This is a genomic window from Flavobacterium chilense (genome assembly GCF_001602525.1).
GTDB classification, from domain to species: Bacteria; Bacteroidota; Bacteroidia; order Flavobacteriales; family Flavobacteriaceae; genus Flavobacterium; species Flavobacterium chilense.
In genome coordinates this window covers 115,343-173,013 of the sequence record NZ_LSYT01000002.1, presented here as the reverse complement: position 1 = coordinate 173,013, position 57,671 = coordinate 115,343, and the positions used below count along the sequence as shown (strand labels likewise).

The following is a 57,671-nucleotide window of genomic DNA, read 5'->3' as shown; positions in this document are numbered from 1 at the left end:
TCACTAATTGCGGAAAAGCTTTTGGCTCCCCATGCCATTAAAGCACTTCTGTCCGCATAATTAATTTGTTCTAGTATTGTATGTGCAATTTGCATCGTTCTTGATGTTGTTTCCATGTTTTTATTAATGACGTTAGTCTAATGCTCCAAAGCTTTTTATATATTCTTCAGGTGTTTTAGGATTCCAGAAGCTTTCAAATTGAATTGCAGTAACAGAATTTGTTCTGATTAGTTCTCCAAGATTTTTAATTGATTTTACGGATAGTGTTCCGCAATCTGTCCAAACTTGATTTATTCTAAAATCATTTCCTTTTGACTCTTCGTTTAAAACTGCATTACCAAAATCTTTTAGGCTAAAATATGGTCTATAGCCATTTTGAGTTACCAATTGAAGAGTTAGTCCTTTTAGGCTTTCTTTGATTTCTCTTAATTCTAATTTAAATTCTGTTGCTGTCATAAATCAAGTGATGCTTTATTATTATATGACAAAGTAAAGTAATATTTTACTTAAAAGCAAATATTGTTTTATTTTTATTAATATAAAGTAAGTCTTGCTTTATTTTTTGATTATCTTTGGATTGTAAAAAAAGTGAAATGGAAATATTACGATTAAAACAATTGATGAATTTGAAAGGAATTTCTAGAGAAGAACTTGCTAGTAGGGTTGGTGTAAGCATGACAACAATCTCCAATATTTCATCAGAGAAAAATTTGCCAACAATAAATTTATTGCTTCAGTTGGCAGAAGCACTGGATGTTGATATAAGAGAGATGTTTGTTCCGACTAAAGGTAGTTCTATTACTCAAAATGAGATTGAGGAAGCAAAAGTGTTTTTTGAAAAGGGACTGAAAATTCTTGAAGGAACAAAGCAAAAGTTTAATAATTAAATCATACCAAATAGAATTATGGAAGTTTTATCATCATTTATTTCTAATATAAAAGAAAAAACAAGTAATCCGTTTTTTGGAACATTAATTTTAGTATGGTTGATTAGAAATTGGGAACTGGTTTATACACTATTCAATTTCGATGATGATTGTACATTAGATGATAAAAAAGCTTTTATTGTCAATTATTACAGTAATAAAATCTGGTGGCAGGACTTATTGCTTAATATAGGACTTGCATTAGCTCTAATGATTTTAGGCTACTTTTTAATTGTGGGTACAAGAGTTATCGTAAATATTGTTAATCACAATGTTACTCCAAGGTTAAATGAATTAACGGTTAGTAAGTTAGTCGTAAATAAAAATAGATTTGAAACTGTAAGAAAACAGAGGGATGAATATTTTAATAAATTAGATGAAGCAGGAGAAAAAATTATTGGATTAGAACAAAAAAACTCTTTATCACAAAAGCAAAGTGTAGAATTAGAAAATGCAAATAAAGAATTAAATGTTGAGCTTAATGTTTTAAATAAGAAGCATAGTAATTTGAGCAACGAAAATGCTGGAAATATAAAGGCACTAGAAGAGAGTAGTATTGATTTAAAAGATAAAATTAAAGAAAATCAGAATCTATTTGTAGGGATAAGGAATTTGCAAAAAGACAATAATATTCTTCAAGAAAAAGAAACTGAAACGTATAATTTATTATTTGAAAGATTTGAAGATTTTGGTTTAAAAAATGATAAAGAGCAAATAAAACTTATAACTGCAATTCCTTATACGGTAATAGAAAAGTTTAATTTTTTGAGCAAAAACAATATGGACGAGCAGTTTTTTCAAATTGCGCAGATGATATTTGAGAAGGGAGAAACGTTATATCAATTTGATAAAAGTTTAATCAATAGTTACATGGATTTAAATTTGGTAAATAACAAGGATATCATTTTAGATAATCTTTTGGATAATCCACCCAACAGTAACAACATTTTTTTAACAGCAATTGGACATTCATTATTAATTTATAAAACAGTATTAGATATTTTGAAACATAAGAATTTCATTTAATTTGAATGTATGTGCTTAATAAATGTAAAAAAACTACAAATTTTGTTTTTTGATTAAAGTGAAATCGCATAAATGCTCAAATACTAGCAAATAAGGCTCTTTTAACGCAAAAAAGTTCGTTTAATACGTGCTCTTTATATTTCAAAATCGCTTCAAAATAGTTCAAAAAAGTGCTGTTTAAGTGCATAAAATAGCCGTTTTTGGCTAAAAATATTTTTTTGACATCATAGGTAATAAAGGCAGTGTGTTTTTTTTTGTGTATATAAAAGAGAGGTAACGAATAGAAGCATTTTGGTGATTTGATTTCTATGGGGGGAGGGCTACCCTAGGGGGGGGCTATGTAGAAGGGGGGTGCTATCAAGATAGGAGTGATATAGAAAAAGAATTGGTAAGTTTTTATGTAGATATAATTACATGCCTATTATACTTATAAATCTTTTTGTTGGTATAGTGTTTAAATGATAATATCCAATTGTTGCCGTAGGCTACCTTTTATTTTTTTGATGATGTTTCTTTGCAGAGAATAAGATTACTTCAATGTAATATGAATTATTTTATTCTTATACTTTTTCTTATTTTAATATTATTTGTATTCTTATTTTATTACTTTCCAGAAGGTATACTGTATCAGTTTTAGGTAGTATACCTATGTGTTTCTTATGGCAGTACTATGCTAATTGAGAGGTAGGGTTATGCTATTTTGAATCAATTCGGCCAATATATGAGAAAATAAAATAACACCAAAATTTATTTTTATTGGCTATCTCTAAATTCCGAAGTATATTTGTTATAAGTCAGTAAAGTGCGTTATTTGAGTGATTTAACGTTTGACAACTAAAGGAGTTTAGCGCCTAAAAAAGACAACTGTCTGGTAGATTAAATTCGGGTTTTGAAAAAACTATAATTAATAAACCTTCAATCAGAAATGGTTCTTCACCTTTCAAGAGGATTTATTTAAAAATCATAAAATATTTTAGTTTACAGTGTTAATCGGTCTGATTAATACTAAATAGTAATCCAATAAATCTTCAATTTGAATTGAGGGTAATAATATTATAATGCAATGTTTAAAAATAAAAAAATCGAATCTGACGGGTTAGATAATTTCCTTCGTTTATTTCCCAAAGTAATGAAAAATAAAGAGTTAACTCTTCTTCAGAAAATAATCATAAGTGATGTGATATCAAGACAAATTCAGGGACAACCATACTTTAAAACAAGTGGTGTTCTAGCAGAAGAGTTGGGAACTTATAAAAAGAAGACTATTCAAATGAATTTCCAATATTTGGAGAGTTTTGGCTATCTTAATACTAGACCATATAACGATGGAAAACATGCTAATGATTTACGTGAGGCTGAGGTTCTGCAAATTGAAAAATGGATATTTTCAGATGACTTTCTTGAAAAATCAGAGATTAGTATTCTACCAACAGTTAAGAAAAATAAGGATGGAGATTATGCATGGAATAGAAAAAGAAGAAAACGAAAATTAGTTTTTGTTGATGTTCAACAGTCGGAATTTTTCGAAGATGTTTTGCGTGAAAGTGTTGAGATAGATGAAGAGTTTTCTGAAGAACCAGATGAGGTGAGTGTTACTCATAGTAGTGATGGGAAGACTCTTCATAAAGGTTATCCTTTAATAAGTTTAGAGGATGATGTGGATAATGGATGTTCAATAGGAGAATCTTTTATTGAACAATATAAGTCTACTGGGAGTCTTCCATTTGAATTCGTGTATGTCGATTATGGAGGAGGAACAATTTTCGATGATGAGGTGCTTAGAATTCCTAATTCATCAAAGTATTTCCTGAAGTCTACATTGATGATGATAGATAACACATTATTTCCAGAATAATTTATGGAAATAAACAAAGAGTGTCTACTGGTCGTAAACATTCTGAACGGGATTTAGTCCCAATAACTAATCTTCCTCCCTAATAAAAATTGAGATGGGTGACTGAGAATAGAATTGTTAAGTATAACAGAGTGTAAAAAAAAATTAAATAGAAAAGGTGTTACATACACCAATGAAGAAGTAAAATTAATTAGAGATGTGCTATATAAATTCGCTGAAGTACATTTTAAAAATAAAGTAAATAAAATAAAGTAAAAACAAAAAGCAAATAGAATGAATAATAATATAAATGTAATAATATATTGCCGTGTGAGTACGGATGAGCAAGCTCAAAGAGGTTTTAGTCTTGATTACCAAGAAGAGTCATTAAGAAGATACTGTGAAGCAAGAAACTATAATATTGTTAAGGTATATAGAGAAGACCACTCTGCAAAAAACTTTAACAGACCAGAATGGTCAAAATTAAAGACTTATGCAAAAGCCAATAAAAAAGAAATTCATAAAGTCTTTTTTGCCAAGTGGGATAGGTTTTCTCGTAATGTGGAGCAGGCATTGACTGTTTTAAGAGAGTTTGATTCAATGGGGATTGAACTAAATGCATCTGAACAATACTTAGATACAAGTAATTCAGATAATAAGATGGTGCTGTCAATATATTTGACAGCAGGCGAGGTTGAACGGGATAAGATATCAAGTCGAACCATAGCAGGAACTTATCAATGTAAAAAAGATGGATATTTTACGGGAAAAGCTCCGTACGGTTATAATAATTTCCGCAATGAGCTTAAAAAGTCTACGTTAAAAGCTAATGACTATTCAATTTTCGTCAAAAGAGCATTTCATGAAGTGGCTATAAATATTGAACCTGTCGAAGTTATCCGAAAAAGATTGAGAGCAGATGGAATGAAGTTGGAAAAAAGCTCCTTTAGTGAAATGCTCAAAAATATCATTTATATAGGTAAGATATCAGTTCCTGAATACAAGAAAGAACCTGCGATGGTTGTTAATGGGAGACATGAAGCCTTAATTGACATTGAGACATTTAATAAAGTACAGGATGTCTTTAAAAGAAAAAGATGGCATGGAATAAAGCCTTCTCATAAAAATTTAGAATTTCCAATGCGTGATTTCTTAATTTGTGAAGTTTGTGGAGGTCAAATTACAGGTAGTTTATCTAGAGGTAGAAATAAAAAATACGCTTATTATCATTGTAGAAATAAATGTGAAACTAGGGTTCGTGCTGAGTATGCACATTCTAAAATTGGAAACATACTAGCTGAATTAGGAATTAATGAAAGTGCAAAAGGGCTTTATGTCGATATTTTAAAAGATTCTGAGTCTCAAATTAATGGAGATAAAGAAAATCAGTTAAAGCTAAAAAAAGAGCTTCAAAGGACTTTAAAAGGTAAAATAGAAGATGCGGAAGATATGTTATTGGCAAAAGATATTGATAAAGATAGATTTAATAATATCGTCTCTCGAATTAATAAAGAACTAAATGAGGTTAATAATGAAATTGAAATTCTGGGACTAAAAACAGACTCAATTAAATCAGATATTGAATCGGGGCTTAAGTTGCTTATGAATTTACAAGAATTCTTTGTGAATAGCGATTACGAAGGAAAAAGGATATTGGCAGGAGCTATATTTTCTGAAAAACTAATTTTTGGAAATGAAAATTGTCGAACCACTAAATTGAATGAGGTAATTGAGGTTTTGACTAGTAATAGCGGGACTTTAGAAGGTATTAAAAAACGAAAAGCCGTCAAAAATGACAGCTTTTCCGTTAATGTACCCGGAGCCGGAGTCGAACCGGCACGGTTTCCCACAGGTGTTTGAGACCAGCGCGTCTACCAATTCCGCCATCCGGGCTTAGCAGACGAAAAAATAATGAAATAAATCAATTATTTTAACGCAATAGAATAAGTAATTATGAGGTCATAATTGTGCTTATTCCTTTAACACGGTGCAAATGTAAAAAATTAAATTAAATGTTCTAATAAAAATACTTAAATTTTTCCTTTCAGTGTCCAATAAATTTTCTAAATTTGCACCTCGTTAAAACGAAGCACACACAACTAACTACACCCGAGGCATTTATATGTATTTGATTTTACTGTTTTTCAGTAAAATTAAATTGTACAAACGTAGCGGAATAAAACAACAAATTATAATGTCGCACCTAGAACCAGAAGCTAAAATTTTTGCTTGTTCACAAAGTGTTTATCTTGCAGAAAAAATTGCAGAACAATACGGAATTCCGTTAGGAAAAGTAACGATGTCAACGTATAGTGACGGAGAATTTCAGCCGTCTTACGAAGAATCAATTAGAGGATTACGCGTTTTTATCGTGTGCTCAACATTTCCAACGGCCGATAATTTGATGGAATTGTTATTAATGATTGATGCGGCAAAACGTGCATCAGCAAGACATATTACAGCTGTTATGCCTTATTTTGGTTGGGCAAGACAGGATAGAAAAGACAAACCAAGAGTACCAATTGGAGCGAAATTAGTAGCTAATTTATTAGATGCTGCCGGAGCAACAAGAGTAATGACAATGGATTTGCACGCAGATCAAATCCAGGGATTTTTCGAAAAACCAGTAGATCATTTATTTGCATCTACAATCTTTTTACCATACGTAGAAAGTTTAAAATTAGAAAATCTAACTATTGCATCTCCGGATATGGGAGGTTCAAAAAGAGCATATGCTTACTCTAAGTTTTTAGAATCAGATGTAGTAATCTGTTACAAACAAAGAAAAGCAGCCAACGTTATCGATACTATGGAATTGATTGGTGAAGTAAAAGGTCGTAACGTAATATTAGTAGACGATATGATCGATACAGGCGGGACTTTAGCAAAAGCAGCCGACTTAATGATCGAAAAAGGAGCAATAAGTGTTAGAGCAATTTGTACACACGCTATTTTATCCGGTAACGCCTACGAAAAAATCGAGAATTCGAAATTAAGCGAATTAATCGTAACCGATTCTATCCCATTAAAGAGAGAATCAAAGAAAATAAAAGTAGTGAGTTGTGCACCGCTTTTTGCCGAAGTTATGCACATGGTGCACCACAACAATTCCATTAGTGGAAAATTCATTATGTAAAAGCTATAAGCTTTAGGCAATAAGCCATAAGCTATTAGAAATTACAGAAAAAAGCCTAAAGCCTATGGCTTAAAGCTTACAGCAAATTAAGAATATTTATTAATAACTATATTTTTTTACAATGAAATCGATTACAATTAAAGGATCAGAAAGAGAAAGCGTGGGCAAAGTGTCAACTAAAGCCTTACGTAATGCTGGAGCGGTTCCTTGCGTGTTATACGGAGGAAATCAGGCAGTACATTTCTCAGCGGACGCTGCGGCATTCAAAAACTTGGTTTACACTCCAAACGCTCACACAGTTGTGATCGAACTTGGAAAAGGAAAATCATTCAATGCAATTTTGCAAGACATTCAGGTTCACCCAGTATCTGACAAAATTTTACACATTGACTTCTTTCAATTATTTGATGATAAAGAAATCACTATGGAAGTTCCTGTAAAAGTTGTTGGTACATCAAAAGGTGTTCTTGCTGGAGGTGTTTTACGTTTAAACACTCGTAAATTAAAAGTTAAAGCTTTACCTAAAAATCTTCCTGATTTTGTTGAAGCTGACATCACTCCACTTGAAATGGGTAACAAATTATACGTTACTAAAGTTGGAAAACCAGAGTACAAAATTATGCACCCGGACAACACAGTTGTTGCTCAGGTAAGAATTTCTCGTGCTGCTATGAAAGCTGCTCAAGAAGCTGCAAAAGCTGCAAAAGCTCCTGCAAAAGGAAAGAAAAAATAATTTTTTTCAAATCAATATAAAAAGCATCAATCGAAAGATTGGTGCTTTTTTTTTGAGGTTTTAAGATGCTAAGGTTCTAAGTTTTTTTACTGCGGGAGGGCTTCGACTCCGCTCAATCTGACACGTGTAATATTTGTCAGGCTGAGCGGAGTCGAAGCCCTTTTTTTGGGATTATTGTTTTTTTTAGAAGCAGAAAATCCCGTTTTTCATAAGACGTAACATTCCTGCCATTCGCTATATCTTTTCCCTGCTAAAGGAGCAGGAAAAAGGATGCCGTTCCTGTCAGGGCTAGTAAGAAAATATCTTTTTCATAAGATTCTAAGTCGCTAAGATGCTGAGGTGCTAAGTTTTTCGTCTTGTAATCAGGTCAGATAAAATAAAATCGGTGTACATTGGTTTAATCAGTGTCATCCGTGTGCCTTCCATCATGACCTTTGTGCAAAACCCTTGCGAACTTTGCGGTTAAATCACGGCCAACAGGCAATTATCTAATTCTCACATTTTCAAATTATCTAATTAACAAATTGCCACATTCTCTAATTAATCATACTTTTGCCAAATGATAAAATGGATAACAAAACTGTTTTCATCAACACAAAAAGAAGAGAACACAGGAGACAATGTGAAACCGGAGGTTCACGAACACCAAAAAAACAATATAAAAAGCGTGAGTAAAAAATATTTAATTGTAGGTTTAGGAAATATTGGTGCTGAATATGTAAACACCAGACATAATATCGGATTTAAAGTACTAGACTTTTTAGCAAAAAAGGAAGGTCTTTCATTTGAAACCGTAAAACTGGGATCTTTAGCTGAATATAAGTTTAAAGGAAGAACATTTCTTCTTTTAAAACCAAATACTTACATGAACCTGAGTGGTAAAGCGGTAAAATACTGGATGGACAAAGAAAATATTCCGCTGGAAAATATTTTGGTCATTACAGACGATTTAAACCTGTCATTTGGAACAATTCGAATCAAACCAAAAGGTAGTGACGGAGGTCATAACGGATTAAAAAACATCAATCTTGTCTTAAATACGCAACAATATACCCGTTTTAGATTTGGTATTAGCGATCAGTTTAAAAAAGGACAACAGATCGATTATGTTTTGGGAGAATGGAATGATGATGAAAACTCAAAATTGCCGGAACGTTTAGAAACTTCTGTTGAAATTATTAAATCTTTTGGAACTGCCGGATTAGAAAACACAATGACTACTTTTAACGGAAAGTAAAGATTTACAGGTTTTTAAATTTTAAAAAATGGATTTATAAATTAATTAAATAGAATAATAACGAAATAGTATTTTCAATTCCAAAGTTAAATGTCTAAATTTGGAATAAATTATTTATAAACCATAAAAATCCTAATATCATGGCTTTTGAATTACCACAATTACCTTATGCATATGATGCATTAGAACCACATATTGATGCACGTACAATGGAAATCCATTACACAAAACATCACAATGCATATACTACAAATCTTAATGCTGCAATTGCAGGAACAGATTTAGAGGGAAAAACAATCGAAAACATCTTAATAAACTTAGATAAATCTAACGCAGCAGTTCGTAACAATGGAGGAGGTTTTTACAACCACAATTTATTCTGGACTGTAATGTCTCCAAACGGAGGCGGATTGCCAACAGGAGATTTATTAGCTGCAATCGAAGCTTCTTTTGGAACTTTCGAAGAATTTAAAGCAAAATTTGCTAAAGCTGGTGCTACACAATTCGGTTCAGGATGGGCTTGGTTAACAGTGCAAAAAGGAGGGAAGTTAGAAGTTGTAGGTACTCCAAATCAAGACAATCCATTAATGCCGGAAGTTGCTGGTAACGGTGGAACTCCAATCTTAGGAATGGATGTTTGGGAGCACGCTTACTACTTAAACTATCAAAACAGAAGACCAGATTATATTGAAGCTTTCTTCAGTGTAATTAACTGGACAGAAGTAGCAAGAAGATTTGCTTTAGATAAATAAGAAAATAAAGTAAAGAATAAAGAGAAAAGACGAACGCAAATAGTGTTCGTCTTTTTTTTATGCTCAATTTTTGATCTTTTTTCTATTCTCTTTGTTCTCTTTTCTAAAAAAAATAAAAAAGGCAGAATCTCTTCTGCCTTTTTTGCCCCAAATCTACCATAAACTTAACCTACTAATGTTATGGTTCAGTAAATGTATGGCAGCTATTCTTATGAAAAAAACTTTTTAGATGAAAGGTAAATATATCCGACAAAGTAAGTGTAAAGGCTGAAAATGAAAGATTTGACTTTATTCTAATAAAAAAGGCGGAATCTCTTCCACCTTTTTTGCCCCAAATCTACCATAAACTTAACCTACTAATGTTATGGTTTAGTAAATGTATGGCAGGCATCTTTATCAAAAAAACTTTTTAGACGAAAGGTAAATATATCCGACAAAATGAATATAATCTCTTAAAGTTGAATTAGTTGAGTTTATTCCAATAAAAAAGGTGGAATTACTTCCACCCTTTTTGCCCCAAATCTACCATAAACTTAACCTACTAATGTTATGGTATTTCAAAAGTATTGTAGCTTTTCATTTCTACCAAACAAACAGGATGAACGGCAAAAAAAACCGATGAAATGCACAAATTAACCTTTTGTTAATACTTTTTTAATAAGCTCGCGCGTCTTTTCCTTCGTAAAAGTTCATAAAGGCACGGTTTACAACACGGTTTCCTCCCGGGGTTGGGTAGTCACCTGTAAAGTACCAATCGCCTAAATTTTTAGGGCACGCTATATGTAAATCTTCTACTTTTTGGAAGATGATTTTTACTTCGGCATTAATTTCCGGAGAGCTTAACATTTCTGCAATTTTATCTGAAATCTCTTCAGGTGTAAATTGATCGTAAATAGCTGTTACATAATTTACAACATCTTTATCTTCAAAGTTTTCCTGTGCTTTACACTTAGTATAAACTTCGTCAACGATATGATATAAGTTTCTTTCTTTTAATAAAGTTAAAGCAGCTCTAAAGGCAACAAGGCCTTCTAGTTTTGCCATATCGATTCCGTAACAATCAGGATAACGAATTTGTGGTGCTGATGAAACAATTACAATTCGTTTTGGATTTAAACGATCCATCATTTTGATGATACTCATTTTTAATGTAGTACCACGAACAATACTGTCATCGATAATAACCAGATTGTCAGTTGGTTTGATTACTCCGTATGTAACATCGTAAACGTGTGCTACCAAATCATCACGGCTACTGTCTTCAGTAATAAACGTTCTGAGTTTAGCATCTTTGATAGCAACTTTCTCAGTACGTATCTTTACTGCTAATAATTCTTGTAACGTTTCAGTAGTCAGTGTGTTTCTGTTGGCTAAAATATAATTGTTTTTTCTCTGATTTAAGAAATCCTGTGCAGCTTCGACTAAACCATAAAATGAAGTTTCGGCTGTATTTGGAATATAAGAAAAAACAGTATTGTCTGTATCGCTGTCAATAGATTGAAGAACAGCAGGTAAAATTAATTTTCCTAAATTTTTACGCTCCTGATAAATTTCAGCATCACTTCCTCTTGAGAAATAAATTCTTTCAAATGAACAGGCTTTTTTAACAGTTGGTTCCAGAATTTGGTTCATGGTAACTTTTCCGTTTTTCTTGATAATCAAAGCGTTTCCTGGATCAATTTCCTGAACACTCTCAAAAGGTACATTAAATACAGTTTGAATAACAGGTCTTTCAGAAGCTACAACAACAACTTCGTCATCCTGATAAAAATAAGCAGGACGAATTCCGGCAGGATCTCTAAAAACAAATGCATCACCATGACCTAATAAACCTGCCATAGCATAACCTCCGTCTAAGTTTTTAGCAGAACGTGCTAAGATTTTTGCAATATCTAATCTTTCTGCGATAACTGGTGAAGCTTCTCTTTTTGAGTAACCTTCGGCTTTACAGTCTTGGTACAATTGCATTACTTCTTTATCTAAGAAATGACCAATTTTTTCCATTACAGTAACAGTATCAGCCATTTCTTTTGGATGTTGTCCCAGTTCGACCAGATTTTCGAAAAGTTCTTTAACGTTAGTCATGTTAAAGTTTCCGGCCAAAATTAAATTACGGTGCATCCAGTTACTCTGACGTAAAAAAGGGTGAACACTTTCGATACTGTTTTTTCCGAAAGTTCCGTAGCGAACATGTCCTAAAAACAATTCACCAACATATGGAATTTCTGATTTTATTTTTTGAACATCATCGCCAATTTCAGGTTTCGCTTTTAATTCTTCACTGATTCGCTCATTGATTTGTTTAAAAACATCTTGAATAGGCTGTGAATGATTCGAACGAACTCTGCTAATGTAGCGTTGACCAGGCTCAACATCAAATTTAATGCTGGCAAATCCGGCACCATCCTGACCACGGTTATGCTGTTTTTCCATCATCAAATACATTTTTTGTATTCCGTAAAAAGCAGTTCCGTATTTTTCTTTGTAATATTCAAGCGGTTTAAGAAGTCTAACCAAGGCTATACCACATTCGTGTTTTAAAGCGTCGCTCATTGTTTTTGTATTTTGTGTTGTTGTAAGTTGTGTGTAATAACGTAATAAAAAAGCCCCGTTTTATCGAGGCTTTAGGGCATTATATTTCTATGTCAAACTGAGTTAACGACTTAAATTGCTGTAATCGAATCGCTACTTCGGCTTTGCTTAATGTTTCCATCCTTTGAGTTCCAAATTTTTCTACACAAAATGAAGCTAAATTAGAACCATAAATAATTGCATTTTTCATATTGCCAAACGAAATGTTTTCGCTTTGTGCAATAAATCCTGAAAATCCACCTGCAAATGTGTCTCCGGCTCCTGTTGGATCAAAAACATCTTCTAATGGTAAAGCTGGTGCAAAGAATACTTCTCTGTTGTGGAATAAAAGTGCGCCGTGTTCTCCTTTTTTGATCACCACATATTTTGGTCCCATATCCTGGATTTTGGCAGCCGCTTTTACTAATGAATATTCACCAGAAAGTTGTCTTGCTTCTTCGTCGTTGATTGTAATAACATCTACACGTTTGATAACGTCCAGTAATTCAGGAAGAGCACAATCCATCCAAAAGTTCATAGTATCTAAAACTACTAATTTTGGTTTCTTCTCCATTTGATCTAAAACACTGCTTTGTACTAATGGGTGTAGGTTTCCTAACATTACAACATCAGCATCTTTATAGTTTTGAGGAACTTTTGGCTGAAAATCTGCCAAAACGTTTAACTCAGTTACTAATGTGTCTCTCGAATTTAAATCATTGTGGTATAAACCGCTCCAGAAAAAGGTTTTTCCGCCTTTTACAATTTCGATACCTGAGATATCGATATTTTTTGAAGTTAAAAGATCTAAATGTTCTTGAGGAAAATCGTCGCCAACTACAGAAACAATGGCCGATTGCAAATTAAAAAAGGATGCTGATAAACCAATGTACGTTGCAGCACCACCTAATATTTTATCTGTTTTTCCGAAAGGAGTTTCAATCGCGTCGAAAGCAACTGTTCCAACAATCAATAATTTATTCATTTTATGAATTTCGAATTAGGGTGCAAAGATACTCTATAAGTTACAATCTTGCAACGGTTTAGGTTCTCAAAATTTTCTTAAAAAAAGAATGTTATTTTTGAAGCTAAAACTATTGTAAATGAATAGATTGCATTTAATTCTTTTGAAAGATTAAAATATGATTTCCGGATTTAAAATTCAAGTCCTTTATCTAAAAAAATGTTTCAAATTTATACAGGGTTGTTTTTTAAATAAATTACAACTGATACTTCTTATCAAAATAGTTTTTCAAAATCCCAATCTGAATTAGAATCATAAAAGGAACTATTAAAATAGCATATAATGTAGTTTTAGAGATATAAATACCGGAAACGATTGCTGAGATTTTATCGGTATACGATTTTCCTATTTCTAAATTGTTTTCTGTTCCGGTAAAATATACATTATAAATAATCAAAAGAGCCAGGGCAACTCCAATAAAAATCCACGTTGAGATGGAAATTAAGGGTTTGTAAGGTTTGATTTTTACTTCTTCGGCAATAAGAATTTTGGACATTATATTTGAAGTAAAGTCGGCAGATGGCGATTCAAGAGTATTTTCGGCCATCATCTTTTCAATAAGATTTTCTATGTTTTTATCGCTCTCTTTCATAATAGTCTACTATTTCAGGTTCTAATTGCTTTTTTAAAATTACGGCTAATTTTTGTCGGCTTCTAAATAATTTCACCTTAACATTATTAGCATTTATGCTCATGATTTTACCTATTTCTTCTAAATTCTGATTTTCAAAATAAAATAAAGTTAAGAGGAAATTCTCTTCGCTAGGTAACAAATTTAAACAATTTTGAATTGTTTGCTTTCGCTCTTTATCTTCTAAAGCGCTTAAAGCATTGTCCATTGTTTTAATTAAATGAGATGAAAACTCATCTATTGATATATTTTGTTCTTCTTTTTTGTTTTTCTTCAAACGATCTAAACAGGTATTATATGCAATTTTATAAATCCAGGTTGAAAATTTAGAGTCGCCTTTAAATTTGCTCAAAGAGTTAAAAATTTTGATAAAAGTATCTTGTGCTACTTCTTCTGCCTCTTCTCTGTTTTTGATCATTTTTAATGCCAGAGTATAGATCATATCTTTATAACGATTAACCAGCATGGCGAAAGCATTTGTTTCGCCCTGTAGAACTTTATCGATATAATGTTGATCATTTAGTGTACTCATATTATATAGGACGACATGTTCTTTGTTTAGGTTACAGAAAATTCTAAAATAAATTTCAATATGTTGAAATTTCAAATCCTGATTTTAAAATTATACATAAGTATATGTTCTTTTTTTTAATCCTGAACTTTACGGAGTAAAAATAAATATTCAAAATTAGTTGATAATCAGTGATTTTTGGAAGTTGGGATTTAAAAATTAAAATTTTTCATCAATAGTTGTAACCTCAATTTAAAAGGTGTCGTCATATGGAGTATCAATCAATTATAAAAACATAAAATTATGGGACCACAAGTTTTAATACCAATTAGTCTTTTCTTAATGATCTTCGGGATTGTTTACCTTATTTATTCAACAAGAAACAGAGAACGTTTAGCACTTATAGAAAAAGGTGTTGACGCCAGTATCTTTTTAAAAGGAAAAATAAATGGAGGTTCAGCATGGAAAATCTTTGTTGTAAATCTGGCTTTCTTGTTAATAGGTAGTGGCGTTGGAATTTTTCTTGCTTTGATTATCACAACTTACACTTCTCTTAACGACAGTGCCGTTTATCCTTCAATCATTTTTATAATGGCAGGTATCGGACTTTTGGTTGGATTTAAAACAGCAAAAGATTTAGACAAAGAAGAATAGATTTTAAGTTAGAAATGAAAAACGCATCAAATTAATTTTTGATGCGTTTTTTTTATTCTTTAGATCCAATGGTTTCATAATATTCATCAATGGAAAGTTTGGGTTGCATTGATGCCATAACAGCCAATTGATCACAGCGCTCATTTTGCGGATGATTGTTGTGGCCTTTTATCCATTTAAAATCGACCTGATGTTTTCGGTAAACAATTAAAAATCGTTTCCATAAATCAGGATTTTTTCTGCCGGCAAATTTCTTTTTTTCCCAGCCCAGAACCCATTTCTTTTCAACAGAGTCAACTACATATTTAGAATCAGAAATTACAAGTACTTTCATATTTGGATTTTTCAATTTCTCCAGACCAACAATTACAGCTAAAAGCTCCATCCTATTATTAGTTGTCAAGCGAAAGCCTTCATAGAATTCTTTTTTATGCGGAGTTCCAACCAATTCCATTACTACACCATAACCGCCATTTCCCGGATTTCCTTTTGCAGCGCCATCTGTATATATATGTACTTCGTAATTCATTTTTTTAGACTTCTTAGGTATTAGATATTTAGATTTCTTAGATTTTTGGATGTTAGGCTTTTTTGAATTCGTTAAAAGTTTGACTGATAATCTAACAATCTAAGAAGTCTAACAATCTAACTAATCTATTCTTCCAATAATCTTGATATAATTTCCGGAAAATACTTTTGTTCCAGTTCGTGAATTTTTTCGGCTACTGTTTCGGGAGTATCAATGTCTGTAAGAGCGACATTTTTCTGAAAAATAATGGCTCCGTCATCATAATTCTCATTTACATAATGAATAGAAATTCCGGTTTCTTTTTCCTTATTGTTCACTATAGCACGGTGTATGTGCATTCCGTACATTCCTTTGCCTCCATAATTAGGTAAAAGTGCCGGATGAATGTTGATTATTTTGTTTGGATATTTCTCGATTATGTTTTCGGGAAACTTCAATAAAAAACCTGCCAGAACTATCAGATCCGGGTCGATTTCTTGTATTTTTTGTAAAACATTTCGTTCTAAAAGTTCGTTTTTTGAGAAGATTTCGACTGGAATTTGATGATTTTTTGCTCTTTCGATAACTTTTGCCGAAGCATTATTTGTAAAAACAGAAACAACCCTTGCAATTTTTCCTTTTGCAAAATATTTTATAATATTTTCGGCGTTACTCCCTGATCCTGAGGCAAAAACGATTATTTTTTTCATAATGAAACTTGTTTTGAGAATGCAAAAAACGGAATAAAAATCGAAAATAAATAGTATTAAAAGGGCTTTCTTGAAATTAATTTTATAAATTAGTGTTACATTTATAAACTAAATAGTTGTTTTAAAATAAAGTTTTTTATTTTTGCCAACAAATTAAATTCTAAAATTAAAGATTATGTCAGACATTGCATCAAGAGTAAAAGCGATTATCGTAGACAAATTAGGTGTTGACGAAAACGAAGTTGTAACAGAAGCAAGCTTCACTAATGATTTGGGAGCTGACTCATTAGACACTGTTGAGCTTATTATGGAATTCGAAAAAGAATTTGATATTCAAATTCCAGACGATCAAGCAGAAAACATTGCTACTGTAGGTCAAGCTATTTCTTATATCGAGGAAGCTAAAAAATAATAATACTGCACCCGATTTTTATATTCTATAAGTCGGGTGTTATTATTTTTTTAAAAATTAAATTTCGATTGATTTTCAATCACAAAGATATATTTATATTGTAATGCCCATGGCTCTTAAGTAAACAATACAGTTAAGAAAGCGTGGGTTTTATTTGTTTAAAGTACAAAATACATATTTATGGCATTAAGGCGAGTTGTTGTAACAGGATTAGGTGCACTTACTCCTATCGGGAATAATATCCAGGAATATTGGGATGCACTTGTGAATGGGGTTAGCGGAGCGGCTCCCATCACATATTATGATACAGAGAAGCATAAAACGAAATTTGCCTGCGAAGTAAAAAACTTCAATATTGAAGATTTTATGGATCGTAAAGAATCTCGTAGATTAGATAAATTCGCTCAATATGCTGTTGCTGCCAGTGATGAAGCTATCAAAGACGCCGGACTTACTAATGATAATGTAGATAAGACAAGAGTTGGCGTTATCTGGGGAGCAGGAATTGGAGGTTTAGAAACTTTCCAGGAAGAAGTAATTTATTATGCAAAAGGAGACGGAACTCCAAAATTCAATCCGTTTTTTATTCCTAAAATGATTGCCGATATAGCACCAGCACACATTTCGATGCGTAATGGGTATATGGGACCAAATTATACTACTGTTTCTGCATGTGCATCTTCTGCAAATGCATTAATTGATGCTTTCAACTACATTCGTTTAGGAATGTGTGATGTGATTGTATCAGGTGGTTCAGAAGCTGCTATTACAATTGCAGGTATGGGAGGTTTTAACTCTATGCATGCTTTATCTACAAGAAACGAAAGCCCTGAAACAGCTTCAAGACCTTTTGATGCAACCAGAGATGGTTTTGTTTTAGGAGAAGGAGCAGGAGCTTTGGTACTTGAAGATTACGAACATGCTAAAGCCAGAGGAGCAAAAATTTATTGCGAAATTGGCGGTGGCGGTATGTCATCTGATGCTTACCACTTAACAGCACCACATCCGGAAGGAATTGGTGTAATTGCGGTAATGAAAAACACATTGAAAGATGCAGGAATGAATCCTGAGGATGTTGATCATATCAATACTCACGGAACATCAACTCCATTAGGAGATGTGGCTGAATTAAAAGCGATTAGCGCGGTATTTGGCGAACATGCAAAAACAATCAATATCAACTCTACAAAATCAATGACAGGACACTTACTGGGTGCTGCAGGAGCTATTGAAGCAATTGCTTCGATTCTTGCTATGAAACACGGAATTGTTCCTCCAACAATTAACCATACTGTGGTTGATGAAAACATTGATCCGTCATTGAATCTTACCTTAAACAAACCTCAAAAAAGAGAAGTAAATGTTGCTATGAGTAACACTTTTGGTTTTGGTGGACATAATGCTTGTGTGTTGTTTAAAAAATTAGTTGACTAATTTCTGCATATGAATATTATCAAAAAAATATTTTCTAAATCCCGTTCTCTAGAAGACGGGATTTTTTTTGACACTATTCAGAAAATAGTTGGTTTTCAGCCTGCTACGATCGATTTTTATAAGAAAGCATTTACGCACAGATCTTCAAATAAATTAGACGAATCAGGACACCCAATCAATTACGAGCGACTTGAATTTTTAGGAGATGCTATGTTAAGTGCTGTAATTGCAGCACATTTATTTAATAAAGCACCCAATGGCGACGAAGGTTATTTGACCAAAATGCGTTCAAAAATTGTGAGCCGTGAGCATTTGAACGAATTGGGTAAAGATTTAAATTTAGTGCGTTTTGTTGAGAGCAAAGTGCCTATTCAGCATTTTGGAGAAAATATTCATGGTAATATTTTTGAGTCCTTAATAGGAGCAATTTATCTGGATAAAGGATATGCATTTTGTGAACGATTTATTCAAAAAAAAGTCATTACACCATACGTAGATATTGCCAGACTTGAAGGCAAAGTAATCAGTTATAAAAGTCTGGTTATAGAGTGGTGTCAGAAAGAAAAGAGAATCTTTCATTATGATATTTTTGAAGATAATGGTATCGATGGCCAACGTTTGTTTGGAGTTAAATTAAGTATTGACGACAAAGTTATCGCAAGAGCGCGGGCAACTTCAAAAAAGAAAGCAGAAGAAAAAGCATCACAAAGAGCTTATTTTGCATTTCAGGAAAAAATAGACAAGAAATAGCTACAAAATAGCTGTAACTATCTTAAAGCTATAACGTTTTCGTTTATAAATTAACAAAAACAAGCACATCTTAACTATAGATGCTCCGTTAGAAATAGTATATTTACAACTTGATTTTTCATGATATGGCAATTCATAGATTGGATTTAGACGAATTTGACGAAATTGATTATTATTTAATGGCAATTCATACTTCATTAGAAGATTACAGATTAGCCTATTTTATCAATAAAAACCTTCCGGTAAACTTAAGTAAGAGCAAAAACGAGATCCATGCTCAGACTAAAGAAGGCGAGGCAAATTTTTCGAGATTCTATTATTATGACACCGAAAAAGCAATTTCATGGAATTTGATTCAGAATAAAAATGAGATCATTTCAGTGAGTAAAGGTGATTCTCAAGATTTGTTTTCCAATGAAACGAGTGAGGTTTCGACAACAATTCATTTACTTCCTGAATTCAAAAAAGTAGATTTTTTCCTGAAAATAGACAATAGCGAAGAGGCTGTCGATTTTTCAGAAATTCAGCAAAAATTAAATACAATCGAAAGTATTGCGGCTATTTATGCCGTAGATACAGATAAAATAAAATCAAAAAACAATCTAATTTTTTAAAAAAAATGTTAACAAACAAGAAAACCAAAATTGTTGCTACACTTGGGCCCGCATGTAGTACGAGAGAGATTATCAAGGATATGATCGAAGCAGGGGTTAATGTGTTTAGAATCAATTTTTCGCATGCAGATTACGAAGGAGTAAAAGACAAAATTAATATTATTAGAGGACTTAACGAAGAGTTTGGTTACACTACAGCAATTCTTGGAGATTTGCAGGGACCAAAACTTAGAGTTGGTGTAATGGAAGAAGGAACTGTTGTACATGATGGTGATGAAATCACTTTTACAACGGCAGAAGATATTGTAGGAAATGCGCAAAAAGCATTTATGAAATATCAAAATTTCCCAAATGATGTAAATGTTGGAGAGCGTATTTTGCTTGATGATGGTAAACTTATTTTTGAAATTGTTTCTACAGATAAAAAGACAGAAGTTGTTGCTAAAGTAATTCAGGGAGGAGAGTTAAAATCTAAAAAAGGAGTTAATCTTCCAAACACAAAAATTTCTTTACCGGCTTTAACTGAAAAAGATATTGCAGATGCCATTTTTGCTATTGAGCAAAAAGTGGACTGGATTGCACTTTCATTCGTAAAAACTCCTCGCGATTTACAAGATTTACAAGAATTAATCGCGAAGCATTCAGAATATAAAATTCCAATTATTGCTAAAATTGAAATGCCGGAAGCTCTTGAGAACATGGATAAAATTGTGGCATATTGTGATGGTTTAATGGTGGCACGTGGAGATTTAGGAGTTGAACTTCCTGCTCATGAAGTACCATTAGTACAAAAAGACTTAATTCGCAGAGCAAAAACGGCTAGAATTCCTGTTATCGTTGCTACACAAATGATGGAAACAATGATTACAAGTTTAACGCCAACAAGAGCTGAAGTAAACGACGTTGCCAACTCAGTAATGGACGGTGCAGATGCTGTAATGTTATCGGGAGAAACTGCAACAGGAAATTACCCGGTACAGGTTATTCAAAGAATGACACAAATTTGTGAAGCAGTAGAGGATTCTCCGCTAATTCAGGTTCCACAAAATACACCGCAAATTAAAACAAAACGTTTTGTAACTAAAACAGTTTGTCACCAGGCAGCTTTATTGGCTAACGAAATCAAAGCTAAAGCTATTTGTACTTTAACAAACAGCGGATATACAGCTTTCCAGATTTCGGCATGGAGACCATCATCAGCACATATTTTAGTATTTACTTCAAACAGAAGAATTTTAACTCAGTTGAATTTATTGTGGGGAGTTAAATCATTCTTCTATGATAATGAAGAAAGTACAGATGATACTGTTACAGATGTAAATCAAATTGCAGTTGAAAAAGGATATGCAGTAAAAGGAGATTATTTAATCAACCTTGCAGCAATGCCAATTAAAGATAAAGGAATGGTAAATACCATGAGAGTTTCTGAAATAGAATAGTTCTCTGTAAAAAGAACACAATTTTTAAAAAAGCATCCAATTTATTGGATGTTTTTTTTTGCTATATACTTAAAAAAAATGAAGTTTTGATGTTCGATTTATCAAAATTAGAATCTTTTAATCATAAAAAAATAGTGTTGCAAATTGTGATTTGAAACATTTTGTAGCAAAATAAAACCCTTTTTATGTTGCAAGTTATAATTTGCAACAATGTAAAGCCTTGTAAATTAGGTGTTTTGGTTTTTTATTATCTAATTTTGAGGCACTTAATAAAAAGTTAAAAAAATACGGTTGCAAATTACCCCACTACCAATTAATAAAATAGTATAAGAGATTGCTTTTGTATAGGTTGTTTTCTACCCTAATCAAGTAGAAAATTATAATTCGATTTTTAAACTATCCCACATATAAATCAATTATTAACAAATCTTATTACCATGAAACAAAGTAAACTTAGAAATGCCATAATGCTTGTTGCATTAGTATGCTTCACAGTTGTTCAGGTGAAGGCTCAAAATGATAAAAAGCCCAATATTCTTATAATTTGGGGAGATGATATTGGTATAAGCAATATCAGTGCATACAGCAGCGGACTTATGGGATACACAACTCCTAATATTGACCGAATTGCGAATGAAGGAGAGCGTTTTTTACAATATTACGGAGAGCAAAGCTGTACAGCAGGACGTGCCGCTTTTTTAACTGGTCAACACGGTCTTAGAACAGGTCTGACTAAAGTAGGATATCCTGGAGCCCCAATGGGTATGAGCCAGCTGGATCCTTCTATTGGTGGAATCATGAAAAACCTGGGCTATGCAACAGGACAGTTTGGGAAAAATCATGTTGGGGACCGTAATGAAAATCTGCCAACAGTAAATGGCTTTGATGAATTCTTTGGTAATCTCTATCATTTAAATGCCGAAGAAGAACCAGAATTGCCTGATTACCCTAAAGATCCTTCTTATTTAGCAAAGTTTGGACCAAGAGGAGTATTAAAATGTACCGCAACAAATGTTGATGATGCTACCGTTGATCCTCGTTTTGGAAAAGTTGGAAAACAAAAAATAGAAGATACCGGAGCTCTTACTAAAAAGAGAATGGAAACAGTTGATGATGAAACTTCAGCAGCGGCAATAGACTTTATAAAAAGACAAGTTGCTGCCGGAAAACCATTTTTTGTATGGTGGAATGGTACTCGTATGCACTTACGCACCCACGTAAGAGCAGAACACAGAGGTAAATATACTCATGGAGACAGTGAATATATAGACGGTATGATCGAACATGATATTACAGTTGGAACATTATTAAAAGCACTTGATGATTTAGGAATTGCAAATAATACAATTGTAATGTATTCTTCAGACAATGGTCCGCATATGAATACCTGGCCAGATGGAGCAATGACACCTTTCCGTTCAGAAAAAAACACCAACTGGGAAGGAGCATTTAGAGTTCCTTGTTTAGTAAGATGGCCTGGAGTTATAAAACCTAATACCATTTCAAATGAGATGATGAGTCATAATGACTGGATGCCAACTTTGGCTTCAATAGCAGGAGAGCCAGACTTGGTAAAAAAATTACTTACAGGCTATACAGCTAATGGAAAAAATTACAAAGTGCATTTGGATGGTTTTGATCAATCAGCATTATTACGCGGAACAGGAAAAAGTGCCAGAGATAAATTCTTTTATTCAGATGATGATGGCTTGTTGGTAGGAATGCGTCAGGGTGATTATAAATATGTATATGCAGAGCAGCGCCTGGCAGGTACGATGGGAGTTTGGGCAGAACCTTTTACCAAGTTAAGGTTGCAAAAAATATATAATTTGTATCAGGATCCTTATGAAAGAGCAGATATTACCTCTAATACGTATTGGGATTGGATTATGAACCATGTTTTCTTAGCTTACGGAAATATTGCAGAAGTAGTAACATTTGCTGAAACATTCAAACAATATCCTCCTCGTTCAATTCCGCCAAGTTTTTCACCATACACTATTATGGATGAAGTTCTTCGAGATATTAAGGCACAAAAATATGTAGAGAAAAATGTTTTGCCAAAAATGAAAGAAGAAGTCGAAGCAGATAAAAAATCAGGTAAGAAAAAGTAATTAACTGTAAAAGGAACAGGGCGTTAAAGTCCTGTTTCCTTTCACATAATATTTTTTATTATGCAAAAAAAAATAGTATTACCAGTACTTCTGATTTTATTATTCATTTCATACAAGATACAATCAGAAAACAATGCAGTTGCTGATTTAAAAAATAATTCAGCAGTTACAATCAGTAATGATCCGCTACCAAGCTGGAATGAAGGGACATTAAAAGATGATATCATTTCATATGTAAAAAAAGTTACTACAGAAGGAACTTCGGATTTTATTCCCGTTGAAGCCAGAATTGCCACTTTTGATAATGATGGAACACTCTGGGCAGAAAAACCATATGTACAGGAATTATTTGCTTTTTACAGAGTAAAAAAAATGGTAGAGGCCAATCCGGCTTTAGCTCAAAAGCAGCCTTTTAAAGCTGTAGTTGAAAAAGACAAAACATTTTTCGAAAAAGGGGGAGATAAGGCACTTATGGAATTAGTTGCCGCAACTCACACTGGTATGAGCGAAGATGAGTTTGAAGCTTCGGCTAAAGATTTTTTTACAGGAGCTAAATATCCCGGCAAAAATGTTCCGCTAAAACAAATCAGATATCAGCCACAACTCGAATTATTGAATTACTTACGTGAAAACGGATTCAAAACGTTTATTGTAACAGGAGGAACTGTAGAGTTGATTCGCGCTATTTCGGCTGATTTTTATGGTATTCCAAAAGATCAGGTGGTAGGAACTTCTTTCAAATATACTTTTGATGATGCTTCAAACAGTATCAAAAGACAGCCTGCTTTGGATCATTTTAATGATAAAGAAGGAAAACCAGTAGGCATTCAGCTGCATATAGGTCAAAGACCTGTTTTTGCCTGTGGAAACGAAGGAGGTGCAGGCGATCTCGCTATGTTAAAATATTCTCAGGGTAGTCAATATCCATCATTTCAATTGCTGGTGAACCATAACGATCCTGTCAGAGAGTACAGCTATCAGGAAAAAGATAATTTATCCCTGAATACAGCTGCTAAAAATAAGTATCATGTAATCAGCATGAAAGACGATTGGAAAAAGATCTTTCCGGATAAATAATTTGATTTTTATCAGAATTAAAATAAGCCAGCTTTTATAAACGGAAGTCTGTTTTGTTTTAATTTTTAAAACATGATTGCGAAATCTTTAAAAGTATACGATTATGAAATCAACAATACGATGTAGCATCAAATTATTTTTTAGTGTAATTTTTTTTCTTTTCAGTTTTTCAGTTTTGGCTCAGGAAGAGAAGGAAAAAGCAGGAACAAGTGCTCAGGAATTGGCAGATAAACTGGCAAATCCCGTAGCAAGTCTCATTAGCGTGCCCTTGCAAAACAATCTTAGTTATGGCATAGGACCTTACAATGGCTCAAAATATACAATCAATGTACAACCCGTAATTCCGTTTAAATTAAGCGATAATCTAAATTTAATTACACGTTATATACTTCCGGTTGTAGATCAAAGAGATATTACAGGAGAGAACACTCATCAGTTTGGTTTAAGTGATGCTACGGTAACCGCCTTTTTTGCGCCCAAAACCAAGGGACTTATTTTAGGATTCGGACCAGCATTTTTAGTGCCAACCGCTACAGATAAACTTTTAGGAACAGAAAAATTTGGAATTGGACCAAGTCTCTTGGTTATGCATCAGGGAAAAGGATTATCAGTTGGTTTTATAGCCAATCAAATCTGGTCTGTTGCGGGAAATGAAGACCGTGCCGATTTTAATCAGTTCTATACCCAAATCTTTCTTACACACAGTTACAAAAGTGGGGCAAGTTTAGGAATAAGTTCAGAGATTACCCAAAATTGGGAAGGCAATACAACACAAATTACCCTTAGTCCCAATATAGGAGCTGTTACAAAATTAGGCAGTCAGGTAGTTCAGTTTGCAGTAATGCCCTTAATACCAATTGTAGGGCCTCATGAAATCAGACCTGATTGGGGATTAAGAGCAGTAGTAGCATTTGTTTTTCCGGGGTCATAGACATGTTTTCTATAGTTAAAAACCAACAAGATTGTGCAATGAATAGAACCAATATTTCTAAAATCCTGTTTGTTTTAATTGTACTAAATCTGCTGGTAAGTGTTCAGGCAAATGCACAAAAAATGGTGCAGAATGTTGCAGCCTGGGTAGGATACGAAATGTATTTGCCTTTTAAAGAAGAGGGAAGATGGGGTTTGTTATTAGAAGGATATTCAAAAGGAAATGATTTTATATCAGAACTTCAGGGATCTTTTTACAGGGCAGGTGCCAATTATTATCTTAAAAACGGAAACCGGTTGGGAGCAGGAGTTGCTTATCAGTGGGATTTGCCATATGACGAACTCTCATTACCTTACAACAATCCGGATTACAGGATTTATGAGCAGTTTATATGGCGTATTGCTAAAAAAGAAGGTAACGAAGTCTGGTCACAACGTTTTAGAATGGAACAACGCTGGCTAGGCCGAAAAAATGAACCTTACAGCGAAGGCAATCATTTTGATTATTATAAGTTCGAAAACACATTGCGTTATCAGGTTCGCTATCAATTATGGTTTAAAGAACGATGGGCTGCAGTTGTTTATGATGAAATTCACATCAGAACTAATGCTGCCAGCGGAAACGAAAACTATCTGGATCAAAACAGATTCTATTTAGGTACAGCTTACAGTCTCGATAAACGCAGAGAAATTAGACTGGAACTGGGATATATGAATCAGATATTCTGGAAATCACCTGATACAGAAAGTGGACTTAGCCGGATGAACCATACGTTTCGAATTACACTTACAACAGATTTACCTTTTAAAAGGAAATAAAAACAGGTAGTTATGACTGAGGAATTCAAAGAAGCAAACGAAGATAGATTCGATCCCGCAGTATCAAAAGCAAAGCGTTTTGATGCAGGCGTCGCAATTCGGGAAATCACACCTCGTTCAATGCATCAGGAATGGAATCCTAAAGAAGATCGTGAAGATCCGGTCGAAATTTTAATTAAGACCAGCATTGGAAGAATTGAAAGTTTGCTTCCTATTCGGTATAGAAGAATGATGGAATCACCATTTGCTTTTTTTAGAGGATCTGCGGCAATTATGGCAGCTGATTTGGCGCAAACACCAAATACAGGAATTGATCTTCAGCTTTGCGGAGATTGTCATTTAATGAATTTTGGAGGGTTTGCAACACCGGAACGTCAATTAGTTTTTGATATTAATGATTTTGATGAAACATTTCCCGGTCCGTGGGAATGGGATTTAAAAAGACTTGTCGCAAGTTTTGTTATTGCCGGAAGATGGAGAAAATTTACAGACAAAACCTGTAAAGAATTTGCCTGGAATGCGGCTGATAGTTATAAAAGACATATGTTGGAATACAGTCAGTTATCGGCACTTCAAATTTGGTATGCTCAAATAGATCTGGCAGAACTTATTGAAAGAGGTGAGGATGAAGAAATAAAATCATTTCAGCAAAAACGAATAAAAAAAGCAGCTGAATATACGGCACATGAAAAAGAATTTGCCAAAATGACTTATCTCGAAGGTTCCCGTGCCCGCATAAAAGATGATCCGCCTTTAATTTATCATCCAACAGGAGAAGAAGGAAAACAAATTTTGAAAAAAGCAGAAATTGTACATAAACGTTATCTGGAAACATTGTCTGATGAAAAAAAAGTATTGTTAAGCAGGTATACATTACATGATCTGGCTATAAAAGTAGTGGGAGTAGGAAGTGTAGGAACACTTTGTGGGATTAGTTTATTGATGTCGGCAACAGGCGAGCCTATTTTTTTACAGTTTAAAGAAGCACGAAAAAGTGTTCTGGAAGAAAATGTAAAAGCAAAAGGGAAATACACACATCAGGGAGAAAGAATTGTTATGGGACAAAAACTAATGCAATCTGCTTCGGACATGTTTTTAGGATGGACCAACGACGACAATAACAGGTTTTTTTATATTCGACAGCTTCGTGATGCCAAAGTAAAACCTGTGCTTGAAATCATGAAAGCTAAAAATATGAATGATTATGCAAAAGCCTGCGGATGGGCACTCGCAAGAGCACACGCCCGTACAGGAGATCCTTCAGTAATATCAGGATATATCGGAAAGAGTAATGAATTTGCAAATGCCATTTCGAAATTTTCAATTGCCTACGCCAATCAAAATGAATTAGATTATAACAAAATGTTAGAAGCGATAAAAGAGGGCAGATTACCAATATCTGCAGAAGTATAAACTCTTAAGAATACATACGTAAGAATTTTACGATTTTTTATATGTTAATTAAATAAAATCGTTTATCTTTGAGAGAAGTTAAGGTGTTGTTATATAGTGCTTTGTGTTGTATTTGTAACTATTTAGCCTCATTTTACTGTTCATCCCAGATTTAAGCAAGATTTAATAATTTCAAGTTCGAGCTCATTTAATCATTAATTTAAATACCACAAGATGAATATTAAAAAAACAAATCTTCGCGTTATCCCAATGTTGTTTTTGGGTTTAATTTACAGCTGTTCCCCAACTGTAAAAGTTACTACTGATTATGACCACGCTGCTAATTTTAATGAATTTAAAACTTTTGCAGTTTATGATTTAAAAGCTCAGGAAGGTCAGATAAATCAATTGAATGTTGATCGTATTACAAAGGCAATTCGTGCCGAAATGATAAGCAAAGGATTTACCGAAACTATGGCAAATCCTGATTTAAAAGTTAATGCAGTAACCATTTTAAAAAATAAGAGACAAGTTACCGCCAATACTGATTTCTACGGTTACGGAGGAATGTACCGTCCGTACGGATATTGGGGCGGTGGTGCCATGATGGGCAATGCCAATACCACGTTTAATAGTTATGATTATGTAGATGGCTCCTTAGTAATTGATATTGTTTCTACAAAAAGTCAAAAACTAGTATGGCAGGGAATTGGTAATGCCGAAATAGATAGTAAACCGGATAATCCAGAAGAATTTATAACTAATTCGATCAAAAAAATAATGGCAGGTTTTCCTCCCGGTTTAGCCAAAAAATAATTTATACCTATTGTGATAAAACAGTTATGCTTACCTGCTAAAAGGTAAGTATAACTTGTTACATGTTATCGAAACTTTCTCCTTAAAGAAAGAGGACAGACGAAAAAATCAATTAAAGATTAAAAATTATGACTGAGATAGTACTTTCACTTTTCTTTTTTATTGCAACTTTGGTTGGCTTTGCGACGTCATTCATAGTTCTTTTTTCAAAGAGAAAATATTCTAAAAGCTTCTTTTTAGGACTATTTCTGTTTAGTCTCGCTGTAGTTAGCGTATATAATTTTTATTTATCAGCAAATGATTTTAAGGATTTTCCAGACCTGTTCATGATTACGAAATCATTTATTTTCTTGGTGGCTCCTTGTGCATTTCTATATGTTCAGAGCATCTTATTTTCTGACAGAACATTTAAAAAATACGATTGGCTGCATTTTTTACCTTTTCTCATATACTTTAGTTTAACCATTTTTGTCTGGATTGGTAATTATACGCATCTTAAGATTGTTAGTTATGTTTCGTCTAAAATAAGCAATCCTTTTTCGATGCTAAGTCTTACGGTTTGGCTGTGCTATGCTTTTTGCCAAACCATGATGATTTTAAATTATGACCTGAAAAAAATGAGAGAAGATCATTTTAGCAGAAAAAAAATATTAAGCTGGATTAAAGTTTATAATTTGATGATACTGTTTTTGTTTTCGACACTCTTTGTACATTATTTTTTAATGACCAGAGTTAGTAAAATCGATTTTTCATGTTACATCTTAATATCATCCGTTTTAATTTTTACGGTAAGCTGGCTGTATTTTAAACCTCAAATTTTTTATGATTCAAAAGAGAGTTTAGATTATTCTAACGAGGAAACAATGCTGATAGGAGTAAGAGAAAACAAAATTACATTTCCGCTGGTAAAAGAGTTAACAACCGAAAAAAAAGAACTATATCTCAAAGAATTAGAGAATATTTTTTTAGTAAAAAAACTCTTTTTAAAGAAAGATCTGGTTATTCGTGATATTGCTGATGAAACCGGAATATCAGTTAATCATATTTCAAATTTAATCAATTCAGAATTTAATCTTCATTTTCAGGATTATGTCAACCTAAAGCGGATCGAACATTTTAAAGAAAAAATAAACGATCCGGAATGGAAAGATTTATCATTAGAAGGCATGGCCTGGGGATCAGGTTTTAAATCAAGAACAACCTGTTTTAGAGCCTTCATAAAACATACCGGAAAATCACCATCTGAATATTTTAAAGTAATCAGAATAGATCCGGAGAAAACCAATACCTATTATTTAAAACAAACTTCAAACTAAAAATTTGATAAGGAATAGTTGCGAAGTTTCAGTAATTTTTAAAACATCCGCTATGAAAACCAAATATAATAGACAAACCCAAATCATAAAATTAGCTTTTTTAAATATATTTTTACTGACATGTTTCTTTGGCCATGCACAACTTAAAGGAGGACATATTCTTGGTGCAATGGGACTGCAATCCGGAACCCAGACTCCTGAAAATACCTTAAGTGTATATGTGCCCGGATATTTTTATACCGCTTCTTCTTTGCGAAATGCTGATGGTGATAAATCTATTGCAAATCCGGACATTAATATGACTATTACAGGAGCCGGAGCATCTTATGTAAGCGATTTTAAAATACTGGGAGCCAACTACGGCGCCAGTATCTTGCTGGCTTTTGCAGCCAATACCATTCAGGGAAATAGTGTAGATACACATAACTCCTTAGCTTTTACAGATATGTATGTTCAGCCGTTACAATTGGGCTGGCACAATAAAAGAGCCGATTTTGTTTTTAGTTACCAATTGTATTTGCCTACCGGAAAATTTACTGCTGGAGCTTCAGATAATAGTGGTTTAGGAATGTTTATGAACGAGTTTTCTGCCGGAACAACTTTGTTTTTTAATGATAAAAAAACAATTCATTTTTCTGCTCTGGCCTCTTATGAGATAAACGGAAAAAAGAAAGATACCGATATAAAAACCGGAGATATTTTAAGTATTGAAGGAGGTTTAGGAAAAACATTTTATATGATGAATGCTGAAAAAACAGCTCCAAAAGGAATATTGAATGCAGGATTAATCTACTACATGCAATATAAGCTTACCAACGACAAAATTCCATTACCCGTAATTGGAGTTGTCGAAGGACAGAAAGACCGCATTGGCGGAATTGGGGCTGAGGTAAATTACTTTCATATTGGCTGTACTACTTCTGCCGGACTACGCTGGGTGGCTGAGGTTGGAGCAATAAACAGATTTCAGGGAAATACTTTCTTTTTGACTCTGGCACATGTATTTAGCCTAAAGAAAAAATAATTAAAAAGACAATTTCACCGATTGTCTTTTTTTAATTTTTGCTAATACTGGAATAGAATAAAATTCTAAGGTTGCCTGAGTGCTAATAAATACCAGATGCCAATATGAAAATCATAAACCTTTTTCGAAAAATAGTTTTAGGCTCTTTTCTTCTTTTATCCTGTACAACAATGAGCCAAAAGCAGCATATTACTGTAAAAGATTCACTAGACGGAGCTTTTGATTTAAGTAACTATATTATTTATGCACATGGTTTTCTCGTAGTTCCAACTGTAATAACAGAGCCGGCTTTAGGCGGAATTGGAGGTGCAATTGTACCGGTATTTCTTAAAAAAAGACCGCCGGTTATGGATGAAGACGGTAAAAAACGATTTATAAATCCCGATATCACAGGAGGGATAGGAATGTATACCGGAAATAAAAGCTGGATGGCCGGTGCTTTTAGATCAGCAACTTTAGTCAAATCAAAAATATTATATCGTGTTATGGCAGGCTATGGCGATATGAACCTGTCGTTTTATGATAATAATTTACCTAACCATAGTGATGAAGAGTTTAAGCTCAACTTTAAATCAACAGTTTTGTACACACAATGGTTAAAACAGTTTAAAAATGCCAAATGGAGTGTCGGCCCCCAATATCTTTTTCTAAATTCTAAAATAAATTTACCAGATGTAAATCTTCCGCCGCCTTTTGTAGAACCCAAAGACATTAAAAGTACCATAAGTCAGTTAGGAGCCGCGATTCAGTTTGATGGTCGCGATAATATTTTTACACCTGATAAAGGAATAAGATTGCAATCCGATTTCTTTTGGTCAGATAAAGCTATAGGCAGTGACTACAATGCGTGGCGTGTTAATCTATCAGCCATTGGTTTTTATCCGCTTACAAAAAAATTAATTGGAGGCTTACGACTCGAAGGAGAGCAGGCATTTGGAAGTCCACCTTTTTATCTTTTACCCGGAATAAATTTACGAGGAATTCCGGCCGCAAGATATCAGGGAAAAACAAGTATTGTAACCGAAGCCGAGCTTCGATGGGATTTTTACAGAAGATGGAGTATTATGGGATATGGCGGTCTTGCCAGTGCATTTAACGACTGGGACAATGCTTTTGCAAAACCCGTGGTATACAGTTACGGAACCGGTTTTAGATATTTACTCGCACGTAAATTCAAACTTCGAATGGGTGTCGATGTGGCAAGAGGTCCCGAAGACTGGGCTTATTATATTGTGTTTGGAAGCAACTGGCTGAGATAAACACAAAGCATAATTTATTTTTTCTAACACAGAATTTTCTTGTCCGAAACTGAAAATGTTTTGAGTCTTTTCAGGATATTTCTTTTTTTCGGGTTCGTACATTTTAAAGCTTATAGTGCGAATTACAAAAACTAAAAATACTACTATTTGGAAATAATAATTAAAATAGTCCCATTTGAAGCGATTTTGCGTAATTTGTAGGGTTTTAATGCTTAATAAAAAGATTGTATAAATATTAACGGAAAAATAATAGTTTTTTTACCTAAAATTTAATTGTTTTGTAACAAAAAGTAAATTACAGCTACTAATTTATCAAAACATTAAATATAAATTATGAATACATTTTCATTCAAATCAGTACTTGCGGCTTCGGTATTTTTTGTTGGAGCGACTGGCTGTTTTGCACAAGACATTTTAGTGAACTCACTAAAAATGAATGCAAGCGAAAAAAGCAAAGAGAACTTCAAATTTACAGAAGTAATTAATTTAGGAACAACATCAGTAAAAGCTCAAGGTTCGTCTGGAACTTGCTGGAGTTACTCAACAAACTCTTTTCTAGAGTCAGAAATGATTCGTTTAGGCAAACAGCCGGTTGAATTATCTCAAATTTATTCTGCAAGAAATGTGTATGTTGAAAAAGGAATTAACTACGTTCGTATGCACGGTGCAATTACGCTTGGAGACGGAGGTGCATTGCATGATGTAATTAACATGTACAAAAAATACGGAACTGTGCCTAGAGAAGTTTACACGGGATTAAACTACGGAACAGATAAAAATAAATTTGGCGAAATGGCTGCTCTTATCGAAGGCGTTTTGACAGCTGTTGTTAAAAACCCAAACGGAGAATTAACACCAAACTGGCAAAAAGCGTATGCTGCCGTTATTGATTCTTATTTAGGAAAAGTGCCGGAAAACTTTACTTACAAAGGAAAAAACTATACACCACAAACTTTTGCTAAAGAAGTAGTAGGTATTAATCCTGATGAGTATGTAGAAATGTCATCTTTTACAACTTCTCCATATTATCAAAAAACAACCATGATGGTACCGGACAACTGGTCATTGGATCAGGTTTACAATGTAAAAGTAAATGACATGACAGATGTAATCGACAATGCGTTGAAAAAAGGATACACAGTAGCATGGGCAACAGACGTAAGTGAAAAAAGCTTTAGCTGGAAAAATGGTGTAGCATATGTACCAACAAAGAAATTTGAAGATATGACTGCCGAAGAAAAAGCAGATATGTTTAACGGACCAAAAGCTGAACCTGAAATTACACCAGAAATGCGCCAGACAGCGTTTGATAACTACACTACAACAGACGATCACGGAATGCACATTATCGGTCTTGCAAAAGATCAAACCGGAAAAGAATATTACATCGTAAAAAATTCATGGGGAGAAACAAACGATTACAAAGGTTTCTTGTTTGTAACTAAAAACTTTGTGAAATATAAAACGACTGCTTTATTGGTAAACAAAGGAGGAATCCCAAGTGATATTGCTAAGAAGCTAGGAGTTTAATTTTATTTTAAACTTTCATACAAAATAGCGCTGCAAGAAATTGCAGCGCTATTTTTTTTGTTTTTCTAATATAAGTTTAAATCAGGTATAAGTACTTGGCTTTAAATGTGTTTAGTATGTCTAAATTCGTGATTCTTAAGTAAATAACGGCGTTCTCCGAAAAGCCTGAACAGAGTAGGACCATCAAATAAACAATTAAACCATGTCAACACCCCAAGTAATCACAGTACCCATTACAGATCAACAACATCTGTTATTTTTATTTATTCCTCTAAAAAAAGGCCGCTTAGCTGAGGCAATGGAAGCAGCCCAAAAAGTTAGAGAAGCAGCAGCTCCTGCAACTGCTCCAACCGGAGATTTGCGTAAAACGACCGGAGTACATTATTTTACAATTTATGCACAAGCAGACGGAACAGCAACTCCGGGAATACCTGTTCCGGGATTTCAGTCTTTTCCGGGAAAAGATGTATTGGTTGTCATGTCTATTTATGACGGACAGTTTGATGCTTATATCAGTGCTTTTTTTGAAATTGATGCTGTTGTACAAGGCTTAAACGGTTTAATGCTTTTAATGGATGAAACCGGAATTCCAAATGTAGACCCTAACGGAAAAACATCAGCAAATTATATCGCAAAAATGGGTGGAGTTAAGAAAAATGCTTTAGCGTTTTACTGTTTGCTAATGCGTTATAATTTTGGAGATCCAATTTTATCTGCCGGAGACAAAAACGGAAAATATGTTTTTGGAACAAATTTCCCGGGACTTACAGTAGCAAAAATTATTGATAACTATCCAGGTGCAGATAAAATATGGCCAGCGACTCCGGGTGAGGTAAGTTATGATTTTCCAAAAGCTCAAAAACCGGATTGTAAATAGTTTTAAATCTATAAACTATGAGCAATTCAAATCAGGTTGAAATGAACGATGTACAGGGATTAATATTACGGGGATATAATTTCCCGAATATCCGGTACATTATTTTTAGTATAAAAGATATCGCAGGAGCAAAAAAATTCTGTGCAGATCTCGCTTCAGGAACTGGTCTTGGAGGTTTATCTATTACCAATGCAGAACCATGGGAAAACATGGAAAAACCGGAGTATTGTCTTAATATTGGTTTTACCTATTCTGGTTTAGAAACTCTTTTAGGTTCAGATAATTGTAATGTAGTAAGTTATTATTCCAGTGATGAAGTCTTTTCGTCATTTACAGCAGGAGCAGTTAGTGATGCAGTTGCCATAGGTGATACAGGCGAAAGTGCTCCGGCCAACTGGTGGAAAAACGGAGGCTGGATACCAAAAGAACCGCCAAGTGCTGATGGGAGCGAGCTTCATATTCAATTAACACTTTTTACCTTAACGCCAGAAAACAGAGAGAAATATTATTCGACTTTGTTGAATATGATCGAAGAAACATCATCAGGACCAGCTGTGGTTCCGGTGTATTATCAGGATTCAGATCCTATAACTGTAGATGGAAATTCAGATTATGTACACTTTGGGTATCGTGATAGTTTGTCTCAGCCCCGTATTGATGATATTTTATGGAACAAGCCCAAAATGCTAAAATTAATGGGGGTAAGCAGTATCGACGACAGGCCAAAAGTTCCGCTGGATCGTTTTGTGATCAGTCAGGAGGCATCAGATTATAATGCACACACTTTATTGGTAAACGGTACATTTGCAGCCTTTAGATTGTTATATCAGGACGAAGCCAAATTTGAGGCATTTATTCATTCAGATAGTTCAACATCGCCTGAATTAATGGCTGCAAAAATGTGCGGACGCTGGCGCGACGGTACGCCGCTTGTTGTATCTCCTGATAAAGAAGATAAAAGTCTGGGAGAACCCAGTACCAAAAACTTTAATTTTACCAACTTTAATTACCTGGAGCCAAGCCCAAATCAGCAAGGCGATCAGAGTAGTGATGAGCTTGCCTTAAAATGCCCGTATGCGGCTCATATCCGAAGAGCAAATCCAAGGGACGACATAAACGTTACCGGAAACAATAACAATGCTCAAACACACAGGATTTTAAGACGTGCCTCTCCTTATGGACCTGTTTACGATCCTAATGAAAAACCGGGGATACAACGAGGATTAGTAGGGTTGTTTATTGGAGCGGTTCTTGATTTTCAGTTTCGTTTTGTTACCAAACTCTGGTTAGAATTAGGTGGCTTCAGAAACCCTGATGCTTCACCTAACAGCAGTGGTGTTGATCCGCTTTTTGGGCCACAAGTTGCTGATACTAATCCGGGCGATTTTACTTTTTCCTATAATAAAAATGGTACCTATAATCAAACTCCAAATCTTAGTCGTTTTATACGTACAGATGGAGGTTTATATTTGTTTTTACCCGGAATTACAGGTTTAAAGTATATTGCCAAAGGAACAATTCCACAGCCGGTTAGTACAGATTAAAAATGTGCTTACTTTATTAGATTAATTTAAATCAAAAAAGACTATCGTGAAAATGATAGTCTTTTTATGTATTCTAGTAAAACGGTTTAAATAGTGGGAAAAAGAATTACTGAAACTTTTAAAAAGTTGATGGTTTGATTTGTTTTTTTTATATAAAAATCAATTCTCTTTTAATTAATTCTTCGAATTTGTTTTGGTTTTTTATTGGTGTATGTGATCTTGATTTAGAAACCAAAATGTTTTAATTGTTCATTTTAACAAAGAAAAGTGACACTTAATCGGATTTGTAAGTATTATAAAACAAAAATGAGATAATTGAGGTATCTTCGCATGATTTTTTTTCAATAAGAATAACTTTTACCTACTTATCATGAAAGCTTATGTAATATACTTTACCACCATTATATCTGTTTTTTCTATTAAAAGTTTTGGACAAGACACTAAAAATTCTTCGATTATTGTAACAAAAGGTAGTGTGGTTTTGAAGACGGATAACACAGCCAAAGATGATCGTGTTATAGTAGGATATTATGTCGAAGAAACCATAAATGCAGCTTTTGGAAAAAGAGTGACTAAATACGAAGTTTCTAAACTAGATATGGTTTATACCAATGATCTTGGGCCAAATAATACCAGAGTAGTAACACCAATATACAGAAAAACAAAAACAAGAACAGCTCAGGGAATTCCATTCACCAAAACACTTGATACAGTTGCTGAAACAATCAGGCCAGTTGTTGTAGATGTAATTACTCCGGCAGAAATTCGAAATAATGCTGCCGAAACTGTTAAGCCTGTTGCAGTAAATGTAATTCCTCCATCTGAAGGGCAAAAATATTTAACCATAGATGTTGTTAAAACATACGCAAAGGTTTTAAGCAAAGGTTACAAATCAATCGAAATGCTGACGAAGGTTGCAGATCGGGCTTATTTTGAAGGAGATTTGACAACAGCGGCCAAATATTACGGAGAATTGCTAAATATGAATACAAAGTTAGATGCAATGTATTATTATCGTTATGCACAATCCTTAAAAGGAATTAATCAGGTAAAAAAAGGAGAGGAGATGATGAGGTTGTTCGAAAGTAAAAATATGGCTTATAAAGTATCTGCAATTAAATAATAGATTTATTGCTTTCCGTAAATAAAAAAAGACTATCATGAAATGATAGTCTTTTTTTTAAGCTCCCCCTCTTGGGCTCGAACCAAGGACCCTCTGATTAACAGTCAGATGCTCTAACCAACTGAGCTAAGGAGGAATCACCTTAAAGGTAAATATGTTTGCTAAAAAAAGTTGCTCCCCCTCTTGGGCTCGAACCAAGGACCCTCTGATTAACAGTCAGATGCTCTAACCAACTGAGCTAAGGAGGAAGTTGTTGCTCTTTTTAGCGAGTGCAAATATAGATCATTTTTTAGATTCTCAAAAACATTTTTGCACTTTTTATTAAATATTTTTACTTGCCAACAATTGCCTTGTAAATATCGTTTCCGTTCGCAAATAAAAGCAGTCCTATAAGTAAAACGAAACCAACCATTTGGGCATTTTCAAGGAATTTATCGCTCGGTTTTTTGCCACTGATAATTTCGTATAATAAAAACATCACATGTCCGCCATCAAGAGCAGGAATTGGCAATAAATTCATAACTCCAAGCATAATTGACAATAAAGCGGTGATAGACCAGAAAGTTTCCCAGCTCCATGAACTTGGAAAAATGTTAAAAATAGCTGCAAAACCACCTACTTGTTTGTATGCTTTTGTTTCAGGATTAAAAATCATTTTAAGTTGTTTTCCGTATCCTACTAATTGATCTTTACCTTTTGTTAATCCAACCGGAATCGATTCAAAGAAACTGTAGTTTTTAGTACTTATTTTATAGTACCCCAGTTTTTCTACAGACTCACTATTTAAACCAGCAAGACCAACTCCTAATTTTCCGTTATTAGAAACCTTAACCGTAATAGGTGTTTTTTTCAGGTCGCGTAAAACAACAGCCGGAATTGTTTTTCCTTTATTAACTTCTAAAATTGCTTTAACCTGGTCAAAATATCGTGCATCTTGTCCGTTAATACTAATTACGATGTCTTTCGGTTTTAAAGCGGTATTTCCTGATTCAGGAGTAACGGTAGCTATTGCAAAAGGAATCCTCATGTCTACCAGAGGTGCTTTTTTAAGCTTAGACAACTGGTCTACAAAATCTGTAGGCATTTTTATGGTTTGCTGTTGTCCGTTTCTTTCGATCAAAACTTCTTTTGCCATGATAATTTTCATGTTGATGTCGTTATCGAAATTTTCGATTTTTTGTCCATCTACAGCCAGAAATTTATCACCAGTTTTAAAACCTGCTTTTATCATCACAGGATTTTCAACTAAAACACCATCTTTTAAATCAGCAATTGCTACATAAGTATCGCCATAAGCAAACGCCATTCCAATATAAATAATAAATGCAAGGATAAAGTTTACTGTAACACCACCCAACATTATAATTAAACGTTGCCATGCCGGTTTAGAACGAAATTCCCACGGTTGTGGAGGCAAAGCCATTTGTTCTTTGTCCATGCTTTCGTCGATCATTCCGGAGATTTTTACATAACCTCCAAGTGGTAACCAGCCAATACCATATTCAGTTTCGCCAATTTTCTTTTTTAACAGTGAATATTTAACATCAAAAAATAAGTAAAATTTTTCGACTCTTGTTTTAAACAATTTTGCAGGAATAAAATGCCCTAATTCGTGAAGAATAATAAGTAAAGATAAACTCAATAGAAATTGAGAGAGTTTGATAACTATATCCATTTTGTATTTTTAGTTCGTATTTAACGCACAAAAGTAACGTTTCTGATTTAATTTATGACCGCAAGATAATACTTAAGGTTTTAAATTCTTGTTAATAATTACGCTTACTTATATAAATTAAGAAAAGCCCATCTTACTGTTTATCTATTAGTAACTTATTCGCTCTTAATGTTACAATTGTCTTATTGTAATACTCTTAAAGCTTTTAGAGGTTCTTTTTGAGTTAAATCTATTTTATATTCCATTTTTTAAAGAAAAATGGTAAGAATTACGGACTAATTTTCTTTTGAACTTAGAATAGTGATTTAATTAATTTCTTCTGCGTATGAATTTTATCAAACAAATTGAAAGATTAAGAAAGATGCACAAATTAATTTGTGGAGAAAAGACAGGTACTCCTAATGTATTTGCTCGAAAGCTTCAATTAAAAAGAAGCCAGTTTTATAATGAATTAGAGATTATTAAAGAACTTGATGGACCCGTTAAATACTGCAAGAAAAGAGAGACTTATTATTATGACACTTCTTTTGAGTTAATTGTAAATTTTTCGCTTAAAACCATTACAGAGATAGAATCGAAAGAAATTTTTGGAGGTTCTGGGTTCCGTCCAATTTTATTGGACGGAAGTCTGGTAGGTTTGCTATAACAAAATAGTTCTCGAGAAATAATTTTTGTAAAAATTTATTAATTAACTATTTAAATTTTAATATTATGGATTTAGAAGAATTAAACTTAGTTGAGTTAAATGTTCAAGAGGTGAAAGATGTTGAAGGTGGTTTTATTGTAGAAATGAATTTAGCAATTTTTGCTTTGGGATTCTATGTAGGGTATCATGATGCGGCTAGCGTTAAGTAATCAATAACCAGAAAAATTATAAATATGGAAAATTTGGAGGAATTCAATTTAATTGAATTAAAAAATGAAGAATTATTGGAAGTGGAGGGTGGTATCTTAGATATACTCGTTTCTGCAGTTGCACTAGCAGGAGCTGTTTATGGAGCCGGTTATGTGTGTGGAAAGGCTTATTATTATGCTACTCATTAATAATATGTAATTTTAATAGATTGGAAATGAATGGAATGTTTCCAATCTATTATTAGTGTTAAGTTATAACTAAATTATTTGTAACATGAATTTTTTAAGTAAACATCTTTTTGAAAAAGATCCTCAGCTGAAATTAATTTTTACTATAGTAACAGCTTCAGCTATTCTTTTTTTTGTTGGATATGTAACAGGAAAGGTCTTTTATTATTGTACCCATTAATAAAAGTTTTCTGTTTCTGTCAAGCATTGTATAGTCTTTTTGTAAAATTATTTGATGATCAGTTATAATATTGTTTTTTGTATTCGACTGGTTAAATTTGTGCAAACTTGCATATTATATATGCTATTAACTTCTTAAAAATATTCTCTTTTTAATGCTTTTTTAAAGAGAATATTCTTTTTATAAAAAAAATGAATTTCAGTTCAGACCCTATAAACACTCTGGAAAATCTTGTTTCCAAAAACAAAACAAAAAGCTTTTCCATCTACTTAATCATCCTTTTGTTTATTATTGTTTTTCTTGGACTTTTACCTGTTATAAAAATAGATATTAGTAGTCAGAGCCGAGGTATTATTCGTAGTAAGACAGATAATGTTCCTGTTTCAACCATGGTAAGTGGCAGAATTAATTGGATTGATTTAAAAAACAATGCTTTTGTAAAAAAAGGAGACACACTTTTAAGAATTTCAAAAGAAAATCTGGAGAGTGATAAAAAAACGCAGGATACATTATCAGAATCTGTTTCGGTATTATTAGATGACATTTCAGCTCTTCTACAAAATAAAACCAATCATTTATTGACAGCCGCAGCGCGAGAAGACCTATTGAAATTTCAGTTTGGAAAAAATGAATTGCAAAGCAAAATCTCACAAGCACAAATCAGTCACGACCGCAATAAAATTCTCTATGATAAAGAGATTATTGCCAAAGCAGATTTTGAGAAACTGGAATATGAATTGCGTTTAGCCAGACAAGCATTACAAAGTTATGTAAGCCAGCAAAAATTAACATGGGAAAATCAAAAAAGAGATTTAGAAGATCGTTTGAAAAACCTGAACGGAACGGTTGCTAAAATAAATGCAGAATCGAATAATTATATTGTTTTGGCTCCTGTTTCGGGTACTATAGAAAACTATTCAGGTATTCAGAAAGGTTCTTTTATCAATGCCTCACAATCGATTGCCACAATTTCATCAACAGATCATCTGCTGGTAGAATGTAATGTTTCGCCAAATGACATTGGTCTGATTAAGAAAAATCAAAAAGTAAAATTTCAGTTAGATGCTTTCAACTACAATCAATGGGGATTGCTGGAAGGGAAAGTAATCGATATTGACCGCAATATAACACTACAGAACGATCAGGCTTTTTTTAAAGTGCGATGTGCCTTAAATTCAAAAACCTTAGAACTAAAATCAGGTTATCAGGCTAATGTTTCAAAAGGAATGACCTTAACAACTAGATATATAATAACGAGAAGAAGTTTGTTCGATTTGTTATTTGACAAAATAGATAATTGGTTAAATCCAAAACAAATATCAAATAGTAAATAATGGCTTCAATAAAAATAAAACAACATGATATTAAAGATTGTGGTGCTGCTTGTCTGGCTTCTGTCGGAAACCATTTTAAAGTTAATCTGCCTATAGCCAGAATACGCCAGTTTGCCAATACAGATAAACGCGGTACCAATGTTTTGGGTATCCTAGAAGGAGCAGAAAAAATGGGTTTTACTGCAAAAGGCGTAAAAGGTGCTTTAGATGCATTAGATAAAATCCCGCTTCCGGCAATAGCCCATATTGTGACCAAAGAACAGCTGCAGCATTACGTAGTGATTTATAAAGTAGAGAAATCTAAAATTACGGTCATGGATCCTGGTCCCGGAAAATTGGAACTTTATACTTTCGAAGAATTTCAAAAAATATGGTCAGGCGTATTGATTCTCTTTGCGCCAAATGATGATTTTAAAACAGTAAACGAAAAAATCTCACCTTTAAAAAGATTCTGGAACCTGATTCAACCACATAAAACGATTTTACTTCAGGCTTTGGTTGGTGCCATATTGTTTACCATTTTAGGATTGGCAATGTCTGTTTATATACAAAAAATTACAGACTATGTTTTGGTAGACGGTAATAGAAATTTACTTAATTTATTGAGTTTTTCCATGATCTCCATTATTTTGCTACAGGCTTATATTGGTTCTAAAAAAAGCATTTTTGTGATGAAAACCGGGCAATTAATCGATGCTAAATTAATTCTGGGTTATTACAAACATCTACTGCATTTACCACAGCGCTTTTTTGATACCATGCAAATAGGAGAAATTACTTCCCGCATAAACGATGCTGTAAAAATTCGCTCCTTTATAAACGAAGTAGCCATTGAAATGATTGTCAATATATTTATTGTTATTTTTTCATTTGTATTAATGTTCACCTATTACTGGAAACTAGCTTTGGTTATTCTTCTTGTAATTCCATTTTACACAGCGATATATTTTATTTTAAATAAATTCAATAAAAAAGTCGAAAGAAATATCATGGAGAATGCAGCCGAACTACAAACACAATTAGTCGAAAGTATTACCCATGTGCGAACAGTAAAAGAATTTGGAATAGAAGAATTTTCGAACCTTAAAACAGAAAATAAATTTGTAAAACTCTTATTTACTACTTATAAATCAGGTTTAAACGGAATCTTTGCAGGTACTTCTACACAGTTTTTGGCTTCCGGATTTACAGTAGTTTTAATGTGGATAGGATCGGGTTATGTAATCGACAGGGCAATTACCCCCGGAGAATTGTTTTCATTTTATGCCTTGATTGGTTATTTTACGTCGCCTGTTGCTTCTTTAATCAATATGAATAAAACAGCACAAAATGCATTAATTGCAGCAGACCGGCTTTTTGAAATTATGGATTTAGAAAGAGAAGAAACAGAAAACAAGATCGAATTGCAAAAAGAAAATTTAGGGGATATAAGATTCGAAAATGTCTCTTTTAGATATGGATCACGTCTGGAAGTTTTTAAAAATTTTAATGCAATATTCAAAAAGAATCAAACAACTGCAATTGTGGGAGAAAGCGGCAGTGGAAAAACAACTTTAATCTCATTACTGCAAAATTTATATCCAATAAAAGAGGGTAAAATCTATATTGGAGAATATGATACAAAATTTGTTCATTATCAGAGTTTAAGAAAAGTAGTGGGAGTTATTCCGCAACAGCTTAATTTATTTTCCGGCAATATTATTGAAAATATTGCTTTAGGTGACTCATTTCCTGATATTCAAAGAATTTTAGATTTATCAAAACAATTAGGAATAACAGATTTCGTCGAAAAATTACCTCATGGTTTTGAAACACAGATTGGCGAAAATGGAGCCATGCTATCGGGAGGTCAGAAACAAAGAATTGCAATTGCCAGAGCATTATACAAAAATCCGGAAATTTTATTGATGGACGAAGCAACATCTTCATTAGATACCAGTTCTGAAATGATTGTTAAGCAAACAATAGATAATTTTAAAAAACAAGGCAAAACGATTATTATAATTGCGCATCGTTTGAGTACAATTGCGAATGCTGACACCATATTGGTTATGAAAAGCGGAGTTATAGTAGAATCCGGAAATCATTTTGATTTATTGGATAAGGAATCAGAATATTACAATCTTTGGTATAAACAGCATTTGGTTTAAATGTTTGTTAATTAATAAAGATTTAGATTTCTAGTTTTGGCAAGAAGCTTTAACTTTACTTTTTTAAGCACTATCATATCCAATTGGTAGCGTAAAACAACTAAAAGTTACATATATGGCTTCTTTATTATTCTCACCGCTTACCATAAAAAAAATTACTTTAAAAAACAGAATCGTTATTTCGCCTATGTGTCAATATTCTGCTGTTGACGGATTTGCAAACGATTGGCATCTCGTTCATTTGGGCAGCCGTGCAAGCGGAGGTGTTGGATTAATTATTCAGGAAGCCACAGCCGTTTCTCCCGAAGCCAGAATTTCCCCTTCAGATTTAGGAATCTGGAAAGATGAACATATCGAAAAATTAAAAACAATTAACGAATTTATTGTTTCTCAAAATTCAATTCCCGGAATTCAGTTAGCACATGCCGGACGAAAAGCAAGTGTTTCGGCACCATGGCTTGGAAATAAAAAATTAGATCTCGCTCAAGGCGGATGGCAAACTGTTTCTTCAAGCGCAATTCCGTATCATGATAATGAGTCTTTTCTTCCGGAAGCTCTGGACAAAAACGGAATTCAAAAAATTATTGCTGACTTTAAGGCAGCGACCAAAAGAGCTGTAAAAGCAGGCTATCAGGTAGTAGAAATTCACGGAGCACATGGCTATTTATTACATCAGTTTTTGTCTCCGTTAACCAATATCAGAACAGATGAATATGGAGGAAGTTTCGAAAACAGAATCCGCTTTACCTTAGAAATCGTTGAAGCAGTTCAGTCAGAATGGCCTTCAGATTTACCTTTATTCGTTAGAATTTCAGCAACAGATTGGGCAGAAGGCGGATGGAATCCTGAAGAATCGGTTAAACTCTCTAAAATTTTAAAAGAAAAAGGAGTAGACCTAATCGATGTTTCATCAGGCGGATTGGTTTCGCACCAGAAAATCCCTGTTGGTCCCGGTTATCAGGTTCCTTTTGCAGAACAAATCAAAAAAGATGCAAACATCCTGACAGGTACAGTAGGTTTAATAACAGAAGCCCAACAAGCCGAAGAAATTTTGAAAAAAGCTCAGGCTGATTTGGTTTTGTTTGCCAGAGAATCGTTGAGAAATCCAAATTTACCATTAGATTTCGCCAGAGAATTAAACGACGATATTCAATGGCCAAAACAGTACGAAAGAGCTAAATTATAGTAATTAATAGAATGTAAGCTTTTATTTGAACCATTAAGAGATTAAACTTATCAAGCGGTTAGACTTAATTTTTCTTAATCTCTTAATGGTTAGAAAGAAATAAACTTTATTTTAAAATAAACCAAAATGCAAAAAATAAAAACAGCACTATTATCATACGGAATGTCGGGGAAGGTTTTTCATGCCCCGTTTTTAGACATTCATCCCGGATTTGAATTATTGGGTTCCTGGGAAAGAAGCAAAAAATTAATTCAGGAAGATTATCCAACAGTAAAAAGTTATCCTTCTATAGATGAATTACTGGCAGACGATGTTGATCTGGTAATCGTAAATACTCCGGTAGGCACACATTACGAATATGCTAAAAAAGTATTATTGGCAGGAAAACATGCTGTTGTAGAAAAAGCCTTTACCACAACAGTTGCAGAAGCAGAAGAATTGGCTGCAATTGCTAAAGAAAAAGGTTTGAAATTAGCTGTTTTTCAAAACAGAAGATGGGACAGTGATTTTAAAACCGTTCAAAAAATAATTAACGAAAAAACTTTAGGAGATTTAGTCGAAGCAGAGTTTCACTTTGACAGATACAATCCTTTATTGAGCCCAAAAGCACATAAAGAAACGGTAAATGACGGAGCCGGAATCCTGAAAGATTTAGGTCCGCATTTAATCGATCAGGCAGTTTGTTTATTTGGTTCTCCAAAATCAGTTTTTGGTGATATACGTTATACCAGAGAAAACTCTCTGGTAGACGACTGGATTGATCTCTTGTTAATTTACGAGAAGTTCAGAGTACGCTTAAAAGCTAGTTTTTTTGTCAGAGAAGCAAATCCTGCATACACCATTCACGGTAAAAAAGGATCATTTTTAAAACCTCGTGGCGATGTTCAGGAAGACGAACTAAAGCTGGGTAAAAAACCAAACTTAGAATCCTGGGGAACAGAACCTGAAACACTGCAAGGGCTTTTACATACAGAAATTGACGGAAAAGAGATCCGGGAAAAAGTAACAACATTGCAAGGTAATTATTTCTCGTTTTTTGATGGTGTTTATGATGCTATTGCAAACAATAAACCAGAGCCTGTTACAGCACAAGACGGTGTAAAAGTAATGCAGATTATAGAAGCTGCAATTGCAAGCCATGCACAGCAAAAGGTAATTAATTTGTAGTGTGAAATTGTCCAAAGATTTAATGGATTAAACAGATCAAGACAGATGTATTTTTAATATATCTTTTTAAAATTATACAAAAAAGACGCACTATTATGCGTCTTTTTTTATTCAGAGAGATTGAAAACCTTTGTCTCTATGCACCTCTGAACCTTTACATCTAAAAAAGAAATTTATAAACATACAACGTTATAAATTCACTAACCAGTAAGGTTTGGTAGTCTATAAAGTAGCTTTTTAGTACTTTTATACAATCAATTAAAAAAGCATACATTTTGATCAATTTTAATCCACTAGCACTATTTCAGACCAAAGGTAAAATCAAGAAAGTTTACAGAGAAGCAAAAGCCTCTTATTTAAACCGAATTCGTTTTGCAGTTGGAATGTTTTATTTTGGAATGGGATTAAGTTTTGCAACCTGGGCGAGTAGAATTCCTGATATTAAAACAACTTTGCATCTGACGGAAGGTGATTTGGGTTCTATTCTTTTTGCATTGCCAATGGGACAATTGCTTATTATGCCTTTTTCGGGTAAAATGGTGACAAAGTTTGGCAGTCACAGAATCCTTATCTTTTCTTTGATTATGTATGTTTTATGCCTGATCAATCTGGGGTTGGCAACAACAGCTTTGCAATTATCACTGGGATTATTTTTATTTGGCTTATTTGGGAACTTGGCGAATATTGCCGTAAATACTCAAGGAGTTTATACCGAAGAGCTTTTTAGAAAAACAATTATGTCATCGTTTCATGGTATGTGGAGTTTTGCCGGATTTACAGGAGCTTTAGTAGGTTTAGGAATGTTGGCATTGAATTTATCACCATTACATCATTTTTTAATTGTTGCCGGAGTGGTGCTGTTAATGATTACTTTTAATTTTAAATTTTTGGTCAAAGCCAAAGAAAAAATAAAGAATAAAACCTCCGAAAAGAAAAAACTATTTGTAAAACCGGACAGTGCTTTAATCTGGCTCGGAGTTATCGGATTTTGCAGTATGGCGAGCGAAGGTGTTATGTTTGACTGGAGTGGTGTATACTTTAAAGATATTGTAAAAGCACCAGGACCTTTGGTGGTTTTAGGTTACACTTCGTTTATGATTATGATGGCAAGCGGACGATTTTTAGGTGACGGACTTATTAATAAATTTGGCCGTGAACGTGTTATGCAAATTAGCGGAGTCATGATTTCTGCCGGACTTTTTACAGCTGTTTTTCTCCCATACATTATACCATGTACCATTGCTTTTATGGTGGTTGGTTTAGGTGTTGCTACAATCGTTCCTACTGTTTATAGTATGGCAGGAAAAAATTCTACCGTTCCGCCGGGAGAAGCTTTAACAATAGTTTCTAGTGTAAGTTTTCTCGGATTTTTAATGGGGCCTCCCGTAATTGGTCATATTGCAGAAACTTTTGGGCTTCAGTTTTCTTTTGCTTTTATAGGTATATTTGGCGTTTTAATTGCCTTTATGGTTTCTAAAATTAGAACAACAGCCTAAACTTCATTTTACAACGATTGTTTCTGTATTTTTATTTTTAGAAGATTTAACGGTCATTAATCTATTTTTTATGTTTTATTTAACAGGAAATTATTTTCGTAATGTTTTTTGTTTATATTTGAAGCCTGATCAATATTATACCTCTTGATCTAAGAATTTTATTTTTCCAAAAACCAATTTTATCCTTTGATGCAAGGATTGATTGTTTTGTAAGTCAAAACAAGCTCAATCCAAGAAACGAATTATCAAAGTAAATTGGAATTTTTCATGACAAAAAAGTACTTTTTGTTTTTTATTGTATTGCCTTTCAGTCTTGCCTTTTCGCAGGAGCAAACTACATTCTTTGGAATTGTGATTGATGCTAAAACACAAAATCCTCTCGAGAATGTTGTAGTGAGTATTCAGAATTCTTCAATTACACAACTTACTACAGTTAACGGAAAATTTGAATTACATTCTCCAATTAAAGAAGAACAATTAGTTTGGTTACACAGTCAGGGATATAAAGATTTGCTTTTAAAATTGCAATCGAATTTCGGGCAAAAGGTCAATCTTGGAACATTGCAATTAGAAGATACTTTTTCTGATGAAGTTCCTGCAGCCTTGATCACATTATCAGAGAGTGATTTGTCGGATGATAATAGCTCTTCTGAAATGACATCGGGATTGTTACAATCTTCAAAAGATGCTTTTATGCAGGCTTCTGCATTCAATTGGGGACAAGCCAGATTTAGGGTTCGTGGTCTTGACAGTGAAAACGGAACCACAATGCTAAATGGGATGGTCATGAATAAAATTTACGACGGAAGACCACAATGGAGTAATTGGGGAGGTTTGAATAATGTGTTGCGAAATCAGGAATTTTCAGTTGGTGTGGCGGCCTCAAATTATACTTTTGGCGGCATTTTAGGAACACAGCAAATAGTTACCCGTGCATCGATGTATCGTCAAGGAGGACAGCTTTCGTTTTCCGGAAGCAATACAACTTATAATTGGCGTACCATTGGAACGTATGCTTCCGGAATGAACGCTTCAGGTTGGGCATATGTAATTTCGGCAGGAAAACGCTGGTCAGATGAAGGCTATTTTGATGGTACAAACTTTAAGGCAGAATCTTTTTTTATAAGTGTTGAAAGAAAACTAAATGCAAAACAATCGCTAAACTTCACCGGATTTTATACACCCAGTTCACGGGGTAAAAATTCAGCCAATACAAATGAAGTAACCCAGTTAACAAACGAAAAATACAATTCATACTGGGGATTTCAAAATGGGGAAAAGCGAAATGCCAGAATTAAAAAAGTCGAAGAACCACTGTTCATGCTGAATCATTATTTTAAGATTGATGATAAAACAAATCTCAGCTCAAGTATTATGTATCAGTTTGGAAAAGTAGGAAACAGCAATATCGATTATCAAAAAGCCAATAGTCCTGATCCTGTTTATTACCGTAAAATGCCAAGTTATTTTAGCTCACTGTACGGAAAAGATCAGGGAGAATTTTCAGGAGCATTTACACCAGATTATGAAAATGCAGAGAAAAGTAAAACACTTTTTCTGGAAAACACCCAAATTGATTGGGATGCCATGTATCGTGCCAATCAGAAAACAATAACAAATCCGGCAAATATAATTACAGCTTATGAGCCGGCACAAAGTCGTTATGTTTTGTATGAAGACAGAACAGATGACAAAACGTTTGCTATAAATTCGAACTTAAATACACAGCTTACGTCAAACATCTTTTTTGATGGCGGAATTACTTTTAGAAATTTAAAATCTCATAATTTTCAATATTTACTGGATTTATTAGGAGGTAAATATTTTGAAGATATCGATCCTTTTTATAGAGGAGATTTATCACAATCTGATTTACAAAATCCAGATAGATTGGTAAAAGAAGGTGATATTTACGGTTACAATTACAATTTTTTAGCCAACACCATCGATGCTTTTACCCAGTTCAGATTCTCTTATAATAAGACTGAATTTTATTTGGCGCAATCCTATTCGATGTCAACTTATCAAAGAGAAGGATTATATCAAAACGGAATATATCCCACAAACTCTTTGGGTAAAAGTGAAAAAGTAAATTTTGAAAATTTTGGTTTCAAAGGCGGTTTCACCTATAAAATTTCAGGCAGGCAATTACTATATATTAATGGATCACATCTTACAAGAGCGCCATCACTTCGAAATACATTTTTAAATTCCCGTTTAAATAATTCAGTTGTTGATGGTATCGAAAGCGAAAATATTTCAAGTGCAGAAGCGGGCTATATTTATCGTTCTCCTCAACTTAAAATGCGATTAACAGGCTATTATACTTTGATAAAAAACAGTACAAAAACCTCCTTTTTTTATGCAGAAGGAATTTTTGACAATGGAGCCGGATATGATGCAACTGATGGTTTTGTGAGTCAGACGCTAACACATCTAAATAAAAAAAATATTGGTATTGAATCCAGTTTTGAATATCAGATTTCACCAACATTAAAAACTGTTTTTTCTGTAGCTTATGGAAATTATACGATTGACAGTAATCCCGATGTTTTAATCACTAATGATGCCAATGCAGGAAAAGAAAACAAACAAACAACTTTCGATTTTGGTCAGGCCTATATTAAAAACTACAAACAAGCCGGAATGCCACAACAAGCTATTTCTGCCGGATTAGAATATAGAGATCCTAAATTTTGGTGGATTGGTGCCAATATCAATTACCTCACCGCAAGTTATATCGATGTTGCAGCTATTGCGAGAACATCACAATTTTATATCAATCCGGCCAATCAGTTTCCTTTTCCTGAAGCTACAGAGGAGAGAGGCACAGAGTTGCTAAAGCAGGAGAAATTCAATCCGGTTTCATTGCTCAATATCAATGGAGGTAAATCCTGGCGTGTTTATGGTAAATATGTCGGGCTCTTTGCAAGTGTCAATAATGCTTTAAATACGATTTATAAAACCGGTGGTTTTGAGCAGGCTAGAAATGCAAATTACCGGGCGCTTAATCAGGATCTTTCCAGCGGAACACCATCATTTGGACCTAAATATTATTATGGATACGGAAGAACCTATTTCGTAAATCTTACAATAGGTTTATAAACTTCAAAAACAAAATTATCATGAAGAATAAATTTTTAAATTCATTTACAGTATTATTAATATTACTTTTTTGCAATTGTAATAATGAAGCCGAAGCCCCTAAATTAGAATGCACACAGCCTGATTTAGCTGTAAATAAAACAGTTGAGAAAGTTCGTGAAGTTTCCGGTACAACAGCCAGACAATATGTATATAATGATATTATTGAAGCCTATGTAGTTTCAAGTGATGAAGGAGGTAATTTCTTTAAAACCATCTCGTTCCAGACTTTGGCAAAAGACAGATTTCCTGCTACAGGATTTAGTGTACCTGTTGATGCTTCAAATACTTATATTGACTATCGTGTAGGGAATAAAGTATATGTAAAACTAAAAAATCAATTCACAGATTTGTATTATGGAGGTTTACGAATTGGAAGTTTGTATGTGAGTAATGCCGGAGATCCTACTATTGGCAGAATTTCGCAAAATGAATATAAAAATGTGCTTAATGCTTCCTGTACCATGATTGATGAAGAACGATTAGTTTTACCATTAACAATAGAAGAAGCATTGAATGATGATAAATTAAATATATTAATAGAACTTCGTGATGTTGAGTTTACAGAGGCAGCAATTGGACGTCATTATTTTGAAGAAAATAATAATATTGGAGGTTCAACCAATTGGAATTTAAGAGATAAAACAGGTAATCAAATTATTTTCAGAACAAGTAGTTATGCCAGTTTTGCTGATCATTCAGTTCCGGAAGGAAGTGGGAAAGTCCGTGGAATTTTGACCAAATTTGGATCTGATTATCAGATGATGGTACGCTCCGATAAAGATGTTAAGATGGAAGGCAAGCGAAATATTCCGTTTTTTGCAGAAGATTTTCAGGCAGTAAAAAACAATGTAAATTTTGCTCTTCCGGGTTGGAGTAATATTGTAGAAAAAGCAACAAAATTGTGGAAAAGTATGGTATATGCCGGTAATGGTTATGCCGAATTTAATACGACAAGTACAACTGCAGCAGAAAATGTGGCCTGGTTGGTTTCTCCTAAAATTAACATGACGGGTTATAAAAATGCAGTATTGTCCTTTAGAAGTGCACAACATGATTTAAAAGTAGATTCTCCGCTGAATGCTCTTGAGGTATATGTTTCGACAAATTTTGACGGATCAAATATTACTAAAGCAAAATGGACAAAACTAACAGCAAATTTCCCAACCTTATCAACACCAGCACGTCAGTTTATAAGTTCTGGCGGAATAGACTTGTCTGCTTATTCTGGAAACATTCATATTGCTTTTAAATATATTGGATCAGGAAAAGATAAAACACTAAATGGGGCTTTTATGGTAGACGATGTTAAGATTTTTGGCGAGAAGTAGGTATTTCGTTTTTTAAAAATGAAATTAAAGCATTGATTTTTAGAGGATATTTTAATAGTGTACTGTTTTTGAGATTTAAACTGTTAAAATTTAATGGAATTTTGTATTTTGGTCATCCCAAATCAATACAAATACCACATGAAAACCTACTTTATCGCCATCATGATGATGGTTTTTCCATGCTTGTTGCACAGCCAGGATCAAAATGCACCTGTTCGCTTAAAACAAATTAACATTGTAAAAACAAATTACCAAAACTCTAAAGACGGCGAAATTGTAAATAAAACAGTCGTTTTTAAAGACGGAAAAATACAAACAATTACGACTTCAGATGTTGTGCAGCATTTTTTCTACAATAAAACCGGATTGCTGGATATGACAGTAAAAGATAAAGTTGGAAGCGACTGGAAAGAAGTAGTAAACTATACGTATGACGCTGATAACAACATTACAAAATTTGTAAAAAAATATCAGGAAGGAAACGATTATATTACCAAAGTAGTGACCTTTACATATGAAGGAGCAAGAGTAAAAGTAATTACTAAAAAGAGTACAAACCATCAGAATCTGGTTGAGGATATCGAATATATTGTTGAAAACGGAACCATTGTAAGACGTACTTCACGTGACAGAAACAAAGCAATTATTGGTAAAATCGAATATGTTTATGTTAATGACAATGTTGTAAAACATAAAGGTTTAGTGGGAGATAAAATTTCTAAAACCTATACTTTTGATGATAAAAAATCTGCGGATGCCCTGATTGTACAAAGCTTATTTGGTAATAATTATAAAGTAATTGTACCTATGATTTCTTATCATGAAGATGAATTTAGCTTTGAAGCAATTTCGTATAATAATGAAATGAATTTTAGCCCTTCATCTACAGCATTAGTTGCTGTAAGCCGTAAATACAAATACAATAAATTAAATTTTCCAATCTCATGTTCTCAGATTGAGGAAAATGGAATTGTAAAAACAGAAAAAACGTTTATTTACGAATAGACGTTTGAATATTCAATTTAGTTAAAAACCATTCCGAAATTAAATTTTGTTAGGATCAAACCTTAATGAGCTTTAATTTTTGAATGGTTTCTTTTTTTTGATCAGGTTATAATTTCCTAAATAGAACTTAAAAAAGAAATTCTATAAGGTATCGTACCTTACAAATCATTAAATTTGCACCTTATTCAAAGCTATGTTAGAAAAAGAAGTTATAAATTTTGAGAGAACTGCCATTGTTGGTATTATTACTCAAAATCAAAGTGAAGAGAAACTTAACGAATATCTGGATGAATTAGAGTTCCTGACTTTTACCGCCGGCGGAGAAGTGATGAAACGTTTTACTCAAAAAATGGAACGTCCAAATCCTAAGACTTTTGTTGGAACAGGAAAAATAGATGAGATCAATCTTTTTGTAAAAGAAAACAATATATCGACTTTAATCTTTGATGATGAATTATCACCATCTCAGCAAAAAAATATTTCGAGAATTATAGATTGTAAAATCCTGGACAGAACAAACTTAATTCTGGATATTTTTGCACAAAGAGCCGAAACCTCTTATGCAAGAACTCAGGTTGAACTGGCGCAATGTCAATATTTATTACCAAGACTTTCTGGTTTATGGACGCACCTTGAGCGTCAAAAAGGGGGAATTGGTATGCGTGGTCCTGGTGAAACAGAGATCGAAACCGACAGACGTATTGTACGTGATCGAATTTCGTTGCTAAAAGAGAAAATCAAAACGATTGATAAGCAAATGAGCATTCAGCGCAGCAATCGCGGTGCTATGGTGCGTGTGGCACTTGTAGGTTATACCAACGTTGGAAAATCTACTTTGATGAATGCTATTGGTAAAAGTGATGTATTTGTTGAAAATAAATTATTCGCCACTTTAGACACAACAGTTCGAAAAGTAGTGATTAAGAACTTACCCTTTTTACTTTCAGATACAGTAGGTTTTATTAGAAAATTGCCAACACAACTGGTAGATTCATTTAAAAGTACATTGGATGAGGTTCGTGAGGCCGATTTGCTTTTGCATGTGGTAGATATTTCACATCCGGATTTTGAAGATCATATCGAGTCTGTAAATCAAACACTGTTAGAAATCAAAAGTAATGACAAACCAACAATTATGGTTTTTAATAAAATTGATTCCTATAAACATTTGACAATTGATGAAGATGATTTGATTACAGAGAGAACCAGAAGACATTATACTCTCGAAGAATGGAAACAAACCTGGATGAGTAATGTTGGTCAGGATAAAGCATTATTTATTTCGGCTACACAAAAAGAAAATTTTGAAGAATTTAGAGAAATAGTCTACGAAGCAGTTCGTCAGATTCATATCACGCGATTCCCTTATAACAAGTTTTTGTATCCGGATTATAAAGACGCGATCGAAAAGGACGAAGAAGAGCAAGAATAAATTAATTTTACTGCAAAGAGCGTAAATCCTCATAAAAACAAAGTCCGCAAAGCTAAATCTAAATATAGCTTTGCGGACTTTTTATTTTTATAAAATAATTGATGAAAATCTTAGCGCTCTTTGCGGTAAAGTTAAGCAGTTTTGGGTTTCAAATTAAAATCCAAAATTAACTCCTAAACCAAACACTTCTCTGGTTTGAAAACCTCTAAAAGCATTGTCGTCATAAATGGCCTGAAAGGATAGATTAGCCGACAGGAATTTGTTTATCTTCATGATAATATTCAGCGAGTAATTGATATCGATATTTTGAGGATCTTCTAAATAATTAGAATAAAGGTTCAAAGTGTTTTCGGCAGTTACATTGGTCATTACTGCCAGTTTGTAATAAACAGATGCGTAAAAACCCAATTCATAACGCATAGTTTTATTGGCATCTACACCAAAATAATCCCCACTAGCATAAGGTAATCCGGTTTTTGGATCGATTCCGGTTGTATAAGCGCGATCAACAAAAGTAAATTTAGATGTTAAAGGAGCAAAGTTTATTTTTAGATTATCATCCTTTGTCCAGTAAATACCGGGACCGGTAGTAAGATAGCCCGGAGACATAAATTTGGTATTTTCAGTTCTGATTTCTTTTCCGTTAGCATCCTGACCATAAATATAACCGGTTGTAAACTGCGTTCTGAAATTTAGAAAATAAGAATAATACCATTGACCAAAAGCTTTTTTTCCCAGGATAGAATTAAATTCCAGACGGTCATCTGTCTTTTTCCCAAAATCAGCATTTTTAGTTTGTAAAAGACCGTAAGAAGCTAAAATTTTGTTATCCCAGGTAAGATCGTCTTTTTTGTAATTAAAGTCGTAATTGATTCCTAAAGTTCCGGAAAAGCTATCCTCACCTCCGGCAAGCCAATTATTAAAGCTTGACTGATTTAACAAAAGAGAAACGGTTCCTTTTGCTTTCCAGCCTTCATCTTCAATTGTATCATTTATTTTCTTTACCGCTTTTTCAGTGTTTTGAATTAATTCTTTTTCTGAATTTTGAGCTTGAACAAAAGTTAAGTTGACTAAAATAAATAGTAATAACGCTAGCTTTCTCATGGTATTTAGTTTAAGTGTGTAATAACAAATATACTAAAAACCGTTAAAAGGTTTGGTTATTATTGGCGGTAAAAGAAAGTTATTTCTTAGATTCTTTGTATAAAGGAACTGCAGAACAAGCTTCGCCATACATTATACTACGGGCAAATGGCTGTAAGTAATTTGTTGCTAAAATATAAGCGCGCATTGGAACCGGTTTTCTGGAACATCCTTTTACAATGACAGGTTTACTTTTGTAAACAGAGTAGTCGATTTTGCTTAGAATCTCTTCATACAAACTTGAGTCTAAATCTTCGATTGACCCATTGACTACTTTTTTTGCATAAGGCGCCAAATGAACACTTACTAAAATTAATGCCCAAGCCGGGATAATAGCATCTGTACTACAATAAACAGCTACATATTGATCCTGATATTGCGACCAGTCATGGTTTTTTAAATGCTCTCTAAAGTCTTTTTCCTTTAATAAAAAGCCTTCTAAAAGCCATTGTGATATATCGATTTGTACACGAGTTCCTTTTGGGTAATAATCTTCAAGATCAAAAACCTCTAAGGCACTATTGGCAACTTTATTGATGATTTCTTCCATTCTTTAAGTCTTAAAGTCGAATGTCGAAAGTCATAAAGTCCTTTACTTTAGACTTTATGATTTTCAACTTTATGACTAATTGTTTTTTAAGTTTTAAAGTCGAATGTCAAAAGTCATAAAGCCCTTAACTTTTAGACTTTTGACATTTGACTTTACGACTAAATCAAAGCATTCCTAATTCTAATTTTGCTTCTTCGCTCATTAAGTCTTTGCTCCATGGCGGATCAAAAGTAATTTCGACATCTACATCTTTAATGTGTTCAATCGTTTTTACTTTTTCTTCTACTTCTCTGGGTAAACTTTCTGCCACCGGACAGTTTGGAGATGTTAGAGTCATCAGGATTTTTACTTCGTAATCTGTGTTTACCATTACGTCATAAATTAATCCTAGCTCGTAAATATCTACAGGAATCTCAGGATCGTAAATGCCTTTTAAAACCTTTACAATTGATTCTCCTAATTCGTTAGTGTCTATTTCTTGTTCCATTTTTTTAATTTTTTCACCATATAAGTAATATAAGCTCATTTAAACAGGATGTTTATATTAAATATAGATGCTTTGTTTTTATGTTTTAATCTTCTAGCCAGCGATATAATTCGTTGACATATGTTTTTTGGCCTTCATGATAGATGTTTGTAACGTTGAAGTTTATCATTAATCCTATTGGAGACTTTAAAAGTTTCATGTAAGACATTAATTTAGCTATATGAATTGGAATAATTTTCTCAACTGCTTTCAGTTCAAGAACCAAACAGTTTTCAATAAATAAATCACATCTTAGATCAGATTCTAATTCTAATCCTTTATATTCAACAGGAATCACCAACTCGGATTTAAAATTTATACCTCTTAAAGATAGTTCTTTAATCATGCATTGATGATAGATATTCTCTAAAAGTCCGGCTCCAATATTTTTATGAACTTCAATCGCTGCTCCATTAACTCGGTAAATTAAATCAGTCAAATATTTCTTTGTTATCATCTGCTTTTTTAGCAATAACAAGAAATTAAAAAGAAAGATAAAACCTACTTTGTTGTTTTCTGTTATTTAAGTTAAAGTTTATTTAAATGGATTACTCATATTTCGAGCACTTTACTGTACATATTTTTTAAGCGCCGAAACTTAAATTTTCTTATATAACTTATATGGTTTTAAAATTTTAATTTTTGTTTTTAGCGTCAAAAGCCAAAGCGTACATTTTGATGTTTTTGATCATCGAAACCAATCCGTTTGCACGAGTGGCAGATAAATGCTCTTTTAAACCAATTTCGTCTATGAATTCGGTGTCAGCATTTATAATATCTTCCGCTTTTTGGTTAGAGAAAGCACGAATTAAAATCGCGATAATTCCTTTGGTTAAAATTGCATCACTATCAGCGGTAAAAACAATCTTGTCGTCTTTTTCTTCTCCCTGCAACCAAACTTTCGACTGGCAGCCTTTGATTAAATTCTCGTCGGTTTTGTATTCTTCTTTAATTAACGGAAGACTTTTTCCTAATTCGATGATGTACTCATAACGCTGCATCCAGTCATCGAACATTGAAAATTCGTCTATTATTTCGTTTTGTATTTCTTTTATTGTCATAATTATTCTTTAGTAAAATCCAGTAATAAATTGACCAGTTTTTCTATTTCTTTTGGAGGATATCCATTATCGAAACCTGGAGTTTCATATACTTTTTTATTCTGGGTTATTTTAAGATTTCCAATCGCAGCACCATCATAAAAGCGTTTTTCAGTTGGTCCTTTTAAGGTTGGAATATTTTCTAAATTAATTTTTGAAAATTCAGCTACAATCTGTTTCCATTTTGCATCACTAATTTTACTTTCAACAGGTTCTGTTTTTCTACCATTAGTAACTGAAACCATTTTGTTATGCACCACTATTACTTTATAAATTCCTCGGGAAACAGCAGAATATTCTATTTCTGTTGAGGATAAATCTGCTTTTTTCTGACTTGAGCACGATGTTCCAATGAAGATCGTGAAGAGTAATAAGGATACTATTTTCATAAAAGTTGTTTTAGCTTAACATAGTTTTTGCCTTTTTGACTGCTTCAACCATTACA

Annotated in this window: 55 protein-coding genes and 3 tRNA genes (2 of these 58 running past the window's edge); 39 read left to right on the top strand and 19 right to left on the bottom strand. The window is 33.4% G+C overall.

Annotation, left to right across the window (positions count from 1 at the left end):
* Together A4F88_RS05805 and A4F88_RS05800 are read right to left on the bottom strand one after the other, a co-directional pair.
* Positions 1-116 carry the 5' end (the start) of a hypothetical protein gene (locus A4F88_RS05805; RefSeq protein ID WP_068841612.1) on the bottom strand. Its footprint begins 196 nt before the window's first position, so only the first 116 of its 312 coding nucleotides appear in the window; it begins with the start codon at positions 114-116; its stop codon lies beyond the left edge, outside the window.
* 16 nt (positions 117-132) lie between these two features.
* Positions 133-456, bottom strand: coding sequence for a hypothetical protein (locus A4F88_RS05800; protein WP_068841611.1), 324 nt, complete (start codon positions 454-456; stop codon positions 133-135).
* A gap of 137 nt (positions 457-593) precedes the next feature.
* Between A4F88_RS05800 and A4F88_RS05795 the strand changes: the two genes are divergently transcribed.
* From A4F88_RS05795 to A4F88_RS25905, 4 genes are all read left to right on the top strand, one after another.
* Positions 594-887, top strand: a complete 294-nt coding sequence (locus A4F88_RS05795) for a helix-turn-helix domain-containing protein (protein ID WP_068841610.1) — start codon at positions 594-596, stop codon at positions 885-887.
* Between the two features lie 18 nt (positions 888-905).
* Positions 906-1,952 (top strand): hypothetical protein, encoded by a 1,047-nt coding sequence (locus A4F88_RS05790; RefSeq protein WP_068841609.1) that lies wholly within the window; start codon positions 906-908, stop codon positions 1,950-1,952.
* 1,129 nt (positions 1,953-3,081) lie between these two features.
* Positions 3,082-3,807, top strand: a complete 726-nt coding sequence (locus A4F88_RS05785) for a hypothetical protein (protein ID WP_162268786.1) — start codon at positions 3,082-3,084, stop codon at positions 3,805-3,807.
* A 273-nt stretch (positions 3,808-4,080) separates the two neighbouring features.
* Positions 4,081-5,646 carry a recombinase family protein gene (locus tag A4F88_RS25905; protein WP_394332901.1) on the top strand — a complete coding sequence of 522 codons (1,566 nt, stop codon included), beginning with the start codon at positions 4,081-4,083 and terminating at the stop codon, positions 5,644-5,646.
* Here A4F88_RS25905 and A4F88_RS05780 read toward each other — a convergent pair.
* Positions 5,600-5,679, bottom strand: a tRNA-Leu gene (locus A4F88_RS05780). The genes A4F88_RS25905 and A4F88_RS05780 overlap by 47 nt on opposite strands.
* Before the next feature lie 301 nt (positions 5,680-5,980).
* Between A4F88_RS05780 and A4F88_RS05775 the strand changes: the two genes are divergently transcribed.
* The 4 genes from A4F88_RS05775 (at position 5,981) to A4F88_RS05760 (ending at position 9,644) form a co-directional block, all read left to right on the top strand.
* On the top strand, positions 5,981-6,922 hold the full coding sequence (locus A4F88_RS05775; protein ID WP_068841607.1) for a ribose-phosphate pyrophosphokinase: 942 nt from the start codon (positions 5,981-5,983) through the stop codon (positions 6,920-6,922).
* Between the two features lie 121 nt (positions 6,923-7,043).
* Positions 7,044-7,655: a 50S ribosomal protein L25/general stress protein Ctc gene (locus A4F88_RS05770; protein ID WP_068841606.1), complete on the top strand. Its 612-nt coding sequence runs from the start codon at positions 7,044-7,046 to the stop codon at positions 7,653-7,655.
* A gap of 559 nt (positions 7,656-8,214) precedes the next feature.
* Complete coding sequence (gene pth, locus A4F88_RS05765; protein ID WP_068841605.1) at positions 8,215-8,892, top strand: aminoacyl-tRNA hydrolase; 678 nt, start codon at positions 8,215-8,217, stop codon at positions 8,890-8,892.
* Positions 8,893-9,032: 140 nt separating this feature from the next.
* Positions 9,033-9,644, top strand: a complete 612-nt coding sequence (locus A4F88_RS05760; protein ID WP_068841604.1) for a superoxide dismutase — start codon at positions 9,033-9,035, stop codon at positions 9,642-9,644.
* A 654-nt stretch (positions 9,645-10,298) separates the two neighbouring features.
* Here the strand turns inward: A4F88_RS05760 and A4F88_RS05755 are convergent.
* The 4 genes from A4F88_RS05755 to A4F88_RS05740 form a co-directional block, all read right to left on the bottom strand.
* Positions 10,299-12,197 (bottom strand): amidophosphoribosyltransferase, encoded by a 1,899-nt coding sequence (locus A4F88_RS05755; protein WP_068841603.1) that lies wholly within the window; start codon positions 12,195-12,197, stop codon positions 10,299-10,301.
* Positions 12,198-12,276: 79 nt separating this feature from the next.
* Positions 12,277-13,200, bottom strand: coding sequence for a PfkB family carbohydrate kinase (locus tag A4F88_RS05750; protein ID WP_068841602.1), 924 nt, complete (start codon positions 13,198-13,200; stop codon positions 12,277-12,279).
* Positions 13,201-13,435: 235 nt separating this feature from the next.
* Positions 13,436-13,831 carry a hypothetical protein gene (locus tag A4F88_RS05745; protein ID WP_068841601.1) on the bottom strand — a complete coding sequence of 132 codons (396 nt, stop codon included), beginning with the start codon at positions 13,829-13,831 and terminating at the stop codon, positions 13,436-13,438.
* A complete protein-coding gene (locus A4F88_RS05740) occupies positions 13,815-14,402 on the bottom strand; it encodes an RNA polymerase sigma factor (protein ID WP_068841600.1) in 588 nt (195 codons plus the stop codon). The genes A4F88_RS05745 and A4F88_RS05740 overlap by 17 nt, the downstream gene beginning before the upstream one ends.
* A gap of 282 nt (positions 14,403-14,684) precedes the next feature.
* Here A4F88_RS05740 and A4F88_RS05735 point away from each other — a divergent pair, with 282 nt between their 5' ends.
* A complete protein-coding gene (locus tag A4F88_RS05735; protein WP_068841599.1) occupies positions 14,685-15,035 on the top strand; it encodes a DUF6249 domain-containing protein in 351 nt (116 codons plus the stop codon).
* A 52-nt stretch (positions 15,036-15,087) separates the two neighbouring features.
* Here the strand turns inward: A4F88_RS05735 and rnhA are convergent, their stop codons facing one another.
* Positions 15,088-15,564 (bottom strand): ribonuclease HI, encoded by a 477-nt coding sequence (gene rnhA / locus A4F88_RS05730; protein ID WP_068841598.1) that lies wholly within the window; start codon positions 15,562-15,564, stop codon positions 15,088-15,090.
* Between the two features lie 125 nt (positions 15,565-15,689).
* Entirely contained in the window at positions 15,690-16,253 is a 564-nt protein-coding gene (purN, locus tag A4F88_RS05725; RefSeq protein ID WP_068841597.1) for a phosphoribosylglycinamide formyltransferase, read from the bottom strand.
* 175 nt (positions 16,254-16,428) lie between these two features.
* Between purN and A4F88_RS05720 the strand changes: the two genes are divergently transcribed.
* From A4F88_RS05720 to A4F88_RS05635, 18 genes are all read left to right on the top strand, one after another.
* Positions 16,429-16,665, top strand: a complete 237-nt coding sequence (locus A4F88_RS05720; RefSeq protein ID WP_007137004.1) for an acyl carrier protein — start codon at positions 16,429-16,431, stop codon at positions 16,663-16,665.
* Between the two features lie 180 nt (positions 16,666-16,845).
* Positions 16,846-18,099: a beta-ketoacyl-ACP synthase II gene (fabF, locus tag A4F88_RS05715; RefSeq protein ID WP_068841596.1), complete on the top strand. Its 1,254-nt coding sequence runs from the start codon at positions 16,846-16,848 to the stop codon at positions 18,097-18,099.
* A gap of 9 nt (positions 18,100-18,108) precedes the next feature.
* The gene (gene rnc, locus A4F88_RS05710) at positions 18,109-18,849 is read left to right on the top strand and encodes a ribonuclease III (protein WP_068841595.1); all 741 of its coding nucleotides are present in this window, start codon (positions 18,109-18,111) and stop codon (positions 18,847-18,849) included.
* Between the two features lie 125 nt (positions 18,850-18,974).
* On the top strand, positions 18,975-19,463 hold the full coding sequence (locus tag A4F88_RS05705; protein ID WP_068841594.1) for an IPExxxVDY family protein: 489 nt from the start codon (positions 18,975-18,977) through the stop codon (positions 19,461-19,463).
* A gap of 5 nt (positions 19,464-19,468) precedes the next feature.
* Positions 19,469-20,902, top strand: coding sequence for a pyruvate kinase (gene pyk / locus A4F88_RS05700; protein ID WP_068841593.1), 1,434 nt, complete (start codon positions 19,469-19,471; stop codon positions 20,900-20,902).
* A 437-nt stretch (positions 20,903-21,339) separates the two neighbouring features.
* Positions 21,340-23,016 (top strand): arylsulfatase, encoded by a 1,677-nt coding sequence (locus A4F88_RS05695; protein WP_068841592.1) that lies wholly within the window; start codon positions 21,340-21,342, stop codon positions 23,014-23,016.
* Between the two features lie 60 nt (positions 23,017-23,076).
* Positions 23,077-24,093 (top strand): HAD family hydrolase, encoded by a 1,017-nt coding sequence (locus tag A4F88_RS05690; protein WP_068841591.1) that lies wholly within the window; start codon positions 23,077-23,079, stop codon positions 24,091-24,093.
* A gap of 103 nt (positions 24,094-24,196) precedes the next feature.
* On the top strand, positions 24,197-25,024 hold the full coding sequence (locus A4F88_RS05685; RefSeq protein WP_068841590.1) for a hypothetical protein: 828 nt from the start codon (positions 24,197-24,199) through the stop codon (positions 25,022-25,024).
* 38 nt (positions 25,025-25,062) lie between these two features.
* Complete coding sequence (locus tag A4F88_RS05680; protein ID WP_162268785.1) at positions 25,063-25,842, top strand: DUF2490 domain-containing protein; 780 nt, start codon at positions 25,063-25,065, stop codon at positions 25,840-25,842.
* Between the two features lie 12 nt (positions 25,843-25,854).
* Positions 25,855-27,255, top strand: coding sequence for a DUF2252 domain-containing protein (locus A4F88_RS05675; RefSeq protein ID WP_068841588.1), 1,401 nt, complete (start codon positions 25,855-25,857; stop codon positions 27,253-27,255).
* 213 nt (positions 27,256-27,468) lie between these two features.
* Positions 27,469-28,050 carry a DUF4136 domain-containing protein gene (locus A4F88_RS05670; RefSeq protein WP_068841587.1) on the top strand — a complete coding sequence of 194 codons (582 nt, stop codon included), beginning with the start codon at positions 27,469-27,471 and terminating at the stop codon, positions 28,048-28,050.
* A 326-nt stretch (positions 28,051-28,376) separates the two neighbouring features.
* Positions 28,377-29,366, top strand: coding sequence for a helix-turn-helix domain-containing protein (locus tag A4F88_RS05665; RefSeq protein ID WP_245179048.1), 990 nt, complete (start codon positions 28,377-28,379; stop codon positions 29,364-29,366).
* Between the two features lie 52 nt (positions 29,367-29,418).
* On the top strand, positions 29,419-30,390 hold the full coding sequence (locus A4F88_RS05660) for a SphA family protein (protein WP_068841585.1): 972 nt from the start codon (positions 29,419-29,421) through the stop codon (positions 30,388-30,390).
* Positions 30,391-30,494: 104 nt separating this feature from the next.
* On the top strand, positions 30,495-31,649 hold the full coding sequence (locus A4F88_RS05655) for a BamA/TamA family outer membrane protein (RefSeq protein WP_068841584.1): 1,155 nt from the start codon (positions 30,495-30,497) through the stop codon (positions 31,647-31,649).
* Positions 31,650-31,982: 333 nt separating this feature from the next.
* A complete protein-coding gene (locus A4F88_RS05650; RefSeq protein ID WP_068841583.1) occupies positions 31,983-33,179 on the top strand; it encodes a C1 family peptidase in 1,197 nt (398 codons plus the stop codon).
* 202 nt (positions 33,180-33,381) lie between these two features.
* On the top strand, positions 33,382-34,056 hold the full coding sequence (locus A4F88_RS05645; protein ID WP_068841582.1) for a hypothetical protein: 675 nt from the start codon (positions 33,382-33,384) through the stop codon (positions 34,054-34,056).
* Between the two features lie 17 nt (positions 34,057-34,073).
* The gene (locus tag A4F88_RS05640) at positions 34,074-35,600 is read left to right on the top strand and encodes a Dyp-type peroxidase (RefSeq protein ID WP_068841581.1); all 1,527 of its coding nucleotides are present in this window, start codon (positions 34,074-34,076) and stop codon (positions 35,598-35,600) included.
* A 370-nt stretch (positions 35,601-35,970) separates the two neighbouring features.
* On the top strand, positions 35,971-36,723 hold the full coding sequence (locus A4F88_RS05635) for a hypothetical protein (RefSeq protein ID WP_068841580.1): 753 nt from the start codon (positions 35,971-35,973) through the stop codon (positions 36,721-36,723).
* A 62-nt stretch (positions 36,724-36,785) separates the two neighbouring features.
* Here A4F88_RS05635 and A4F88_RS05630 read toward each other — a convergent pair.
* From A4F88_RS05630 to rseP, 3 genes are all read right to left on the bottom strand, one after another.
* Positions 36,786-36,859 (bottom strand) — tRNA-Asn (locus tag A4F88_RS05630).
* A 38-nt stretch (positions 36,860-36,897) separates the two neighbouring features.
* Positions 36,898-36,971 (bottom strand) — tRNA-Asn (locus tag A4F88_RS05625).
* An 83-nt stretch (positions 36,972-37,054) separates the two neighbouring features.
* Positions 37,055-38,398 carry an RIP metalloprotease RseP gene (gene rseP / locus A4F88_RS05620; RefSeq protein ID WP_068841579.1) on the bottom strand — a complete coding sequence of 448 codons (1,344 nt, stop codon included), beginning with the start codon at positions 38,396-38,398 and terminating at the stop codon, positions 37,055-37,057.
* Positions 38,399-38,759: 361 nt separating this feature from the next.
* Between rseP and A4F88_RS05615 the strand changes: the two genes are divergently transcribed.
* From A4F88_RS05615 to hflX, 12 genes are all read left to right on the top strand, one after another.
* Positions 38,760-39,044, top strand: a complete 285-nt coding sequence (locus A4F88_RS05615) for a hypothetical protein (protein ID WP_082815731.1) — start codon at positions 38,760-38,762, stop codon at positions 39,042-39,044.
* Positions 39,045-39,109: 65 nt separating this feature from the next.
* Positions 39,110-39,253 carry a class IIb bacteriocin, lactobin A/cerein 7B family gene (locus A4F88_RS25370; RefSeq protein ID WP_143155004.1) on the top strand — a complete coding sequence of 48 codons (144 nt, stop codon included), beginning with the start codon at positions 39,110-39,112 and terminating at the stop codon, positions 39,251-39,253.
* A 24-nt stretch (positions 39,254-39,277) separates the two neighbouring features.
* Positions 39,278-39,442: a class IIb bacteriocin, lactobin A/cerein 7B family gene (locus A4F88_RS25120; RefSeq protein WP_073075419.1), complete on the top strand. Its 165-nt coding sequence runs from the start codon at positions 39,278-39,280 to the stop codon at positions 39,440-39,442.
* Positions 39,443-39,853: 411 nt separating this feature from the next.
* A complete protein-coding gene (locus A4F88_RS05610; protein WP_082815710.1) occupies positions 39,854-40,996 on the top strand; it encodes an HlyD family secretion protein in 1,143 nt (380 codons plus the stop codon).
* Positions 40,996-43,146 carry a peptidase domain-containing ABC transporter gene (locus A4F88_RS05605; RefSeq protein WP_068841577.1) on the top strand — a complete coding sequence of 717 codons (2,151 nt, stop codon included), beginning with the start codon at positions 40,996-40,998 and terminating at the stop codon, positions 43,144-43,146. The genes A4F88_RS05610 and A4F88_RS05605 overlap by 1 nt, the downstream gene beginning before the upstream one ends.
* A 115-nt stretch (positions 43,147-43,261) precedes the next feature.
* Complete coding sequence (locus A4F88_RS05600) at positions 43,262-44,332, top strand: NADH:flavin oxidoreductase/NADH oxidase (protein ID WP_068841576.1); 1,071 nt, start codon at positions 43,262-43,264, stop codon at positions 44,330-44,332.
* Between the two features lie 126 nt (positions 44,333-44,458).
* The gene (locus A4F88_RS05595) at positions 44,459-45,499 is read left to right on the top strand and encodes a Gfo/Idh/MocA family oxidoreductase (RefSeq protein ID WP_068841575.1); all 1,041 of its coding nucleotides are present in this window, start codon (positions 44,459-44,461) and stop codon (positions 45,497-45,499) included.
* A 275-nt stretch (positions 45,500-45,774) separates the two neighbouring features.
* Positions 45,775-46,995, top strand: a complete 1,221-nt coding sequence (locus A4F88_RS05590) for an MFS transporter (RefSeq protein ID WP_082815709.1) — start codon at positions 45,775-45,777, stop codon at positions 46,993-46,995.
* A 267-nt stretch (positions 46,996-47,262) separates the two neighbouring features.
* Positions 47,263-50,100: a peptidase associated domain and porin domain-containing protein gene (locus A4F88_RS05585; RefSeq protein ID WP_068841574.1), complete on the top strand. Its 2,838-nt coding sequence runs from the start codon at positions 47,263-47,265 to the stop codon at positions 50,098-50,100.
* 20 nt (positions 50,101-50,120) lie between these two features.
* Complete coding sequence (locus A4F88_RS05580) at positions 50,121-51,470, top strand: DUF5689 domain-containing protein (protein WP_068841573.1); 1,350 nt, start codon at positions 50,121-50,123, stop codon at positions 51,468-51,470.
* A gap of 93 nt (positions 51,471-51,563) precedes the next feature.
* A complete protein-coding gene (locus tag A4F88_RS05575) occupies positions 51,564-52,475 on the top strand; it encodes a hypothetical protein (RefSeq protein WP_245179046.1) in 912 nt (303 codons plus the stop codon).
* Positions 52,476-52,668: 193 nt separating this feature from the next.
* Positions 52,669-53,907, top strand: coding sequence for a GTPase HflX (gene hflX / locus A4F88_RS05570; RefSeq protein ID WP_068841571.1), 1,239 nt, complete (start codon positions 52,669-52,671; stop codon positions 53,905-53,907).
* 153 nt (positions 53,908-54,060) lie between these two features.
* On the opposite strand, the gene A4F88_RS05565 is transcribed toward hflX, so the two are convergent.
* The 7 genes from A4F88_RS05565 to A4F88_RS05535 form a co-directional block, all read right to left on the bottom strand.
* Positions 54,061-55,011 (bottom strand): DUF3078 domain-containing protein, encoded by a 951-nt coding sequence (locus A4F88_RS05565; protein WP_068841570.1) that lies wholly within the window; start codon positions 55,009-55,011, stop codon positions 54,061-54,063.
* Between the two features lie 79 nt (positions 55,012-55,090).
* Positions 55,091-55,600, bottom strand: a complete 510-nt coding sequence (locus A4F88_RS05560; RefSeq protein ID WP_068841569.1) for a DUF2480 family protein — start codon at positions 55,598-55,600, stop codon at positions 55,091-55,093.
* 163 nt (positions 55,601-55,763) lie between these two features.
* Complete coding sequence (locus A4F88_RS05555) at positions 55,764-56,087, bottom strand: SUF system Fe-S cluster assembly protein (protein WP_053472865.1); 324 nt, start codon at positions 56,085-56,087, stop codon at positions 55,764-55,766.
* 85 nt (positions 56,088-56,172) lie between these two features.
* Positions 56,173-56,583 carry a GxxExxY protein gene (locus tag A4F88_RS05550; protein ID WP_068841568.1) on the bottom strand — a complete coding sequence of 137 codons (411 nt, stop codon included), beginning with the start codon at positions 56,581-56,583 and terminating at the stop codon, positions 56,173-56,175.
* A gap of 178 nt (positions 56,584-56,761) precedes the next feature.
* On the bottom strand, positions 56,762-57,187 hold the full coding sequence (locus A4F88_RS05545) for a SufE family protein (RefSeq protein WP_068841567.1): 426 nt from the start codon (positions 57,185-57,187) through the stop codon (positions 56,762-56,764).
* Positions 57,188-57,189: 2 nt separating this feature from the next.
* Entirely contained in the window at positions 57,190-57,615 is a 426-nt protein-coding gene (locus A4F88_RS05540) for a hypothetical protein (RefSeq protein ID WP_068841566.1), read from the bottom strand.
* A 10-nt stretch (positions 57,616-57,625) separates the two neighbouring features.
* Positions 57,626-57,671, bottom strand: the end of a protein-coding gene (locus tag A4F88_RS05535; protein ID WP_068841565.1) for an aminotransferase class V-fold PLP-dependent enzyme. Its footprint extends 1,169 nt past the window's final position; 46 of the gene's 1,215 nt are visible here — the last part of the coding sequence; its start codon lies beyond the right edge, outside the window — the gene reads right to left on this strand; the stop codon is at positions 57,626-57,628.

Coding starts and splice junctions, on each gene's coding strand:
- A4F88_RS05755 (WP_068841603.1), bottom strand. CDS start 12,197: ATGAGCGACGCTTTAAAACACGAATGTGGTATAGCCTTGGTTAGACTT.
- rnhA (WP_068841598.1), bottom strand. CDS start 15,564: ATGAATTACGAAGTACATATATATACAGATGGCGCTGCAAAAGGAAAT.
- A4F88_RS05645 (WP_068841582.1), top strand. CDS start 33,382: ATGTCAACACCCCAAGTAATCACAGTACCCATTACAGATCAACAACAT.
- fabF (WP_068841596.1), top strand. CDS start 16,846: ATGGCATTAAGGCGAGTTGTTGTAACAGGATTAGGTGCACTTACTCCT.
- rseP (WP_068841579.1), bottom strand. CDS start 38,398: ATGGATATAGTTATCAAACTCTCTCAATTTCTATTGAGTTTATCTTTA.
- A4F88_RS05580 (WP_068841573.1), top strand. CDS start 50,121: ATGAAGAATAAATTTTTAAATTCATTTACAGTATTATTAATATTACTT.
- A4F88_RS05750 (WP_068841602.1), bottom strand. CDS start 13,200: ATGAATAAATTATTGATTGTTGGAACAGTTGCTTTCGACGCGATTGAA.
- A4F88_RS05690 (WP_068841591.1), top strand. CDS start 23,077: ATGCAAAAAAAAATAGTATTACCAGTACTTCTGATTTTATTATTCATT.
- hflX (WP_068841571.1), top strand. CDS start 52,669: ATGTTAGAAAAAGAAGTTATAAATTTTGAGAGAACTGCCATTGTTGGT.
- A4F88_RS05720 (WP_007137004.1), top strand. CDS start 16,429: ATGTCAGACATTGCATCAAGAGTAAAAGCGATTATCGTAGACAAATTA.
- A4F88_RS05650 (WP_068841583.1), top strand. CDS start 31,983: ATGAATACATTTTCATTCAAATCAGTACTTGCGGCTTCGGTATTTTTT.
- rnc (WP_068841595.1), top strand. CDS start 18,109: ATGAATATTATCAAAAAAATATTTTCTAAATCCCGTTCTCTAGAAGAC.
- A4F88_RS05695 (WP_068841592.1), top strand. CDS start 21,340: ATGAAACAAAGTAAACTTAGAAATGCCATAATGCTTGTTGCATTAGTA.
- A4F88_RS05545 (WP_068841567.1), bottom strand. CDS start 57,187: ATGACAATAAAAGAAATACAAAACGAAATAATAGACGAATTTTCAATG.
- pth (WP_068841605.1), top strand. CDS start 8,215: ATGATAAAATGGATAACAAAACTGTTTTCATCAACACAAAAAGAAGAG.
- A4F88_RS05760 (WP_068841604.1), top strand. CDS start 9,033: ATGGCTTTTGAATTACCACAATTACCTTATGCATATGATGCATTAGAA.
- A4F88_RS05775 (WP_068841607.1), top strand. CDS start 5,981: ATGTCGCACCTAGAACCAGAAGCTAAAATTTTTGCTTGTTCACAAAGT.
- A4F88_RS05735 (WP_068841599.1), top strand. CDS start 14,685: ATGGGACCACAAGTTTTAATACCAATTAGTCTTTTCTTAATGATCTTC.
- A4F88_RS05745 (WP_068841601.1), bottom strand. CDS start 13,831: ATGAAAGAGAGCGATAAAAACATAGAAAATCTTATTGAAAAGATGATG.
- A4F88_RS05685 (WP_068841590.1), top strand. CDS start 24,197: ATGAAATCAACAATACGATGTAGCATCAAATTATTTTTTAGTGTAATT.
- A4F88_RS05565 (WP_068841570.1), bottom strand. CDS start 55,011: ATGAGAAAGCTAGCGTTATTACTATTTATTTTAGTCAACTTAACTTTT.
- A4F88_RS05615 (WP_082815731.1), top strand. CDS start 38,760: ATGCACAAATTAATTTGTGGAGAAAAGACAGGTACTCCTAATGTATTT.
- A4F88_RS05675 (WP_068841588.1), top strand. CDS start 25,855: ATGACTGAGGAATTCAAAGAAGCAAACGAAGATAGATTCGATCCCGCA.
- A4F88_RS05600 (WP_068841576.1), top strand. CDS start 43,262: ATGGCTTCTTTATTATTCTCACCGCTTACCATAAAAAAAATTACTTTA.
- A4F88_RS05560 (WP_068841569.1), bottom strand. CDS start 55,600: ATGGAAGAAATCATCAATAAAGTTGCCAATAGTGCCTTAGAGGTTTTT.
- A4F88_RS05800 (WP_068841611.1), bottom strand. CDS start 456: ATGACAGCAACAGAATTTAAATTAGAATTAAGAGAAATCAAAGAAAGC.
- A4F88_RS05610 (WP_082815710.1), top strand. CDS start 39,854: ATGAATTTCAGTTCAGACCCTATAAACACTCTGGAAAATCTTGTTTCC.
- A4F88_RS05785 (WP_162268786.1), top strand. CDS start 3,082: ATGAAAAATAAAGAGTTAACTCTTCTTCAGAAAATAATCATAAGTGAT.
- A4F88_RS05540 (WP_068841566.1), bottom strand. CDS start 57,615: ATGAAAATAGTATCCTTATTACTCTTCACGATCTTCATTGGAACATCG.
- A4F88_RS05655 (WP_068841584.1), top strand. CDS start 30,495: ATGAAAATCATAAACCTTTTTCGAAAAATAGTTTTAGGCTCTTTTCTT.
- A4F88_RS05575 (WP_245179046.1), top strand. CDS start 51,564: ATGGAATTTTGTATTTTGGTCATCCCAAATCAATACAAATACCACATG.
- A4F88_RS05660 (WP_068841585.1), top strand. CDS start 29,419: ATGAAAACCAAATATAATAGACAAACCCAAATCATAAAATTAGCTTTT.
- A4F88_RS05680 (WP_162268785.1), top strand. CDS start 25,063: ATGAATAGAACCAATATTTCTAAAATCCTGTTTGTTTTAATTGTACTA.
- A4F88_RS05595 (WP_068841575.1), top strand. CDS start 44,459: ATGCAAAAAATAAAAACAGCACTATTATCATACGGAATGTCGGGGAAG.
- A4F88_RS05670 (WP_068841587.1), top strand. CDS start 27,469: ATGAATATTAAAAAAACAAATCTTCGCGTTATCCCAATGTTGTTTTTG.
- A4F88_RS05635 (WP_068841580.1), top strand. CDS start 35,971: ATGAAAGCTTATGTAATATACTTTACCACCATTATATCTGTTTTTTCT.
- A4F88_RS25370 (WP_143155004.1), top strand. CDS start 39,110: ATGGATTTAGAAGAATTAAACTTAGTTGAGTTAAATGTTCAAGAGGTG.
- A4F88_RS05665 (WP_245179048.1), top strand. CDS start 28,377: ATGATTACGAAATCATTTATTTTCTTGGTGGCTCCTTGTGCATTTCTA.
- A4F88_RS05550 (WP_068841568.1), bottom strand. CDS start 56,583: ATGATAACAAAGAAATATTTGACTGATTTAATTTACCGAGTTAATGGA.
- pyk (WP_068841593.1), top strand. CDS start 19,469: ATGTTAACAAACAAGAAAACCAAAATTGTTGCTACACTTGGGCCCGCA.
- A4F88_RS05605 (WP_068841577.1), top strand. CDS start 40,996: ATGGCTTCAATAAAAATAAAACAACATGATATTAAAGATTGTGGTGCT.
- A4F88_RS05740 (WP_068841600.1), bottom strand. CDS start 14,402: ATGAGTACACTAAATGATCAACATTATATCGATAAAGTTCTACAGGGC.
- A4F88_RS05585 (WP_068841574.1), top strand. CDS start 47,263: ATGACAAAAAAGTACTTTTTGTTTTTTATTGTATTGCCTTTCAGTCTT.
- A4F88_RS05640 (WP_068841581.1), top strand. CDS start 34,074: ATGAGCAATTCAAATCAGGTTGAAATGAACGATGTACAGGGATTAATA.
- A4F88_RS05555 (WP_053472865.1), bottom strand. CDS start 56,087: ATGGAACAAGAAATAGACACTAACGAATTAGGAGAATCAATTGTAAAG.
- A4F88_RS05705 (WP_068841594.1), top strand. CDS start 18,975: ATGGCAATTCATAGATTGGATTTAGACGAATTTGACGAAATTGATTAT.
- purN (WP_068841597.1), bottom strand. CDS start 16,253: ATGAAAAAAATAATCGTTTTTGCCTCAGGATCAGGGAGTAACGCCGAA.
- A4F88_RS05790 (WP_068841609.1), top strand. CDS start 906: ATGGAAGTTTTATCATCATTTATTTCTAATATAAAAGAAAAAACAAGT.
- A4F88_RS25120 (WP_073075419.1), top strand. CDS start 39,278: ATGGAAAATTTGGAGGAATTCAATTTAATTGAATTAAAAAATGAAGAA.
- A4F88_RS05770 (WP_068841606.1), top strand. CDS start 7,044: ATGAAATCGATTACAATTAAAGGATCAGAAAGAGAAAGCGTGGGCAAA.
- A4F88_RS25905 (WP_394332901.1), top strand. CDS start 4,081: ATGAATAATAATATAAATGTAATAATATATTGCCGTGTGAGTACGGAT.
- A4F88_RS05795 (WP_068841610.1), top strand. CDS start 594: ATGGAAATATTACGATTAAAACAATTGATGAATTTGAAAGGAATTTCT.